At 39.1% G+C, this 57,671-nt stretch carries 53 protein-coding genes, 4 tRNA genes, 1 pseudogene and 1 riboswitch (1 of these 59 running past the window's edge); of the genes and pseudogenes, 41 read left to right on the forward strand and 17 right to left on the reverse strand.

The window, feature by feature from the left end; all coding sequences use genetic code 11:
- A partial coding sequence (locus ACLIBG_RS09380) for a reverse transcriptase domain-containing protein (protein WP_439312505.1) occupies positions 1-395 on the reverse strand: 395 nt, incomplete at its 3' end.
- Between the two features lie 552 nt (positions 396-947).
- Positions 948-1,457 (reverse strand): ferritin, encoded by a 510-nt coding sequence (locus ACLIBG_RS09385; RefSeq protein ID WP_439312506.1) that lies wholly within the window; start codon positions 1,455-1,457, stop codon positions 948-950.
- Between the two features lie 198 nt (positions 1,458-1,655).
- Here ACLIBG_RS09385 and ACLIBG_RS09390 point away from each other — a divergent pair, with 198 nt between their 5' ends.
- The 9 genes from ACLIBG_RS09390 to copZ all read left to right on the forward strand — a co-directional run bounded on the left by ACLIBG_RS09390 (position 1,656) and on the right by copZ (position 12,410).
- Positions 1,656-1,925, forward strand: coding sequence for a YhdT family protein (locus tag ACLIBG_RS09390; RefSeq protein ID WP_439312507.1), 270 nt, complete (start codon positions 1,656-1,658; stop codon positions 1,923-1,925).
- The gene (panF, locus tag ACLIBG_RS09395) at positions 1,922-3,355 is read left to right on the forward strand and encodes a sodium/pantothenate symporter (protein WP_439312508.1); all 1,434 of its coding nucleotides are present in this window, start codon (positions 1,922-1,924) and stop codon (positions 3,353-3,355) included. Before ACLIBG_RS09390 ends, panF begins: the two co-directional genes overlap by 4 nt.
- Before the next feature lie 173 nt (positions 3,356-3,528).
- Positions 3,529-6,804, forward strand: coding sequence for an ATP-binding protein (locus tag ACLIBG_RS09400; RefSeq protein ID WP_439312509.1), 3,276 nt, complete (start codon positions 3,529-3,531; stop codon positions 6,802-6,804).
- 16 nt (positions 6,805-6,820) lie between these two features.
- Positions 6,821-7,516 carry a response regulator transcription factor gene (locus ACLIBG_RS09405; protein ID WP_439312510.1) on the forward strand — a complete coding sequence of 232 codons (696 nt, stop codon included), beginning with the start codon at positions 6,821-6,823 and terminating at the stop codon, positions 7,514-7,516.
- Positions 7,517-7,760: 244 nt separating this feature from the next.
- The gene (locus ACLIBG_RS09410; protein ID WP_439312511.1) at positions 7,761-8,693 is read left to right on the forward strand and encodes a DUF6612 family protein; all 933 of its coding nucleotides are present in this window, start codon (positions 7,761-7,763) and stop codon (positions 8,691-8,693) included.
- A gap of 75 nt (positions 8,694-8,768) precedes the next feature.
- Complete coding sequence (locus tag ACLIBG_RS09415) at positions 8,769-9,185, forward strand: DUF4870 domain-containing protein (RefSeq protein WP_439312512.1); 417 nt, start codon at positions 8,769-8,771, stop codon at positions 9,183-9,185.
- Between the two features lie 289 nt (positions 9,186-9,474).
- On the forward strand, positions 9,475-9,780 hold the full coding sequence (locus ACLIBG_RS09420) for a metal-sensing transcriptional repressor (protein WP_439312513.1): 306 nt from the start codon (positions 9,475-9,477) through the stop codon (positions 9,778-9,780).
- A gap of 13 nt (positions 9,781-9,793) precedes the next feature.
- On the forward strand, positions 9,794-12,178 hold the full coding sequence (locus ACLIBG_RS09425) for a heavy metal translocating P-type ATPase (RefSeq protein WP_439312514.1): 2,385 nt from the start codon (positions 9,794-9,796) through the stop codon (positions 12,176-12,178).
- Between the two features lie 25 nt (positions 12,179-12,203).
- Positions 12,204-12,410 (forward strand): copper chaperone CopZ, encoded by a 207-nt coding sequence (gene copZ, locus ACLIBG_RS09430; RefSeq protein WP_439312515.1) that lies wholly within the window; start codon positions 12,204-12,206, stop codon positions 12,408-12,410.
- Between the two features lie 45 nt (positions 12,411-12,455).
- On the opposite strand, the gene ACLIBG_RS09435 is transcribed toward copZ, so the two are convergent.
- The 4 genes from ACLIBG_RS09435 to fabI form a co-directional block, all read right to left on the reverse strand.
- Positions 12,456-13,811, reverse strand: coding sequence for an MATE family efflux transporter (locus ACLIBG_RS09435; RefSeq protein WP_439312516.1), 1,356 nt, complete (start codon positions 13,809-13,811; stop codon positions 12,456-12,458).
- 210 nt (positions 13,812-14,021) lie between these two features.
- On the reverse strand, positions 14,022-15,371 hold the full coding sequence (locus ACLIBG_RS09440; RefSeq protein WP_439312517.1) for an ISLre2 family transposase: 1,350 nt from the start codon (positions 15,369-15,371) through the stop codon (positions 14,022-14,024).
- A gap of 345 nt (positions 15,372-15,716) precedes the next feature.
- Entirely contained in the window at positions 15,717-15,986 is a 270-nt protein-coding gene (locus ACLIBG_RS09445; protein ID WP_439312518.1) for a hypothetical protein, read from the reverse strand.
- A 580-nt stretch (positions 15,987-16,566) separates the two neighbouring features.
- The gene (gene fabI, locus ACLIBG_RS09450) at positions 16,567-17,340 is read right to left on the reverse strand and encodes an enoyl-ACP reductase FabI (protein ID WP_439312519.1); all 774 of its coding nucleotides are present in this window, start codon (positions 17,338-17,340) and stop codon (positions 16,567-16,569) included.
- Between the two features lie 217 nt (positions 17,341-17,557).
- On the opposite strand from fabI, the gene ACLIBG_RS09455 reads away from it, so the two are divergent.
- From ACLIBG_RS09455 to ACLIBG_RS09490, 8 genes are all read left to right on the forward strand, one after another.
- Positions 17,558-17,632, forward strand: a tRNA-Glu gene (locus ACLIBG_RS09455).
- A 410-nt stretch (positions 17,633-18,042) separates the two neighbouring features.
- Positions 18,043-18,115 (forward strand) — tRNA-Thr (locus tag ACLIBG_RS09460).
- A 62-nt stretch (positions 18,116-18,177) separates the two neighbouring features.
- Positions 18,178-18,262: transfer RNA gene (locus ACLIBG_RS09465), tRNA-Tyr, on the forward strand.
- Between the two features lie 22 nt (positions 18,263-18,284).
- Positions 18,285-18,359 (forward strand) — tRNA-Gln (locus ACLIBG_RS09470).
- Positions 18,360-18,763: 404 nt separating this feature from the next.
- Positions 18,764-20,059 (forward strand): hydroxymethylglutaryl-CoA reductase, degradative, encoded by a 1,296-nt coding sequence (locus ACLIBG_RS09475; protein ID WP_439312520.1) that lies wholly within the window; start codon positions 18,764-18,766, stop codon positions 20,057-20,059.
- Positions 20,013-21,026, forward strand: coding sequence for a mevalonate kinase (mvk, locus tag ACLIBG_RS09480; protein ID WP_439312521.1), 1,014 nt, complete (start codon positions 20,013-20,015; stop codon positions 21,024-21,026). The genes ACLIBG_RS09475 and mvk overlap by 47 nt, the downstream gene beginning before the upstream one ends.
- Before the next feature lie 63 nt (positions 21,027-21,089).
- The gene (gene mvaD, locus ACLIBG_RS09485) at positions 21,090-22,067 is read left to right on the forward strand and encodes a diphosphomevalonate decarboxylase (RefSeq protein ID WP_439312522.1); all 978 of its coding nucleotides are present in this window, start codon (positions 21,090-21,092) and stop codon (positions 22,065-22,067) included.
- A 12-nt stretch (positions 22,068-22,079) separates the two neighbouring features.
- Positions 22,080-23,177, forward strand: coding sequence for a phosphomevalonate kinase (locus ACLIBG_RS09490; protein ID WP_439312523.1), 1,098 nt, complete (start codon positions 22,080-22,082; stop codon positions 23,175-23,177).
- A gap of 239 nt (positions 23,178-23,416) precedes the next feature.
- Here the strand turns inward: ACLIBG_RS09490 and ACLIBG_RS09495 are convergent.
- Positions 23,417-23,494: pseudogene (locus tag ACLIBG_RS09495) on the reverse strand (MerR family DNA-binding transcriptional regulator); the annotation flags it as partial.
- A 272-nt stretch (positions 23,495-23,766) separates the two neighbouring features.
- Here ACLIBG_RS09495 and ACLIBG_RS09500 point away from each other — a divergent pair.
- Positions 23,767-25,407: a sulfatase-like hydrolase/transferase gene (locus tag ACLIBG_RS09500; protein WP_439312524.1), complete on the forward strand. Its 1,641-nt coding sequence runs from the start codon at positions 23,767-23,769 to the stop codon at positions 25,405-25,407.
- Positions 25,408-25,650: 243 nt separating this feature from the next.
- Here the strand turns inward: ACLIBG_RS09500 and ACLIBG_RS09505 are convergent, their stop codons facing one another.
- Complete coding sequence (locus ACLIBG_RS09505) at positions 25,651-26,220, reverse strand: CBO0543 family protein (RefSeq protein ID WP_439312525.1); 570 nt, start codon at positions 26,218-26,220, stop codon at positions 25,651-25,653.
- 126 nt (positions 26,221-26,346) lie between these two features.
- On the opposite strand from ACLIBG_RS09505, the gene rocF reads away from it, so the two are divergent.
- From rocF to ACLIBG_RS09535, 6 genes are all read left to right on the forward strand, one after another.
- Positions 26,347-27,249, forward strand: coding sequence for an arginase (gene rocF, locus ACLIBG_RS09510; protein ID WP_439312526.1), 903 nt, complete (start codon positions 26,347-26,349; stop codon positions 27,247-27,249).
- A gap of 296 nt (positions 27,250-27,545) precedes the next feature.
- Positions 27,546-28,367, forward strand: coding sequence for a diadenylate cyclase CdaA (gene cdaA, locus ACLIBG_RS09515; protein WP_439312527.1), 822 nt, complete (start codon positions 27,546-27,548; stop codon positions 28,365-28,367).
- Entirely contained in the window at positions 28,360-29,577 is a 1,218-nt protein-coding gene (locus ACLIBG_RS09520; protein WP_439312528.1) for a CdaR family protein, read from the forward strand. Before cdaA ends, ACLIBG_RS09520 begins: the two co-directional genes overlap by 8 nt.
- A 96-nt stretch (positions 29,578-29,673) precedes the next feature.
- Positions 29,674-31,020 carry a phosphoglucosamine mutase gene (gene glmM, locus ACLIBG_RS09525; RefSeq protein ID WP_439312529.1) on the forward strand — a complete coding sequence of 449 codons (1,347 nt, stop codon included), beginning with the start codon at positions 29,674-29,676 and terminating at the stop codon, positions 31,018-31,020.
- A 285-nt stretch (positions 31,021-31,305) separates the two neighbouring features.
- Positions 31,306-31,989 (forward strand): response regulator transcription factor, encoded by a 684-nt coding sequence (locus tag ACLIBG_RS09530; RefSeq protein WP_439312530.1) that lies wholly within the window; start codon positions 31,306-31,308, stop codon positions 31,987-31,989.
- Positions 31,990-32,051: 62 nt separating this feature from the next.
- Positions 32,052-33,425, forward strand: coding sequence for an ATP-binding protein (locus ACLIBG_RS09535; protein ID WP_439312531.1), 1,374 nt, complete (start codon positions 32,052-32,054; stop codon positions 33,423-33,425).
- Positions 33,426-33,455: 30 nt separating this feature from the next.
- Here the strand turns inward: ACLIBG_RS09535 and ACLIBG_RS09540 are convergent, their stop codons facing one another.
- The gene (locus tag ACLIBG_RS09540; RefSeq protein WP_439312532.1) at positions 33,456-34,037 is read right to left on the reverse strand and encodes a TIGR00730 family Rossman fold protein; all 582 of its coding nucleotides are present in this window, start codon (positions 34,035-34,037) and stop codon (positions 33,456-33,458) included.
- Positions 34,038-34,186: 149 nt separating this feature from the next.
- Positions 34,187-34,408 carry a CDGSH iron-sulfur domain-containing protein gene (locus ACLIBG_RS09545; protein ID WP_439312533.1) on the reverse strand — a complete coding sequence of 74 codons (222 nt, stop codon included), beginning with the start codon at positions 34,406-34,408 and terminating at the stop codon, positions 34,187-34,189.
- A 176-nt stretch (positions 34,409-34,584) separates the two neighbouring features.
- Here ACLIBG_RS09545 and ACLIBG_RS09550 point away from each other — a divergent pair, with 176 nt between their 5' ends.
- Positions 34,585-36,000 (forward strand): glycoside hydrolase family 18 protein, encoded by a 1,416-nt coding sequence (locus ACLIBG_RS09550; protein ID WP_439312534.1) that lies wholly within the window; start codon positions 34,585-34,587, stop codon positions 35,998-36,000.
- A gap of 298 nt (positions 36,001-36,298) precedes the next feature.
- The gene (locus tag ACLIBG_RS09555) at positions 36,299-36,892 is read left to right on the forward strand and encodes a lysophospholipid acyltransferase family protein (protein ID WP_439312535.1); all 594 of its coding nucleotides are present in this window, start codon (positions 36,299-36,301) and stop codon (positions 36,890-36,892) included.
- Positions 36,893-36,970: 78 nt separating this feature from the next.
- Here ACLIBG_RS09555 and ACLIBG_RS09560 read toward each other — a convergent pair whose 3' ends face one another.
- Positions 36,971-37,741: a DUF3891 family protein gene (locus ACLIBG_RS09560; protein ID WP_439312536.1), complete on the reverse strand. Its 771-nt coding sequence runs from the start codon at positions 37,739-37,741 to the stop codon at positions 36,971-36,973.
- A gap of 455 nt (positions 37,742-38,196) precedes the next feature.
- On the opposite strand from ACLIBG_RS09560, the gene ACLIBG_RS09565 reads away from it, so the two are divergent.
- The 3 genes from ACLIBG_RS09565 to ACLIBG_RS09575 all read left to right on the forward strand — a co-directional run bounded on the left by ACLIBG_RS09565 (position 38,197) and on the right by ACLIBG_RS09575 (position 39,857).
- Positions 38,197-39,159 carry a calcium/sodium antiporter gene (locus ACLIBG_RS09565; protein ID WP_439312537.1) on the forward strand — a complete coding sequence of 321 codons (963 nt, stop codon included), beginning with the start codon at positions 38,197-38,199 and terminating at the stop codon, positions 39,157-39,159.
- Between the two features lie 168 nt (positions 39,160-39,327).
- On the forward strand, positions 39,328-39,555 hold the full coding sequence (locus ACLIBG_RS09570; protein WP_439312538.1) for a helix-turn-helix transcriptional regulator: 228 nt from the start codon (positions 39,328-39,330) through the stop codon (positions 39,553-39,555).
- A 2-nt stretch (positions 39,556-39,557) separates the two neighbouring features.
- The gene (locus ACLIBG_RS09575; protein WP_439312539.1) at positions 39,558-39,857 is read left to right on the forward strand and encodes a hypothetical protein; all 300 of its coding nucleotides are present in this window, start codon (positions 39,558-39,560) and stop codon (positions 39,855-39,857) included.
- A 245-nt stretch (positions 39,858-40,102) separates the two neighbouring features.
- Here the strand turns inward: ACLIBG_RS09575 and ACLIBG_RS09580 are convergent, their stop codons facing one another.
- Positions 40,103-41,680, reverse strand: a complete 1,578-nt coding sequence (locus ACLIBG_RS09580) for an FMN-binding glutamate synthase family protein (RefSeq protein WP_439312540.1) — start codon at positions 41,678-41,680, stop codon at positions 40,103-40,105.
- A 433-nt stretch (positions 41,681-42,113) separates the two neighbouring features.
- Here ACLIBG_RS09580 and ACLIBG_RS09585 point away from each other — a divergent pair, with 433 nt between their 5' ends.
- From ACLIBG_RS09585 to ACLIBG_RS09610, 6 genes are all read left to right on the forward strand, one after another.
- Positions 42,114-43,181, forward strand: a complete 1,068-nt coding sequence (locus ACLIBG_RS09585) for an ABC transporter substrate-binding protein (protein ID WP_439312541.1) — start codon at positions 42,114-42,116, stop codon at positions 43,179-43,181.
- Positions 43,182-43,186: 5 nt separating this feature from the next.
- The gene (locus tag ACLIBG_RS09590; protein ID WP_439312542.1) at positions 43,187-43,957 is read left to right on the forward strand and encodes an ABC transporter ATP-binding protein; all 771 of its coding nucleotides are present in this window, start codon (positions 43,187-43,189) and stop codon (positions 43,955-43,957) included.
- Positions 43,958-43,962: 5 nt separating this feature from the next.
- Positions 43,963-44,754 (forward strand): ABC transporter permease, encoded by a 792-nt coding sequence (locus ACLIBG_RS09595; protein ID WP_439312543.1) that lies wholly within the window; start codon positions 43,963-43,965, stop codon positions 44,752-44,754.
- 136 nt (positions 44,755-44,890) lie between these two features.
- On the forward strand, positions 44,891-46,291 hold the full coding sequence (locus ACLIBG_RS09600; protein WP_439312544.1) for a hypothetical protein: 1,401 nt from the start codon (positions 44,891-44,893) through the stop codon (positions 46,289-46,291).
- Between the two features lie 6 nt (positions 46,292-46,297).
- The gene (locus ACLIBG_RS09605; RefSeq protein WP_439312545.1) at positions 46,298-47,713 is read left to right on the forward strand and encodes an aromatic amino acid lyase; all 1,416 of its coding nucleotides are present in this window, start codon (positions 46,298-46,300) and stop codon (positions 47,711-47,713) included.
- A gap of 40 nt (positions 47,714-47,753) precedes the next feature.
- The gene (locus ACLIBG_RS09610) at positions 47,754-48,398 is read left to right on the forward strand and encodes a hypothetical protein (RefSeq protein WP_439312546.1); all 645 of its coding nucleotides are present in this window, start codon (positions 47,754-47,756) and stop codon (positions 48,396-48,398) included.
- Positions 48,399-48,543: 145 nt separating this feature from the next.
- On the opposite strand, the gene ACLIBG_RS09615 is transcribed toward ACLIBG_RS09610, so the two are convergent.
- The 4 genes from ACLIBG_RS09615 to ACLIBG_RS09630 all read right to left on the reverse strand — a co-directional run bounded on the left by ACLIBG_RS09615 (position 48,544) and on the right by ACLIBG_RS09630 (position 50,970).
- Complete coding sequence (locus tag ACLIBG_RS09615) at positions 48,544-48,981, reverse strand: cell wall hydrolase (protein WP_439312547.1); 438 nt, start codon at positions 48,979-48,981, stop codon at positions 48,544-48,546.
- Positions 48,982-49,229: 248 nt separating this feature from the next.
- Positions 49,230-49,721 carry a QueT transporter family protein gene (locus ACLIBG_RS09620; RefSeq protein WP_439312548.1) on the reverse strand — a complete coding sequence of 164 codons (492 nt, stop codon included), beginning with the start codon at positions 49,719-49,721 and terminating at the stop codon, positions 49,230-49,232.
- Between the two features lie 9 nt (positions 49,722-49,730).
- Positions 49,731-49,775, reverse strand: a riboswitch (PreQ1 riboswitch).
- Positions 49,776-49,925: 150 nt separating this feature from the next.
- Complete coding sequence (locus ACLIBG_RS09625; RefSeq protein WP_439312549.1) at positions 49,926-50,474, reverse strand: CBO0543 family protein; 549 nt, start codon at positions 50,472-50,474, stop codon at positions 49,926-49,928.
- 28 nt (positions 50,475-50,502) lie between these two features.
- Complete coding sequence (locus ACLIBG_RS09630) at positions 50,503-50,970, reverse strand: CBO0543 family protein (protein ID WP_439312550.1); 468 nt, start codon at positions 50,968-50,970, stop codon at positions 50,503-50,505.
- A gap of 180 nt (positions 50,971-51,150) precedes the next feature.
- On the opposite strand from ACLIBG_RS09630, the gene ACLIBG_RS09635 reads away from it, so the two are divergent.
- The 5 genes from ACLIBG_RS09635 to hepT all read left to right on the forward strand — a co-directional run bounded on the left by ACLIBG_RS09635 (position 51,151) and on the right by hepT (position 55,501).
- Positions 51,151-52,152 carry a DUF3231 family protein gene (locus tag ACLIBG_RS09635; RefSeq protein ID WP_439312551.1) on the forward strand — a complete coding sequence of 334 codons (1,002 nt, stop codon included), beginning with the start codon at positions 51,151-51,153 and terminating at the stop codon, positions 52,150-52,152.
- Positions 52,153-52,489: 337 nt separating this feature from the next.
- Positions 52,490-53,503 (forward strand): glycosyltransferase, encoded by a 1,014-nt coding sequence (locus tag ACLIBG_RS09640; RefSeq protein ID WP_439312552.1) that lies wholly within the window; start codon positions 52,490-52,492, stop codon positions 53,501-53,503.
- A gap of 4 nt (positions 53,504-53,507) precedes the next feature.
- A complete protein-coding gene (selD, locus tag ACLIBG_RS09645; RefSeq protein WP_439312553.1) occupies positions 53,508-54,569 on the forward strand; it encodes a selenide, water dikinase SelD in 1,062 nt (353 codons plus the stop codon).
- 85 nt (positions 54,570-54,654) lie between these two features.
- Positions 54,655-55,116 (forward strand): type VII toxin-antitoxin system MntA family adenylyltransferase antitoxin, encoded by a 462-nt coding sequence (gene mntA / locus ACLIBG_RS09650; RefSeq protein WP_439312554.1) that lies wholly within the window; start codon positions 54,655-54,657, stop codon positions 55,114-55,116.
- Positions 55,091-55,501, forward strand: coding sequence for a type VII toxin-antitoxin system HepT family RNase toxin (gene hepT / locus ACLIBG_RS09655; protein WP_439312555.1), 411 nt, complete (start codon positions 55,091-55,093; stop codon positions 55,499-55,501). The genes mntA and hepT overlap by 26 nt, the downstream gene beginning before the upstream one ends.
- A gap of 74 nt (positions 55,502-55,575) precedes the next feature.
- On the opposite strand, the gene ACLIBG_RS09660 is transcribed toward hepT, so the two are convergent.
- On the reverse strand, positions 55,576-56,310 hold the full coding sequence (locus ACLIBG_RS09660; RefSeq protein ID WP_439312556.1) for an SDR family NAD(P)-dependent oxidoreductase: 735 nt from the start codon (positions 56,308-56,310) through the stop codon (positions 55,576-55,578).
- A 192-nt stretch (positions 56,311-56,502) separates the two neighbouring features.
- Between ACLIBG_RS09660 and ACLIBG_RS09665 the strand changes: the two genes are divergently transcribed.
- Positions 56,503-57,671: the 5' portion of a serpin family protein gene (locus ACLIBG_RS09665; RefSeq protein ID WP_439312557.1), read on the forward strand. The gene runs 88 nt beyond the window's last position; the window shows 1,169 of its 1,257 coding nt (coding positions 1-1,169); the start codon lies at positions 56,503-56,505; its stop codon lies beyond the right edge, outside the window.

A 57,671-nucleotide genomic window follows, 5' to 3' on the forward strand; every position in this document is an offset into this window, starting at 1 on the left:
TCATTCATGTACTCTAATGCTTGTAGTATAGCCATTTCTGCATACCGCCTGGGTCTAAAACCGTAGCTGTTGTCGCTGAATTGACTATCAAATATCGGAGTAAGAACTTGAGATATTGCTTGTTGTACGACTCGGTCGACTACCGAAGGTATTCCCAAGAGACGCGTTGCACCATCAGGCTTGGCAATTTCAACTCTTAAGACTGGTTGTGGTTTGTATCTTCGCTCCCGGATTTCTAGGATGATTTTCTCCCTATTTCTCGCTAAGTATCCTCCTAGCTCATCTATAGTCATTCCGTCGACACCAGCTGCCCCTTTGTTTTTGATTACTTGTTTATAGGCATCATTCAGATTGTTTTTATCAAGAATTTTGTCTAGTATTGCACGTTTATGCATGTATGTTATATCCTTTCTTTCTCGTGAAGCTGGTATCCACTTTCATGCTTTGGCCAGTGGTCTTTTGCCATCTTCCAATAGAGATTTCTATAACGATAAAATTATTCAGCCCTTCATTCTTTCTAGCTTTCGCTAGATTTCTTCACTACTACGGCTTCTGCTGACTTCTCGTTTTCCAGGCATACATCACTGTATACTTTTGGGATAGAGAAACGAGACCTCCCCAGTTAAGGTGCGAACTCTTTCCCTCTATCTATCTGCCATATATACACCACATGATCGTTGTAGCTATTGGACTTCAGCTTCTTTTGCAGCCTTACCCTCATGTGTTGCCTCTTATATGGTTTCTGTTCGTCAGACCAGAGGTTTGCCTCGAGCTTCCTTCAGATTCCGCCTCACGGTGGACACCCTTGCTTTTGGCTATGTGCTTACCGCTACAAGGTCGCACTTGGGACTTTCACCCATTAGAGTTCGCCCATGCTGGGCGAACAAAAAAACACCATTTTTGATGGTGTTTTGATGAAATCTGTATCAAGTTTTTTTATCTACATACTAATCGTTAGAGTTTGAGGGGAATTTGCGCCCTCCTAATTCTTTTTCGTATAGGAACAGTGCATTTTTATCATCACTGATTCGTTTTAAATATTCAATATGTGTGTCAAAAGTTGCTTCTTCTTCAACTTGTTCATCTAAGAACCAGTTTAAAAAGGAAATCGTCGCATGTTCTTTTTCAGCCCAAGCGAGGTCTGTTAAATCGTAAAAGTTTTTCGTTACCGCTTTTTCTTGTTCAAGTGATGTTTCAAATGTATTTAAAATAGAATTAAATTCGGTTTTAGGAGCCGATGTTGCCGTAATCTTCACTTGAATGCCGCGATCATTGAGGTAATCGTACAGCTTCATTGCGTGAAATCGCTCTTCCTCCGCCTGTTGAAGATAAAAATTGGCAAAACCGGAGTAGCTATGATGTTCGCAGTAGGCCGCCATTGCAATATAAGCTTGAGCAGCATCAAATTCATTATTTACTTGTTCATTTAGGGCATCTGCTAACTTTTGACTAATCATATTTACATCTCCTTTGCTAGATTTTTATTCACTTTTTAGTATAACTTAAATTTACGTTCTCTTCATACAATACGGTTGAATAGTATCAATATTCTTGGCAGTAAAAATGACAAAAAGGGAGGTAACGAGGTACTATAATAGATAATGAGAATGAATTCAGATAATTATTATTGAATGGTAGAAAGGAAGACTTTGATTATGAACCAGGATGACAAACGATTTCAGATTGCCAATCGGGAAGCATTGATTGGAGTGGGGTTAGTCATTTTCAACTTTATCTGGTGGTTTGCATTTGCCTATGGGCTTGGAAGTAAAGATCCATCAGAATATTCCTATGTTTTTGGGTTACCAGCATGGTTCTTTTATAGTTGTGTGTTAGGTTTCATTGTAATGGTTGTGCTTGTAACAATCATTGTGAAGAAGTTTTTTACAGATCTTCCTTTTGAAGACGAGGAGGGAGATCAATGAATTGGCAAGCAATTATTCCATTACTAGGTTTTTTAGTTATTATTTTTGGCATCGGTCTGTACTCAGTTAGGTATGTACGGACATCAACTTCCTTTTTACAGGAATACTTTTTAGGTGGCCGAAGCATGGGTGGCTTTATGTTAGCCATGACTATGACGGCAACCTATGGCAGTGCAAGCAGTTTTATTGGCGGGCCTGGGACGGCGTACACACAAGGGCTTGGCTGGGTTTTACTGGCAATGTCACAGGTTGCTACAGGGTATTTTGTATTGATGGTATTAGGTAAAAAATTTGCTATTGTCACAAGAAAATATCAAGCAGTGACAATGGTGGACTTTTTAAAAGAACGATACCAATCAAAGTGGGTTGTTCTTTTTTCAGGATTTAGCATTATTATTTTTCTGTTTTCGGCAATGGCTGCTCAGTGGATTGGTGGAGCCAGGTTAATTGAGTCATTAACTGGCTTATCCTATACAGCAGCTTTATTCATTTTTGCTATATCCATACTGATATATGTTACGATTGGTGGTTTTCGAGCGGTTGCATTAACAGATGCGATCCAAGGGACGATCATGTTTGTCGGAACACTCATATTGTTAATTGCGGTCATTGTTGCAGGTGGAGGAATACCAAAAATCATGGCTGATTTGACCGCAGAAAATCCAAACTTAATTACTCCGTTTGGCGCAGATGGAAGTTTATCTCCCACCTATGTGTCTTCATTTTGGATTCTCGTCGGGGTCGGAGTGGTTGCTTTGCCACAAATAGCGGTTCGTGCGATGTCGTATAAAAATTCGCAATCCATGCATCGGGCATTGATCATTGGAACAATCGTGGTCGGTTTCATTATGTTAAATATGCATTTAATCGGGGTATTTGCGAGACCAATTTTACCGGGAATCGAGGCAGGGGATGCTGATAAAGTGATGCCGCTAATTGCCCTTGAAGTCATGCCGGGGTGGCTTGCCGGTATTGTGTTGGCTGCACCGATGGCGGCGATTATGTCAACAGTTGATTCGCTTCTCCTATTAGTCAGTTCCACGATTGTAAAGGATGTCTATTTAAACTATGTGCATCCGAGTGCAACGAACAACCAGGTAAAACGCCTCAGCTTTACAATTACCGCTTTACTAGGGGTAATCGTGTTTACGATTGTTTTAAATCCGCCTGATTTGGTAATTTGGCTGAACTTATTTGCTTTTGGCGGCTTGGAAGCGGCGTTTATTTGGCCAATTGTGCTGGGGCTTTATTGGTCCAAAGGAAATAAGTACGGAGCGCTTGCTTCGATGGTTGTTGGTGTTGTGTTGTATGTTGTGTCTGATACCTATTTTCCGCAGCCATTTGGTCTGCATTCGGTCGTTTTGCCTGTTCTCGTCTCCTTTTTCGCCTATGTAGTGGTCAGTTTAGGGACACGAAAGCTAATAATTTAAGACTTATTCTATGATAGCACGTTGATTATACAGAGTTCTTCCGCATGGTATATTTACAATTTTATTAATAATGAGATTACTTTATGGTATAATCACAATGATTGACTATTCGTGTGTTGAAAATGAGATTTTAGATGAAATGAAAGCCGTAGAAAAAAAGGGGGGCTACATACATGGTATTCAAACAGATGAAAGTGCTATTGATACTTGTATTGATTCCCCTTCTTTTTATGGGTGATGTAATTGACGCTAAGGATAATAAAGGTAAAAATGAATCGGCAATTTTAAAAGCCAACACAGACAAAGTTTTATTGGATGATTCGATTGAAATTCTAATAGATAAGTATGGCGGATATGCAATAGAAGATATTGTATCAGGCCGTTTGGAAGAACAATTTACTTCCTACAAAGAAATTGGTAGACCAAATTTCGGTTATACACAAGATACATATTGGGTCCGGTTTCACATTGATAATCAATCATCCATACAGGATTGGTTACTTGAAATAGAAACACCGAAAATTAATCGTATTCACTTCTATGAATCGAATACAGACGGTTCTTTTGAAAAGTTATCTATGGGAAATAAAGATCCATTTACAGATAAAGAAATTTATCATCGAAACTTTATTATGAATCTGCCGATAAAGTCGTATGAGGAACAAACCTTTTATATGCAATTAAGAACCGGGGGATCGATGCAAATCCCATTAACCGTCTGGAATCCAGCGGCTTTTGGCGCAAAATCGCAGACCGGGTATATGCTATTTGGTATTTTAATAGGCATTTCAGTTGTGATGTCCTTTTACAATCTATTTCTTTACTTTTCCATTCGGGACCGCAGTTACCTTTATTATGTGTTATTTGTTGTTTTAAATGGGTTTCTTTATTTGTCTGATACTGGCTTGGCATTTCAGTTTTTATGGCCGGAGCTTGTAAGGTGGAATCTACAAGCAGTTGTCACCTTTATGTGTTTGGCTAATATGGCAGCTTTATTATTTACGAGAAGTTTTTTACGAACGAACCAATTTGTTCCGAGGTTAGATCGTTTATTTAAAGTATTTCTTATTGTGAACGCACTAACTGCGATTTGGAGCTTATTCTCCTTTACACTTGCGATGTATGCCGCTATTATATGTGTTGCTGTTACGATAACTCTTGTTATTTCAACGTTGGTAATCAGTTTACGGAGGAAATATCGTCCAGCTCGTTTCTTTGCACTGGCTTGGGGGACCTTTTTATTTGGGGTATCCGTTTCAATTTTGGTGGATGCCGGGTTATTGCCGCTTATTCCTTTTACAAAATATGCTTGGCATGTAACGACAACGTTGGAGGTTGTTCTGCTTTCACTCGCTTTGGGTGACCGTTATAAGGTAATGCGCATGGAAAAGGAGCAGGCGAAAAAAGAAGCGATTGCGAGCCAAAAACTCGCATTAAAAAATTTAAAAAAGACGGATAAATTGAAAGATGAATTTTTGGCAGTGACTTCGCATGAACTGCGTACCCCTTTGAACGGAATCATTGGTATTGCAGAAACATTACGGGGCGGAGCTGCTGGGAAAATAACAAAAGAACTGGATCGACATTTATGGATGATTAGTGTGAGTGGGAGACGATTGGCGAACTTAGTCGATGATATTATTGACTTTTCCAGGTTGAAAAACGATGATCTAGCTATTCATCCAGAACCTGTTCATTTGTTTACTTTGACAGATGTTGTTCTAACAATTTGTCAGCCGCTAACAAAGGATAAACCTATCTTATTAAAAAATCAAATTGATCCATCGACGCCGTTGGTTATAGCGGATGAAAACCGACTGCAGCAAATCTTGTATAATCTGGTTGGTAATGCAATTAAGTATACGGACGGGGGTGAAGTAAATGTTTCTGCTAAGAAACAGGAGAACTTTTTGAAGATAATCGTTTCAGATACAGGTAAAGGAATACCGTCTGATCAGATGGATACTATTTTTGAACCATTTCATCAAGGAGACTCTAGCACATCAAGGGAAGTCGGTGGATCCGGAATAGGTCTTAGTATAACGAAACGATTGGTTGAACTCCATCAAGGTGAAATAAACGTTGTGTCTACAGTAGGACATGGGTCAACATTCAGCTTTACCTTACCGATAAGTGAAGATCAAAGTAGAGCAAGGTTGGAGGCTGCCTCAACAATAATCTCAAGAAGCGTTGCCGAAGAAGAATTTGGCGTCGTCTCTGAACCTGAAATTATATCGCATACGGAAAAAACAACCATTTTAATTGCCGATGATGAGTTTGTTAATTTACAAGTGTTAAAAAATCAACTTTCAATGGAAGGCTATGATGTGATTGCCGTTTCAAATGGTGAAGGTGTTATGGAGGAAGTGCGAAAACGACCGGTTCATTTACTAATCCTAGATATCATGATGCCAAAAATGTCGGGGTATGAAGTATGTCGCCGTTTGCGCGAACACTATTCATTGATGGAGTTACCTATTCTAATGCTCACTGCCAAAACACAGATGCACGATCAAATTACAGCCTTTGAGGTGGGTGCGAATGATTACTTAACAAAGCCTTGTGATAAGCAGGAGCTTTTAACTCGAGTTAAAACGTTGTTGAAACTTAGTCGATTAAATCTTGAATTGAAAGAATTAAATCAACATCTAGAAGAAAAAGTGGATACACGCACAGAGGCATTGAAAAAGGCTAACCAAAACTTGGAGAAAGCGAATCAAGAATTAATAAACATGGCGGAATCCCGTCGTATGTTATTAGCAAATATTGCACATGAATTAGGCACACCTGTCACCGTCATTCAAGGATACATGCAAGCCGTTCAGGACGGCTTAATTATCGATCATGATCCACGTTATTTAGATATGGTGGAACATAAGCTACAAATTCTAAATCGGTTAATTGCGGACTTATCAGATTTATCAAAATGGGAAGCAGGAACGATGAGTTTAAACAAAGAGAAAGTTAATTTAAACGAATGGCTGAATCAAGTTCACGCAATGCATGAATGGGATGTCAAACAGGAAGATCGCCTATTTTCTTTTGTGAAAAAACAGAATGCGGAAAAATTTACAGCATATGCTTGTCACATTGACGTAGGTCGAATGGATCAACTATTTTCCAACCTCATTTGGAATGCGATCAAGCATACTGAACCGAATACCGGTGAATTGATTGTAACAGTCATGCTAATGGAAAAAACAAGTGAAGTGGTTATACAGCTTCAGGACAATGGCCATGGGATTGATGAAGAGAAATTGCCTTTTATCTTTGAGCGATTTTATAAGGCAACAAATCTGTCAACCCAGGATGACTCAGGAGGAACCGGTTTAGGATTAGCAATTGTAAAGGAAATTATCGAAGCCCATGAAGGGACGGTTCGGGTTGAGAGCCGACCGGGTGTAGGCAGTAAGTTTACTGTCGTTTTACCTATTTATCATGTTGAATGAAAGGGCTGTGGGTGACATGGCAAAGAAAACGATTTTGGTCGTTGACGATGAAGAAGGAATCCGTATACTTATTCAGTTGTACCTGGAGAAAAAGGGCTATTTCGTATTAACTGCTGCAAACGGTGAAGATGCTTTACATATAGTAGATAGGGAAGAACCCGATCTTATTTTGCTTGATATAGAAATGCCAGGAATGGATGGGTTTGAAGTTTGTTGGGAAATCAGAAAAAAGCGAACTGTGCCCATTCTGTTTTTAAGTGTTCGCAGAGATGTGATGGATAAAATTAAATGCTTCGAATTAGGCGGGGATGATTACGTTATAAAGCCGTTCGATTACGCTGAACTGGAAGCGAGAATACAAGCGAATCTCCGTCGGTATTATAAGGATGATCAACTGGAATCGGATTTGCTCATTTATGGCGACTTAAAGATTCATCTTGATCGTTACATGTGTTACCTCAATGATCAACTGGTGCCATTATCCGCGAAAGAGGTTCAACTATTAATTCTACTAGCACAGCATCCGAACCAAGTCTGGAGTGCTGAACAGTTATATGATCATATATGGGGTGTGGATTCTGCCGGTGAAATTCAAACAGTAAAAGTCCATATTAGTCATTTGCGCAGGAAACTGGAAAAAGATCCGACAAACCCAAAATTTATTCAAACGGTTCGTGGATTGGGATACGTATTTTCGACTGATGACGTATGATTGCCGTTGTCTTACCCGTAAACTACCATAGCAACTAAACGCATCATCTGAACAATTAAAGCCGTCGCTCTAATTTGTATCGTAAATTCATATTAAACCAATCACTAGTCCTTTATCCGCCTTTGAACACATCCTTTAGGGGTACGAGATTTTCACAAATGTTTTTAAATTATCGTTTTACTTAACCTTCTCTTAACCTTCGTATGATATCTTTTGATTAGGTAAGAAGGAGTGTCGTAAAAAAATGCGGAAAATCGCTATTATTCTATCTTTAATGTTACTCGCGATGCTTGTAGCATGTGGTCAAGAGGATGCTGATTCAACGGAAAATGCAAAGCAGGAAGTGGATAGTACAGAAGAAGCTGCACAGGAAGAACCGGAAGAAGTAACATCAAATGATGGTAATGCAGACAAAGAGCCGGACGATGTTTCAGTAGAGACTGTTTCCGGTGTGGAAGGTATCTTGAAGCAAACTGCCAAAGCAATGAAATCAGTCTCAGGGATGGTGATAACGGGTGAACAGGAATCGACGATGGACATGATGGGTATGCAAGATCATGAAACATCCAATATAACCGGGAGAATATCATTTGATCCGTTTGCTCAATATTTATTGATGGAAAGTGTGTCTGAGCAAGAAGGAGCTTCGGAAATGGAAATGTATTGGACGAATGAAGCGAGCTATTTCACGGATACGGATACAGAAGGTTGGATGTCGGTGTCCGCTGAGCAGGCAGGTGGTATGATGAGCACGGTAGCTGCTCTTACTGAATCACAATTTAATTTTTTTGCGGAACTACACGATTCGTTTGAGTTAAAAGAAGATGACGCTCATTATATTCTTACATTTTCCAGTTCCGGTGAGGAGTATAAAGAGGTGATGTATGGTGCAATAAAAGAAATGGCTGGTGAAGATGCTTATCAAAGTTTAGTAGATATGATTACGGATATAAAAGGAACGTATGAGTTGAAGATTGATAAAAAGACGTTTTATGTCGTTTCCATGCAGATGGATACAGAACATACGAACAACTTTGGAGGCGCTGAAATTCATTCAAAGGATCACACCTACTATGAGTACAGTGACTTTAATAAAGCAGAAGAAGTTGTTGTTCCTGCTGAAGTTACGGAAAATGCTCAGGATCTTATGGATATGATACCACAAGTGACTGAGTAAATACGATAATTGGAATTACTTTTAAAAGAGTTGAGTATGATATTATAATTTCAAAATTTGAAGGAGGAACTCATTATGAACGAAGATAAAGATCAAACGGTATTTAAAGAGGATGCTGTACAGTCGACAGAAAGTGAACAAAAGAAAGAAAAAGAGAAGAGTTCATCAACAGGAATGGATAAAAACGTAGCAGGAATGCTGTGTTATTTAGCTGGATTTATCACTGGTATCATCTTCCTTGTTATTGAGAAAGAAGATCGTTTTGTCCGGTTTCATGCGTTGCAGTCGATTATTACGTTCGCCATTATATTTGTTGCCAGTCTTGTTTTGACAGCCGTACCAATTATCGGCTGGCTCATTGGAATACTGCTTTCCCCGCTGTCTGTCATCTTGTGGATTGTTTTAATGGTAAAAGCTTATCAAGGAAAAACGTTCAAACTGCCAATCGCTGGAAATATGGCGGAAAAACAACTTGACTCAATGGGAAAGTGATTAGTAAAATGGATTTTTAAAAAGGTTATTATAAAGTGCAATATGTGTTTAAAGTGCTTTGGTGTATTTATTCCTTAGACAGTAAAAACCTGAACTTACAACAGTAATATAACAAAAAGCATCTTCGCATCGGTAATACTTGACCTAAGTATTACCGTGTGGGGGTGCTTTTTCGTTGTGCGCTTTTTTACAGGTTTTATGCGTGAGTAAATGTAAATAAAACAGATTTATTGACGGATAATACAATAGGGGGGTATAGTATAGTTAAAATGGTAAAAGGGTGGTTGCGATGGATAAACATCTTTACGATCAACCAATAACACCGCGAACGGAAAGCGAAAAACAAGCAGTTGTTAACCGGTTGAAGCGGATCGAAGGACAAGTGCGCGGGATTCAGAAAATGGTCGAAGAAGACCGTTATTGTATAGATGTGTTAGTACAAATTAGTGCAATTAATGCAGCATTAAAAAAAGTGGGGTTCACAGTTGCGGAGCGCCACATGCATCATTGTGTCAGTCATGCGGTCAAATCTGGTGATGGGGACGATGCAATTACTGAATTGCTCGAAGTAATGAAACACTTTTCTAAGTCTTAGGAGGGAATAGGCAATGAGCGAAGCAAAAAATATTACGGTTGGCGTAACAGGAATGACTTGTGCAGCCTGTTCTTCCAGGGTGGAAAAAGCTTTAAATAAAATAGACGGCGTCCATGCACAAGTGAACTTAACGACGGAGAAAGCAAATATTCAATACGAGCCGGAAAAAGCAGCGTTTAATGACATAACATCGAAAATAGAGAAAACCGGCTATGGCGTGCAGGATGAAAAAGTAGAATTCGATGTGCACGGCATGACCTGTGCAGCATGTGCAGCAAGAATTGAAAAAGTATTAAATAAACAAACAGGAATCAAAAAAGCAACAGTAAATCTGACGAATGAGACGGCGACCATTGCATATTATCCAGGAATCATAACAGAGAATAAAATGGTAGAACATATCAAAAAAATAGGCTACGATGCTTCTTTAAGAGCTAGTAAAGAAGAAAAAGCATCAGATAAAGAAAAACAAATCAAGCGGATGAAAACAAAATTGATCATTTCCGCTTTATTATCGGTACCATTGCTCATTACGATGCTTGATCATTTGTTTGGAATCAGCGTTCCGAATATATTAATGAATCCGTGGTTCCAGTTTGCATTGGCCACCCCGGTTCAATTCATTATCGGCTGGCAATTTTATGAAGGTGCCTATAAGAACTTGCGCAGCGGTAGTGCCAATATGGATGTATTAGTAGCATTGGGTACAAGTGCAGCTTACTTTTACAGTTTATATGAAGCGTTTCGAACGATTGGAAATCCGGAATATAACCCGCACCTTTATTTTGAAACGAGCGCTATTTTAATTACATTAATTCTATTTGGAAAGTATTTGGAGACGAATGCGAAAGGCAAGACGACAGCTGCTATTTCAAAGCTGTTGAATTTGCAAGCGAAAGAGGCGCGCGTATTACGTGACGGAAAAGAGCAAATGGTTCCCGTTGAAAAAGTAATTGTTGGCGATCGCCTTGTCGTAAAACCCGGAGAAAAGATACCCGTTGACGGTATTGTCGTAAAGGGGAGGACTTCGGTTGACGAGTCGATGATCACCGGGGAATCCATACCAATAGAAAAAGATCTCCAATCTAATGTTATTGGAGCAACATTTAATAAAAATGGCTCGATTGAAATGGAAGCGACAAAGGTTGGAAAAGACACAGCACTGGCATCAATTGTCCAAGCTGTGGAAGATGCACAAGGATCAAAAGCTCCTATTCAACGTTTGGCTGATGTCATTGCAGGATATTTTGTTCCAATAGTTGTAGGCATTGCCATTTTGACGTTCATTATATGGATAGCTGTTGTTGCACCACGAAATTTCGAAACGGCATTAATTGCTTCTATTGCCGTACTGGTCATTGCTTGTCCGTGTGCACTCGGATTGGCCACACCGACCTCCATCATGGTAGGAACAGGTAAAGCTGCTGAAGATGGCATTTTATTTAAAGGCGGCGAACATTTAGAGCGAACACACGAAATCGATACGATTGTTTTGGATAAAACAGGCACCATTACAAAAGGTACACCGGAAGTGACGGACTTTACCGGTGAGGAAACGACGCTTCAATTATTGGCCAGTGCGGAAAAAGGATCAGAGCACCCGCTGGCAGATGCGATTGTCACGTATGCAGTGAATAAAAAGATTGAATTATTGAATGCGGACGAATTCACAGCCATACCCGGACACGGTATCCAGGCGCGCTTTTCGAATCAGACGGTGCTTGTTGGAACAAGAAAGTTAATGAAGGATCACGATGTAAATATAGAAGCGGTAGATCAAGAAATGGCAACATATGAGCTGGAAGGCAAGACGGCAATGCTTGTCGCGGTAGATAGAAAATGCCAAGGTGTAATCGCTGTTGCTGACACGATTAAAGAAACAGCTAAAGAAGCAATACAGCAACTGAAAGCCGACGGTATGCATGTAATTATGCTTACAGGAGATAATGAGAAAACAGCTCAAGCAATTGCAAAACAAGTAGGGATTGATCGTGTGATCGCGCAAGTTTTACCTGAAGAAAAAGCGGATAAAGTTAGAGGGATACAGGAGCAAGGTAAAAAAGTTGCGATGGTTGGCGATGGCATAAATGATGCCCCGGCACTGGCGATAGCGGACATCGGCATTGCCATTGGAACAGGTACGGAAGTTGCAATTGAAGCCGCAGATGTTACTATTTTGGGTGGTGAACTGCTGTTAATTCCAAAAGCAATGAAAATAAGCCATGCAACAATTAGAAATATTCGTCAAAACCTATTTTGGGCCTTTGCTTATAATAGTGCTGGTATCCCGATCGCAGCGGTCGGTCTTTTAGCACCATGGATAGCCGGAGCAGCAATGGCGTTTAGCTCCGTTAGCGTAGTGGCAAACGCGCTTCGACTAAAACGCGTTAAAATATAAACAAATATTTCAAGGAGGCTAACAAATGAATACAACAATAAAGGTAGAAGGAATGAGTTGCGGACACTGTGTATCTGCAGTACAAGGAGCATTGGAAAATTTGAAAGGTGTTGCATCTGCTGAAGTAACTTTAAGTGAAGGAAAAGTGGAAGTCACCTATGACGATACCGAAGTAACAACAGATAAAATGAAACAAGAAATCGAGGATCAAGGGTACGATGTCGTTGCCTAATGAAAAGCTGGTTCACTAATGGGTGAGCCAGCTTTTCATTTTACTTTATGTCGAAAAGTCACGCAGTGCCAAATCGTTATCCATAATACCCTTTCTTGCAAAAGCCAGTAATACAATAGCCACGATCCCCTCTGCTACAGGGAGAGCGAGCCAGATCCCGTTTATTCCAAAAATTATAGGTAAGACGAGCAGCATAATCGCAAGTAAAATAAATCCACGAAATACCGTAATGCCGATAGAAGGCTTAATTTGTCCAATCGACTGATAATACGTCATATAAATAAAATTGATTCCCATGAATATATATCCTAGGAAAAATAACTTTAGCCCGTTTGTCGCAAGTGATGCAATATGTGAGGAGGTAATTCCAAATATCGACACTAAATAGTCGGCTCCGAAATAACCGATACCAATAAACAAAAGACCAAGAGCCAATCCAGTTACTTCTGCAATTTGAACCGTTGTTTTAATCGCTGTAAATTTCTTGGCACCATAGTAATAACTAATCATTGGCTGAATAGTAGAGCCAATGCCGATAAAGGCCAAAAACATAAACACGTGCAAATAATTAATGACAGAGAAGGCTGCCAGACCGCTTGTTCCAATGTGATAGGCCATAGCAATATTATAACCCATCACAAAAACACCCATTCCGGCTTCAGATAGGAAACTTGGAAAACCAATCTTACTGATCGATAAAATATCCCGTTTATTCCAGCCTATTTTTACAAATTTTAAGCCAGATCCCTTCTTTAAAAAGTGAAGCATGTATATGAGGACCCCGGCCGCTGTTGCAATGACTGTCGCAAAAGCTGCGCCTGTCACTCCCAACTGGAGAATAAAAATCATCCAGTAATTAAGGATTATATTTAATATAGCGGTTATAACTAAACCTAATGTTGCGAGCTGCGGATCGCCATCGTTACGAACAAAAATACTTAAAGATACTTCAATTGCAAGGACGAGCGAAAATAGAAGTAAAATAGTCATATAATCTATAACATACGGAAGCGTCTCTTCTGTCGCACCAAACAAGCGCGCAACCGTTTTGATATTTAAATAACTGATAAGACTCGTGAAAATCGTAATAACGGTAACGAGCACCATAGAAGTTGAAAATATTTTTTTAGCATGATCTGTATTATTTTCCCCCATTGCCATTGAATATAATGCCCCGCCGCCAATGCCGATCAACAGGGCTACAGAAATAATAATGGAAAATACCGGGACAGCGATATTGACCCCCGCTAACGCAAGAGCACCTACACCATTTCCAACAAAAATTCCGTCAATAACAATATTCACTGACATAAGCATCATACCGAGAATCGTTGGTATAAAATATTGAAAAAAACTTTTTACAACGGATTGTGTTCCGAGTCTTTCATTGACAATGCTCATGTTCATTTCTCCCTATGAAAATCACTATTTATCTTTATTTTAGATTTTTGCTGCGCTAAAGTAAAATGAATGAGATTGGGTGATCGTGTCAAGCATTTGTGGGAGGAATATTTTAACCCATGAAATACCCTTTTTTATATAGTTGCTCAATCCAATTTGAAGGCGCTTACTTTCAGTGATTCTGAGTTAATTCCTGTGTCATAGTAGTTTTTAAAATCCCTTTAGTCCCTTTAATGCCATAGCTACTGGCTTATAAATTGAGCCTTGTAGATAGGCTAGATTATTTCGCGTTGCCTCCCCAACATGCTTTGTAAGTCTCTCTACAAAGTGCTTTGGTGGCTTTTCTTCTGTTTTATCTGTGTCCATTTCGTCCTCGTTTAGAATGCTACCACGAAGCGTTTTAATGATTAAATTGTCTTTTAAAGCGACCATGGCGTCACTCATTTTCTCCAAACCGATATCACACCAACTTCGTCCATTTTTGAGGCGTTTTGCGAATACACTCATGGTACCTTCCGCACTCCCCATTGGACGGAAACCTTCTGTATCAATCCCTTTCTCCCTCAATCTTTCACGGTAGTCTCTAAGAGCTTCTGGGTATTGCGATAACTGATTAATAAGGTCTTCTAAACGCCCTTCTTTCAACTCATGCCCAATCGTACCAACTGCACTATTTAATTCTGTTAAAAATCCTTCAGCATCATATTTTGCGAACTTTTTGCGGATCTCGCGATATCTTGGATGGCCTCTAAATATATACTGCACTTCACGAGCCACATGAAAACGATCAATGACAAATATGGCATTATGTCTGAAATATTCTCGACATGAGGTAATCCATTTCGCCCCATCTCCGTTAATCACTAATTGATGACGGGTTGGATCGTACTCGTATGTATCTACTAAATATTGTTCAAAAGATTCCCAGAATGGTAGTTTATCTCGATGAATGAAGTGACGCTTATCTTTCAAAGCCGCGCGTTTCCCATTCATTTCCCAACCTTGATGGGTTGCGGCTATCTTCAATTCCTTTCCTCTTTTATTTTTCTCCTGGCTTTTTGTATATAAACCATCTACTTCCACAAATAACACATCGTTTTCCAATGGTTGCTTTTCCTTTGGGACAACTTCTGTATTCAGTAATTGCTGGCGGATCCCTTCATGGCTAATGACGGGATATCCCAATAATTTTTCCATCGCATATTCAGCCTGGCGATAGGAAACTCCTGTGACAGCCAATTCAATCGCTAAATCTTGAACGACAGGGCTAATTTCCTGCTCCCCATCGAAATTCAAATATTGATCAAGAAGATACACATATTTTCCAGTCTCCCGATCTCTATAGTAATTTCTCCGCAGTTCCACAGAGCCAAACATAGATTCAAAAGACAGCTTCCTTTTATCTTTTAATTCAAATTTTGTTTTATCTCTTCCCTCGGCAATTATTTGATCCACCTCCGTAAGGACTTTAGCCATGACTTCGGAAAAACTTGCTTGAAGTGATCTAAAAATTAACTGCTCTAATTCTTTCATTGTGACCTTAGTTATGATATCTTTCATTCAGAGGACCTCTCTTCTTTATAGTGTTGATTAGTCATCTTTAACTATATAAAAGAAGGTCCTCCTTTTCATGGTTAATGCTTATCCCTACCGCACTCCGTTTGCTGGCCCCGTTATTGTATGAATGATCTCCCGATCCTTCATACAATAACGGGGTTATATGTTCTCCCACTAATATTTTACTCATACAGATTGGGTTTTGTAATAGGGGGATAATTCATTATAGACGGTACATGGGCTGGAATTGTCAAATAATTTCTTGCAATTATTAAGCTATATAGGGAAACATACAATTATATACGTAAAAAAGGGAAGTCCAATGATGAACTCCCCTTTATAATTCTCTTACTGAGTATTATTTTGATTTGCCTGAGCAGTTGCTTGAGCTTGTTGGATTTGTTGCTGTGCTTGCTGCAGTTCCGGGCTTTGCTGAGCGTTTGCCCCAGCTTGTTGCTGCGCTTGCTGGACTTGCTGTTGCGCCTGTTGCAGTTGCTGTTGGGCTTGCTGCATCTGTTGTGGATCTGCACTTGCTTGTGCTTGTTGAACAGCTTGTTGCGCCTGTTGTGCAGCTTGAGCAGCCTGCTGCATCTGTTGTTGATTTGGTTGTTGTGCCATAAAAAATAATCCTCCTAAAAGAAATTTGAATTGCTTACGAAACTAGTGTGTGCAGTTATATATAATTTACTCAAAGAATTTTAGGATAAGTTATTACAAGGAAGTTATTCAATAACTAAAAAAGATAGGAGAGATCCAGATTAATCGGAAAGAAGTAAAACAAGAAATTAATCGCTGTACGAAAGATGATTTAAAAGCGTGGAGAAAGCACGCCACAAAATGCTTAGACTATTATATGAAATACCCTGATCCATTCGAGATAGAAGAATGTGAATTTGTCATTTCTCATATTGATCAACGGTTAAATGATAGAAATCAAATATAACATACTGGTTAAAAAAAGGAATGCTTACTAAAATAGAGACTTAGAGCCTTATCCATTCATTGTATTTCGCAATTGAATTAAAAGAGAGATCAAGCGCCCAAATGAACGAGTATTGCGTTGTTTTAGGGTTACATGCAGTTTGAACCGAAGACCAATAAGAAAACAAAAAACTGCATCACCTCTGTTGTATAGCTTTCAACATATAAGGCGATGCAGTTTTAAAGAGTTAGTCATTTAAAATAAATCTCCCGTGTTTTACCCTACAATATGATAACCCGAATCAACGTGCAGTACTTCTCCTGTAACTCCTCTTGATAAATCACTCATAAAAAATAAGGTTGCATCTCCTACTTCATCTTGATCTACATTTCTTCGTAAGGGAGCTTTTTCTTCTATAACGGAACTGATTTCATTAAAACCGGAAACCCCTTTAGCTGATAATGTACGGATTGGGCCTGCAGAAATGGCATTGACACGAATGCCGTTTTTGCCCACGTCTTCAGCTAAATATCTAACACTTGACTCAAGTGATGCTTTGGCAACACCCATGACATTATAATTCTTAACAGCCCTCTCGGCACCAAGATACGTTTGGGTCACGATGCTTCCGCCTTCCGTCATTAATTTTCTGGCTTCCCTTGTTACCGCGACGAGTGAATAGGCACTTATATTTTGTGACAATAAAAATCCATCTCTAGAAGTATTGGAAAAGTCACCTTGTAATTCTTCCCTATTAGCAAAAGCGACTGAATGGACTAGGCCATGTATAGTTCCTGTTTTTTCTTTAATTTCCCGGAAAGCGGATTGAATACTTTCGTCGCTTGCGACATCGCATGATACAATTTGCTTTGCTTTTATGCTGTTTTTTTCAAGAAGTTTCGATAGCTTTTGATAAGAACGTTCTTGTCTATTTGTAAAAATCAAATTAGCTCCCGCGTTATGTAGTGATTTTGTAATTCCCCAGGCAATACTTCTTTCGTTGGCAACACCCATAATTACAATGTTTTTTCCTTGTAGTAAGTTGGACATCATGACACCTCCAAATAAATTCTTATCTATTATAACCTAATATTTTGTGTTAAAGAAATTAATCGATATTTTTCGAGAAAATTATTCTCTCTATAGAGGGAATAGTGGGGTAAAAAAGTAAAAAGAAAAATCCCACTATTAGAAAATTATTTTCACCCTTTACAAAGGTATTTTGTTTGGATATAATAAGATTCGTTGGAAATTGCTCCACTTGTCTGGCCCGTTGGTCAAGCGGTTAAGACACCGCCCTTTCACGGCGGTAACACGGGTTCGAGTCCCGTACGGGTCACCAATTATGTTCGTGCAACGCACAATTTCTTGTGTCGTTCATTTATATATTGTATGCTGCATGTAATAATGCTCTCGTATTTTTACAATAGCTCAGAAGCATGTTTAGCTGAGTATATGTGTAGGTTATAACATCTCGATTGGCGTAAAGCAAACTATCTACCGAATAGCCTTGGAATAACCCCAAAGCATTAAACATCTTTGAATTGTCAGGAAGATGTTAGGGGCAAATTAGCGTACGCTTCATTATCATAAAGTTGCCGGCCTAGCTCAACTGGTAGAGCAACGAGCCAAACATCACCGAATATGCCTGCGAGTAACCCCGAAGCACCAGACATCTATGAGTAAGCTTGTAGATATAGGGGTCAATCAAAATTATATTTGCTTACTAAAGATATGTAATATCTAAAAAAAGCCGGCCTAGCTCAATTGGTAGAGCAACTGACTTGTAATCAGTAGGTTGGGGGTTCAAGTCCTCTGGCCGGCATCATTATTTTATAAAAATATTATTTCATCGTGTATAATTTAGATATATGAGGCTTACAATACGGAGGGGTAGCGAAGTGGCTAAACGCGGCGGACTGTAAATCCGCTCCCATCGGGTTCGGGAGTTCGAATCTCTCCCCCTCCACCATTTGAACGTAATTAATAAACAATGGGCTGTAGCCAAGCGGTAAGGCATCGGGTTTTGATCCCGTGCATCCTAGGTTCGAATCCTAGCAGCCCAGCCAATTAATTTTTTTGAGAAGTTTCGATAATAAGTATTTTTAAAACAAACATATATATTATAAATGTAATCCATTCATATAGAGTTAATTATTTTAAACAAGGTCGTTAGCACGGTACATGACCTTGTTTATTTGCATTTTATACCGTTATTTTTCATAATAGATACAATGAATTTCAATTATTTTTTCATAAAAGCTTTACAAAAAGTGCATTTACGCTAAACTATAATCGCATCCTATTGTATAATAAGGTATATGAGCTGTAATTGATGAACAAATTTTTAAATTATAATTCGTGAACGTATTTTAAATAAATTATTTTTTAATTTGTTTTTGTCCATGTATAATAGACAAAGATATTGACAGGAATATGAGAAGTTGACGTAGTGCAAAAAAGGGTGAATTGTATGAAAACCTCCAGGATACCTGGATTTTACAATATGACAGTAGAAGATAGAAGGAAGACAATTGCAAAGTTGTATGCATTACCTGAGGAGCAAGTGGACTATTTATTTTCTACGGAGCCGTTGAAAACGGGTACCGCCGATAAAATGATCGAGAATGTAATCGGCACGTTTCCACTTCCGCTCGGTCTAGGACTAAATTTTTTAATAAATGATAAAGACTATGCGGTTCCAATGGCAATTGAAGAAGCTTCTGTTGTGGCATCAGCTAGCTATATTGCCAAAATAGCTAGAAGTGCCGGAGGATTCAAAACAGAGGCAACCGAACGGATCATGATCGGACAAATTCAAGTCGTCGGCTGTCCGGATATGCATGCTGCCAAACAGGCCATCTTGAATGAAAAGGCGGAATTACTTGAAGTGGCTAATGCTGCGTATCCGAGTATAGCTGCCAGAGGCGGAGGAGCAGAAGGGCTTGACGTCCGTATTCTAAATGAAAGTTCGGAATCAACATTTTCGCAAATGCTTGTCGTTCATTTGTATGTGGATACATGTGATGCGATGGGGGCTAATATTATAAATACGATGGTGGAAGCATTGGCGCCGACTGTTGAAAAGCTCACAGGCGGGAAGGTATATTTGCGCATTCTTTCCAATTATGCCGATCGATGTCTTGCACGAGCTACATGTTCTATTCCGCCACATTTACTTGAGTCCGAAGGCTTCTCCGGTGAGGAAGTGCGGGATGGTGTTATTCAAGCGTATCAATTTGCTGCATCGGACCCATATCGGGCCGTGACACATAATAAAGGGATTATGAACGGCATTGATCCAATTGTTATTGCAACAGGTAATGACTGGCGTGCGGTGGAAGCAGGAGCACATGCTTATGCAGCTCGAAACGGGCATTATGGGTCGATGACGACATGGTCGGTTGATGAAAAGGGAAATCTCAGAGGGGAATTGGAATTGCCTATGTCAATCGGAACCGTCGGAGGAGCAACACGTGTTCATCCTATGGCGAAATTAGCACTTGATATATTAGGAAATCCATCGGCAAGTGAACTGGCTCAAGTGATGGTTGCTGTTGGACTTGCACAAAACTTGGGAGCGTTAAAGGCCTTGGTAACGGATGGAATTCAAAAAGGTCATATGGCGCTACATTCACGTTCTGTCGCTATTGCGGCGGGAGCTACCGGGGAGATGATAGATATCGTGGCTGAAAAGTTGGTTCAATTAAAGGAAGTCCGTGTTGGAAAAGCCGAGGAAATATTGGTTGGGTGTAAAAATGACTGCTGAAAAAGTAACAACTACCGATAAAATCGCTACGGGCGTTGCACATAGTAAGTTAATACTTGTTGGTGAGCATGCGGTTGTACACGGACAACCAGCCATCGCTATTCCATTTCCACTTGTAGGTGTGGAATCCGTTGTGGAGCACGTGATTGGAACGGTGACCATTGATAGTACTTTTTATCATGGCCCAATTGATTCTGCACCGCCTGCGCTTGCGGGTATCGTTAGTTGTATTAAAGGGACATTGGAATTTTTAAATAAACCTTGTAAGGATTTATTAATACGAATTAAATCATCCATTCCTCCTGGTAAAGGATTGGGTTCAAGTGCATCCGTAGCAGTAGCTGTTATTAAGTCGCTATTCACGTATAACGATGAGGTGTATTCGAATGAACAGCTGCTAAGCTTGGCAAACATTGCGGAGACATATGCGCATGGCGCGCCTAGTGGCATTGATCCACTAACGATCACATCCGATTGTGCGGTTTGGTTCGAAAGAGAAGGATCCATTGATTTTATTCAACCAAAGGAAGACCTTTATTTTATTGTGGCTGACTCGGGAAGAATGGCGGATACACGAACAGCTATTGAATCGGTAACGAGTTTATTGAAGTCGGCACCAAAAAGAATTCATTCAAAAATTGAACGAATTGGAGAAATAACGTATCAAGTGAGAGAAGCACTAGAAAAAGCGAGTAAACATTTATTAGGACAGCTTTTAAATGAAGCACAGAAAGAATTGGAATCGTTAGGTATAAGTGATGCTGGTTTAAATCGCCTCATTTATTATGCGCTACAAGAAGGTGCACTCGGAGCCAAATTGACCGGTGGCGGTAACGGGGGATGTATTATTGCATTGGCTCGTAATGAAGTACATTCTCATCAATTAAAAGAGAAATTGAAACGCTTTGGCGCTCATGCTGTTTGGTCGTTTGCTCTTCGTCAAAAAGATGAACAGGCTTGTAAATAAGCCGAGACGTTGTTTCGGGAGATAGCCAAACAGATGAAAAAGCAGTGTTAAAGGAGAAAAGTCATGAAGGCTACAGCGAGGGCTCACACGAATATAGCTTTAATTAAATATTGGGGCAAACGGGATGAAGAGAAAATTTTGCCGACTAATAATAGTCTATCTTTAACGTTGGACGGGTTTCATACAACGACAACGGTTACTTTTGAGGAAGATTTAACCGAAGATACTTTTGTGTTGGATGAACAACCTGTTACCGGTGAACAATATGAGCGTGTAACGCAATATCTTGACCTTATTCGTACTTATGCGGGCAAGGAAGATCTGTTTGCCGATGTGTATTCTATTAATGCCGTACCTACCGCTGCTGGTTTTGCTTCATCGGCATCAGGTTTTGCTGCGTTGGCAGCTGCAGCTACACGAGCGCTTGATCTGAATGTTACGGATCAGGAGCTTTCGATGTTGACTCGACAAGGCTCGGGTTCTGCTTGTCGTTCCATTTATGGTGGTTTTGCCGAGTGGGAAAAAGGTGAGCGAGCGGATGGTTCGGATTCGTATGCGGTTCCAATCGTTCCGGCGGATTATTGGGATATCCGTGTAGCAGCCGTTGTGCTGTCTGCGGATAAAAAGGATGTATCGAGTCGTGAAGGGATGAAGCGGACAGTCGATACGTCTGTATTTTATCAAGGTTGGCTTGATAACATTCCGAACGATTTAAATGCAATCAAATTGGGAATTAAGGAACGGAACTTTGAACAAGTAGGACAGATCGCGGAAGCCAACTGTTTAAAAATGCATGCTACAACATTAGGTGCACATCCTCCATTTACGTATTGGCATGATACGACAATGGCTGTTATGCAAACGGTCCAAACAATGCGAGCTAACGGCATTCCGGTATATTTTACAATTGATGCTGGTCCTAATGTAAAAGTGCTTTATTTGCCAGAACACGAAGCGCTTGTTGAACAAACATTACGAGAAGCTCCCGGCGTATCCGACGTTGTTTTAAGTCGTGCCGGTAATGGAATATCCTATCTTTAGGAGTTGGACATATTGCCTTATCAATCATTAACGGTAAAAGTGCCCGGGAAATTAATGGTAGCCGGAGAATTCGCTGTTTTGGAACCATACCACGAATTGGTAGTAACTGCAGTCGATCGCTTTGTATATGCAACAATCGACCCCAGGGATACGAATCAATTAACGCTGAAAAACTTCGGAATAAACCAGGTGCCTTGGAATTATCAATATCATAAACTGGATGTCCGTTCAGACGATGAACGGATTCGTTTTGTTGCGGATGCTCTACATACCGTTTTAACATATCTCCATGAAAATAATGTGCAGCCGGATTCATTTGCGCTTACGCTTACAAGTGAGTTGGATGATGCCTCAGGTGTGAAGTATGGACTTGGCTCCAGCGCAGCAGTTGTAACGGCAGTTGTGTCAGCAGTTCTTATGAAATACTTGCCGAATCCTCCATCTGAGTTACTTATTTTCAAATTGGCGGCCGTTGCACACGTTAAAACGCAAGGGAATGGTTCGGGGGCAGATATTGCGGCCTCTGCCTATGGCGGTCTACTGCAATATGCCTCTTTTCAAGCGGAATGGTTAGCAGAGCAATATAAGGAAACACCAGACATAAATACGCTGATTCATAAAGAATGGACGTATTTTTCTGTTAAACGGTTGCGCCTTCCTGACAATATTCACATGTGTATCGGTTGGACAGGCAAGCCCGCATCTACTGCAAAGCTTGTTGACCGGATTTTGCAGCTTAAAACAACGGATGAAAGAGCATACCAAAAGTTTCTTGATAAAAGCCAGACAGCTGTCGATTTATTTTTGCGAGGGGTAAAAGAAAACAATATTCCTCTTTTTATGGAAGGGATTCGGAAAAATAGAGAATCTTTGGCGGCTGTTGGTGAGGCAGCTGATGTAGAAATTGAAACAGCCCAATTAAAAAAATTAAGTGAGTTGGCTGGAGAACATGGCGGCGCGGGAAAACTGTCAGGTGCTGGTGGAGGAGATTGCGGAATTGCCTTTGTCGCATCCGATGAAGCAGCTGAATCGTTAATGAATGCCTGGAAAGAAGCTGATATACGCCCGTTGACAATTAAACCGTATCCACACGGTGCTCGATCTATTTAATATTTCTTTTTATTGGAACGAATATTGCTTTGTTTTGTTGTAATAACATAAAAATTGACACTACATTTAACAGTCCAAATAGCACTTTAAAAAGGAATTTGGATGGCCCCACCCCAAAAGTTAGAGTAAAGATCTGACTTTTGGCGTGCGGCAGCTAATCAGGTTCCTTTTATTATGATTGTATGACTTTTTCCACACTACCCCCATTAACTGCACAATCCTTATTCCTGAATTGCGCCCAAACCTATTTCATCATAATAATCCAATGTACGAACCGTCACGCCAGTTTTTTTTGATAGTTGACCAATAGAATACACTTTTAATCTCCTCCAAATCGTTTATTTCAGTATAAAACAAAACGTAACGTGCGATTCAAGTCCTTAATTAATTTTAAACATCAAAAAGCAATCCCCCTATCAGTCGATATCAGGAGGTTGCTGATGGTAATTCTTATTCAACAATTCGACAATGCACAGGCATTTTCATTATTCCAGAATCGCGCCCTTTTCTGGAATAACCGGGTATACAAACCATGCAAAACTATTTCGTTTTAGTAAGCTATTATACACAATTGAAAGGAGAGATGATTTTGGGTAACCGTAATAACAATTACTCCAAAGAAAAGCCAAATATTTTGGTTGTTCTTGTGGACCAACTCCGTTTTCCTCAAGGAAGCTTCAATCAGTCGCTCCAAGACCAGGCTGCACCGAACCTTGCAAGGCTGCGCAGTGAATCGGTTAGTTTTGATGCACATTACGCCGCAGCAACTGCCTGTTCCCCATCGCGATCCTCACTGTTGACCGGACTTTACTCGCACCAAAACGCCATGTTTCTAACCAATACGGAGGGGTTGGCAGGTTTGCCGCCCACACCGGATCTGAACCCAAATTTCCCCACCTGGGGATCGGTTCTACAGTGTGATTTCGGTTATCGTACCTTCTGGTGGGGTAAGTGGCATCTGTCAAATGATTGTCCCTTAGATAAATATGGATTTCAAAGGGATGCCCTACCGTGTCCGTCACCCAACGGAGCACCTGGACAGGGCTTGGCTAGCGATCCGGATATTTCCGATTTGTTTATCGATTGGCTAGAAGGATATGACGATTCAAAGCCCTGGTGTACGACAGTAAGTCTAGTTAATCCGCACGACGTCCAGTGGTTTCCAAAGTATTCGAAAGAGATACCAGGGGAGAACTCTCCACCAGCGATTCCGCAGTTTCATGCAGGATTGCCAACCAATTTTGAGCAGTGGCCTGATGCATTATTCCGGCAAAATAAACCAACGGCACAGGCGGCATGGGCTCTAATTTGTGATCTGGTTTTTGGGGTTATGCCATACCATGGCCCCAATTTTGAGAAGCTGTGGTATGAGTTACTTGATCTATATTATCTCGCCTCGCAGTATGTCGACGAACAGATTGGGCGGGTGTTGCGAGCATTGGAGCAAAGTGAATACGCTAAAAACACCATTGTGATTTTCACGTCTGACCACGGAGAATACGGCGGTGCAAATGGTCTGCGTGGCAAGGCCTTTGCAGTGTATGAGGGTGGCATTCATGTCCCTTTTTATGTAAAAGATCCTACCGGTCGTTTTGTGCCAACAAGGCAAGCCGACACGTGTCGAAGCGAGCTTACCTCCCATGTCGATATTCTTCCACTGTTGCTTACCATTGCTTCCGGTAGTAACAAGTGGCGCTATCAACCCAAGTACGCCCAATGGGCAGATCGGGCCAATTTAGCCGCGATGCTTAAAGATTCCTGTGCGAAAGGAAGGGATTATATCCTACACACTAGTGATGAGGATATCCCTGAAGAAGGACCAAGAGTCGGTATTCCATATCGTGATGTGCTTGTTTCACAGGTACAGCTACCAAAGCCATTGCCGCCAAGGTCAATCCCAACCCACGTGATTGGTTATCGCACCAAATATTCCAAACTGGGTGTATATAGTCGATGGGCCCCCGGTGGAATCCAAATTGTCCCAGATGGACAGGAGTATGAATTATACGATTATGCGAAGTATGGTATAGACGAAGTGACGAACAATGCCCCCGGCGGCCCCATGCCTGAACCGGAACTATTTTCTGATCTATACAGGGATTTGTTTGATCCCATAAAGGGTGCGCTAGTTACTGAACTGCGGAAGCCCTTGCCGCAGTTCTTACAACCAGTCCAACGGAAGGCGATGGCGGACTACTTGGATTATGAAGCCAAAGTGAAAGGGAGTTAATACTCCAAAACAAGGCTGACAGATGTTCAGCCTTGTTGTCTTCACGCTTGGTTTTAAGTCTTGCAATTCATAGCATTGTTAAAGAAAGGAATAAAGCTTTGATGAATACTGAAGGTATTGTTCAAGTGAAAAAAAGTAAACGACATTATTTAATGTTTTCTCACCTCCTCGATCACACAGCTAACTGTCCCAATTCAGGCGCAAAGTTATTAGGTTATAGCGCTCGATAATTTAATAAACGTTTTATTTATTTTTCTTTTTTTGCAACCAAACAAAAAGAGTTGTAACTAACTTAGATACAATAAAGAATATCATATAAAATAAAAATAAATGAAAGTAATTCACGCCACTAAACATATGGAAAAAATGGAAATTTACCAAGAGTGGTTTTAGTATAAAAGCAAATATTGCTGATAAAAATAAAGAGTATAAATAAATATTCTTTTTATGGTGTAATGTCCATTGATATAACAGCATAAAACTGATTGGAACGAGTGAAGCATCCAGGCTAAAGCTTGGCAAACTTGGTATTAAGTGATAAGGATACTCCCACAGACCAAGTCCAACACCGATGGAATTGGTATAAGAAAACCAGACGTGATAGTTAAGGCCGAAAAAACCGAGGAGCAATATTTTACTTTTATCAATTATAATGAATAACACGATGAGAGGTAAAATTAATATTAGTACTAATGCCCAAAATTGCCACGTTGTAATACTCGAAAAGGATTGCCAATATTCTATTTGATATTCACTTAATTTTTCAGCTTCACCTCTAATTACCTTTAGAAGTTCAAATTGTTGACTCTTCATTCTAAGACCACCCAATAAATATTTATTGGGTATTTTAACCTTTTCACTGTATATTTATGCAAAATATTGTTGAGTTGAGTCACATGCATTCTATTGGGTAAAATAGAGGAAAGGGAGGCGAACGTCATGAAAAACAATATATCGATTATCGGAGTGCCGATGGATTTGGGTCAAAGTCGCAGAGGTGTGGATATGGGGCCCAGTGCAATACGTTATGCAGGAGTTATAGACAGATTGGAGCAATTAAATTATACCGTTAATGATCTTGGGGATGTACCAGTATCGCGACCGGATGTAAAACATAAGGCAGGAGAAGGGAATTTACGCAATCTAACTCAAATTGCCGAGGCTAATAACCATTTGGCTGAAATGGTCGATGCTGAAATAAATAAAGGGACTTTTCCGCTCGTATTCGGAGGCGATCACAGCATTGCGATCGGGAGTTTAGCAGGGATAGCCAAGCATTATGATAATTTGGGCGTTATCTGGTATGATGCGCATGGAGATTTAAATACAGATGAAACATCTCCGTCCGGAAATATTCACGGCATGCCACTTGCTGTCAATCTCGGTTTTGGGCATGAGAAACTAACAAAGATTCTCGGATATTTTCCAAAAGTTAAACCGGAGAACGTAGTAGTTATCGGAGCAAGAGATCTTGACCCGGGCGAAAAGGAATTAATAAAAAAGATAAACCTAAAAGTATATACAATGCATGAAATTGATCGGGTCGGCATGCCTGCGATCATGGAGGAAGCCATTGAGTACTTGAAAGATCGTACCGATGGGGTACACCTCAGTTTGGATTTGGATGGGCTGGATCCGCGGGAAGTTCCGGGGGTAGGAACGCCAGTGTTGGGAGGCATGACTTATCGGGAGAGCCATCTGGCAATGGAGATGCTCCACGAATCAGACATTATTACTTCTGCAGAATTTGTTGAAGTAAACCCGATTCTTGATGAGAAAAACAAAACAGCGACTGTTGCTGTAGCGTTGATGGGATCGCTATTTGGAGAAAAGTTAAAGTAAATACACATAGGCCGCCATACACGACATAACCAGGAAGTAAATAACGACTTTCTGGTTTTATTCTTTAAAATAACCAAACATCGTTTATCCAAGTCATTAATGAATGCTTAAGCGCTTTAATTAATTGGTGAGTATGATATAATACCGAATATACAGTTAAGATTTGACTGTTTTCTACTAGTTTGGTGCATTTTAAATAAATGCATTGGAAATTCGTGGTACTTCAATTCCCTGTGCCTGAACACAACAGTCATCGGAAAAGAATATTGAATTATTAAAGGTAAGGGTGTGAAAACATGCTTGATGGGGGATTTGACTTTTTTAATTTATTGCGAATAGGCGTAGATATTGCTCTCGTCTGGTATGTTTTATATAAATTAATCATGATCGTCCGTGGCACCAAAGCGATTCAACTGTTGAAAGGTATTTTTGTCGTTATCGTTGTTTGGTTGCTCAGCATTATCTTTGATTTGCAAACAATTCAGTGGGTAACAAACCAAGCTATTTTATGGGGTTTTCTTGTTATTATTATTTTGTTTCAGCCTGAACTCCGAAGAGCACTGGAACAATTGGGGAGAGGAAGCCTGTTTACCCGCGGTTCGAAGTCGGAAGAAGAATTGTTGGAAAAGATGATTGATTCTATCGTCAATTCCTGTACATATATGGCTAAAAGACGGATTGGTGCGTTAATCACTATTGAACGGGAAACAGGTGTTGGCGAATATGCCGAAACAGGTATTCATATTAATGGACAGCTGTCCCACCAGTTATTAACGAATATTTTTACACCGAATACCCCATTACATGATGGAGCAGTGATTATTAAGGAAGACACGATTGTAGCAGCTGCTTGTTATTTACCATTATCTGAAAGTGCTTTTATTTCCAAGGAGTTAGGGACTAGGCACAGAGCGGCAGTGGGAGTCAGTGAAGTTACGGATGCCCTAACGATTGTCGTCTCCGAAGAAACCGGGAACATCGCATTTACGAAAAATGGAGAGTTGCGTCGAGAATTAACTGAAGGAGAGCTGCGAAAGCTTTTATTGGACAATTTATCACAAAATATGAAAACCCCTGAAATGAAGTCACGTAAAGAAGGGGGAGAGACAAATGGATAATTGGTTTAAGAGTAAATGGTTTGTCCGTGTTTTATCGTTAGCCTTCGCTATCTCTTTATACGTTTACGTGAGTATTGAAGTGGACACAGGAACAGAAAACTCAAGATTTCCTGGTGTTTCCCAGGAGTCTCAAACTTTGGACAATGTCCCTCTGGAGATCAAAATTGATTCAGACCGGTATGTGGTAAGTGGTGTGCCAGAGTTTGTGACCGTTACACTGGAGGGGCCTAACAGTGTGTTAACACCAACGGCAAGGCAACAAAACTTCACGGTATTTGCCCCGCTGGAAGGGCTTGAAGAAGGCGAACATACGGTAGAAATTGAGTATTCCAATATATCGAACGATCTATCTGTTTATATTGAACCAAAAACGATTGATGTTGTCATAGAAGAGCGTTCTTCCAAGGAATTTCCAATTAATATTGATTTAATCAATGAAGATCAGCTTCCTGTCGGGTATGAACTGGGAGAGCCGACTCTAAAGCCAGATACAGTAACCATTATTAGTTCTAAAAACATTATTGATCAAATCGCCATGGTAAAGGTGTTTGTCGATGTATCAGGACTAACGGAATCGATTAACAACCGGGAATTACCGATAAATATATATGATGGACAAGGAAATGAATTAAATGTCAGAGTAGAACCGGAGAATGCTGTTCTTTCCTTAAGTGTAGATAATCCAAGTAAGCAAGTTCCATTGGAAGTTTCAACGGAAAATGAGTTGCCTGAAGGACTTGAACTTGCTTCGATTGAAGCGGAAATGGAGGAAATCGAAATCTTTTCAACTTCAGAAGTACTAAAAGGACTGGAAAGTGTATCGACAAAAGCGATAGACTTATCGAAAGTGGAGGAATCGGGGACGATTAAAGTACCGCTAGATTTAGGAAGTAATGTTGTCTCCTCCCTCGATGAAGTTGAAGTGACGATTGAATTGGAACAGACAAAAGAACTGGATGATTTGACCATTAATGTCGAAGGAGCTGAAGAAGAGGGCGTTTCTTTTATTAAACCGGACAAGCCCTCGATGAGTGTTACTGCCGTGGGAAATGAAAAAGACGTAAAGGCACTCACGGCAGATGATGTTCAAGTGTCGATTGATGCAAATGGGTTAGTAGAGGGACAGCATGAAGTACCTGTGAACATTAGCGGCCCTGAGCAAGTGGCTTATAGTGGAGAATATGAAGAAGTAACGATCGAAATGAAATGATGTTTATAGAATCCAACACAGTTATTAGTATTGCTAATGTAAAACAAACTGGAACATCGCTCTCATGTTACATATGAAATAAAGGGGAGATATAGTGTGGGAAAATATTTTGGTACAGATGGTATTCGAGGAATAGCCAATGAAGGACTGACTCCGGAACTGGCGTTTAAAGTTGGTCGTTTTAGCGGGTATGTGTTAACGAAAGAGGTTGAGAGACCAAAAATTTTAATTGGACGTGATCCTCGCATATCTGGTCAGATGCTGGAGAATGCACTCATTTCCGGACTTCTTTCCATTGGGGCGGAAGTAATGCGCTTAGGCATCATTTCTACACCAGGAGTTGCTTATTTAACAAGAGCAAATAATGCAGAAATGGGCATCATGATTTCGGCCTCCCACAATCCAGTTGAAGATAACGGAATTAAAATATTTGGATCAGATGGGTTTAAGTTAACAGATGAACAGGAAGAAGAAATTGAACAATTAATGGACGGTACAGACAATTTACCACGACCGATTGGCGCGCATGTTGGTGTCGCAAATGATTATTTTGAAGGCGGTCAGAAGTATCTTTCTTTCTTGAAAGAAACTGTGGACAACGACTTTGAAGATATCCATATTGCACTTGATTGTGCGCATGGGGCGACTTCAAGTTTAGCAACACATTTATTTGCGGATTTGGAAGCGGAGATTGATACGATCGGTTCTTCTCCCGATGGCATAAATATAAATGATGGCTTCGGTTCCACTCATCCTGAAACACTACAAGCCTTTGTTTTGGATAAGAAAGCGGACATTGGCCTTGCTTTTGATGGGGACGGAGATCGATTAATCGCTGTGGATGAAAAAGGAAATATTGTTGACGGGGATCAGATCATGTTTATTTGTGCAAAGTATATGCATGAAAAAGGCTATTTAAAACATGGGACGGTTGTTTCGACAGTAATGAGCAATCTTGGATTTTATCGGGCGTTGGAACGAAATGAGATTAAAAGTGTAAAAACAGCTGTTGGCGATCGATATGTAATGGAAAAAATGCGTCAAGAAGGATACAACCTGGGCGGCGAGCAGTCCGGTCATATTATCTTCTTGGATCATAGCACAAGCGGTGATGGGCTGTTATCTGCATTGCAGCTTGTCGATATTTTAAAAGAAACAGGTAAGCCTTTATCAGAACTGGCAATGGAAATGATCATTTTCCCGCAAGTGTTAAAAAATGTACGCGTAACGGACAAGCAAAAGGCTCTGAATAACACGACCGTTCTTAATGAAGTAGAAAAAGTAGAACAGGAGCTTGGTGATTTAGGCCGTGTCCTCGTGCGTCCATCAGGAACAGAAGCACTTGTACGAGTAATGGTAGAGGCACCAACAAAAGAAGAATGTGAAAAATATGCAGATCAGATTGCAAAAGTAATTGAAGATTTGATTGGACTAAAAGAATAAGGACCAGAAAAACTGTTCTCTGTTGGAGAACAGTTTTTTTGAGAAGTCAGAAAGTATAAAGTTTTGTTCATAGCTGTACAAATGCTTTCGGTGGGGCGAGCATTTATGCGCAGTCCCAGGATATGGCGTTCTAAGCCTGTCAACTCAGCCCCCTCGAGGCCTTAAGCAATAACTCTTCGTGGCAATACGGCCACTACGATTTCTTGCTTAAGCTATGCCTGAGGCTTACCAGGGCGCTTGCGCTTTTCTTAAGGAAAAGCTATCTTTTGCGAGAAGGAGTCTAAGATGTATACTATTTTAGTTGTAGATGATGATCCGAATATTCGCGAATTAGTCGGTTTTTATTTGGCAAGAGAAGGTTATCGTACGGTAGATGCCGTGGACGGAAGCGATGCATTGCAGAAGTTGGAAACCAACAACATACAATTGGCTATTGTTGATATTATGATGCCGAATATCGATGGATACGCACTGTGCAAGCAAATACGTGCTTATTATGATATTCCTATATTGATGCTTACTGCTAAAGCGGAGATTTCCGATAAAGAGAAGGCATATTTGGCCGGAACCGACGATTATGTCGTGAAACCATTTGAACCAAAGGAAATTTTATTCCGTGTAAAAGCATTATTAAGAAGGTTTCAAATGGTAAATGAAGAGAAAATAACTGTCGGCAATTTGATTATTGACCGAAATAACTATGAAATTGATTTCCAAGGAAAGCTCATGGTTCTTCCTTTAAAGGAATTTGAATTACTTGCCCAACTAGCAAGTTATCCCGATCGCACGTTTACAAGGGAACAATTGATAGAACTTGTTTGGGGTTATGATTATGACGGGAATGATCGAACGGTAGACGTTCATATTAAACGATTGCGTGAACGATTCCCCGATCAACAAGCTGGGTTTTTCATTCGTACCATACGTGGATTAGGATACAAGTTAGAATCAAGCGTATCACCATCTTGATTCACCGTTCATCTGTTGTACATATTATTATGTTAACGTAGTCCTTGTTGGGAGGGATAGAGGTGCGAACATTATATGTGCGTATTATCGTCACAACGATGGGGATTATGGTCGTAAGTGCGATAATTGCGTTTATCGTAACAAACGTTTATTATCAGCATTATTTAAAGCCAGTCAATGATCAAAAAGTGACCCAAATTGCACAAAGCATCGTTTCGGTATTTGAGGAAAATGAAAATGAAAAGCTCGATACTTATTTGCAGTCGATGGCCGACTTAGGTTATCAATTTTATGTTGTTGACCAAGACGGGAACGATAGAGTTTTTGGCAAGGAATTCCGTTCTTATGAATTGGAATCCCGTAAAATTGAAACGGTTTTGGCAGGCGAAGTTTATCATGGTATTTCCAATTTTGCTTGGAAGCCATTTGTTACCGGATTTTTTGATAATGAGGTGAAAAATACGATCGGAGTTCCGATTCAAGCTGACGGTGAAGTGCAAGCGTTGTTTGTCCGACCGAATACGTTAAAACAATTTGGTGAAATGCGCCAATTTTTGGCGGTTATGCTTGTTTTAATGTTGTTATTTAGTTTTTTGTTCGTATTATGGAGTACGCGGCATATTATAAAGCCGATCAGACAATTGACAAGAGCAACACGAAAAATTGCGGCCGGAAATTACCATATAAAACTGAATGAGAAGCGTAGGGATGAGATAGGAAGGCTAGCAAATGATTTCACAAAAATGAGCGACAGCTTGAGTAGGATTGAGGAGAAGAGGCAGGAGTTTGTGTCGAATGTTTCTCACGAAATCCAATCGCCTTTAACATCCATCCAAGGATTTTCCCGAGCGTTGCAGGAGGATCACTTGGCAGAAGATGAGCGACAACGGTATGTTTCCATTATTGAAAGGGAAAGCAAAAGGTTGTCATTGTTGAGTAAACAACTATTAACGTTATCTTATTTGGATCGAATTGAAAATTACGAAAAAGTAACTTTCGATTTATATAGACAACTAAGAGAAGTTGTTACAGCGACAGAATGGCATTGGCGGGAAAAGGAAATAGCGGTCGTATTGGATATACCTTCCACGATGATTAAAGCGGATCCGAAGCTACTTTATCAAGTATGGATGAATTTAATAACAAATGCTGTTCGCTATACGCCAGCAGGAGGCACGATTACAATTACAATGACTGAAACCAAATCAGTTATTGATGTATTTATTGAAGATACTGGTGTCGGCATTGCAGCTGAAGATTTGACACAAATATTTGAACGTTTTTATAAAGTTGATAAAGCAAGAACCCGAACAGAAACGAGCACTGGACTGGGGCTGTCCATAACGAAAAAAATAATTGAGCTGCATGGCGGAACGATTGTAGCAGAAAGTACGCTTGGTCAAGGTTCCGCGTTTCAAGTTACCTTACCAAAATAAGGGGAAACAGTCGGATGAATGAAGGTCAGACTAGATCTGATCCTCATTCATATATGTTTTAATAGCAGGTGGTTTATAGGAATGAAATTTTTCAATCAATTTCGCAGGGTCTTCATCGACAAGAGCGAGATGACGGTGTCTTTCCTGCATAAACTTCTCCGTATACATATGGTCAAGAAAAGCAATGAGCGGATCAAAAAAGTGGTTTGCATTTAGTAGGCCTATCGGCTTTTGATGAACGCCCAACTGTGCCCATGTAAAAATCTCCGCAAATTCCTCCAATGTCCCGGCTCCACCCGGCAATGCAATAAATCCATCTGCCAGATCTGCCATTTTCGCTTTCCGACTATGCATAGAATCAACGATATGTAGTTCTGTTAGCTCCAAGTTGGAAATTTCCCTTTCCTCAAGCATTTGAGGGATTACACCAATCGCCTGCCCCCCGGCTTGAAGGACGGTATCAGCCACAGTACCCATTAACCCGACGCTTGCACCACCGTAAACAAGGGTAATTTCCTGTTTTACCAGCTCTTTTCCCAGTTGTATTGCAGCCTCTTTATACGTGGAAGACGCTCCCATACTTGAACCGCAAAATACAGTGATTCGCTTCATTTAATACCCCTCCGTGCATGTAGTAAGTACATAAAACTATTTGTCCTATTCAATCATTATATCGTATAACAAGGTGAAAGGGGAAGGTAGGTTGTTTCCAACTTATCGTCCCCTTTCCAATGGTCAGAATCTACGTGCGCTCAGGCAGTCTAAACTTCGATCATAACATCATCTTTAGCTCGTGGTGCGCTATTGAAATCAATTTCTTCGTGCGTACCATCGCAGTAAGGCTTATCATCAGAATATCCGCAACGGCATAACGAAACAGTCCGTTCCTCATTAAATGTGTTCCCTTCTTCATCCACAATATCAAAGGAACCGGTAATACGGTATGGACCATGATCAGTTACTTTAATTTTCGTGTTCGCCAAAATGGTCACCTCCTGCTTTATTAGTGTAGCCTTCTTAGATAGACACATGCGTAGCATTTTTTACCTTTACAAGAACCATACGAAAAATTGAACATCATATTTTTGGACTTTTATAACAAGTTCTCTACGCGTGAATAGAATAGCTGTAGATTATCAGAAAAATAGGAGGAAATAAAATGCAGATTCATGTCGTTAAGCAGGGAGAGACATTATGGCAGATTGCCAATGGTTATGGTGTTTCTGTGAGTCAAGTTGTTTTACTTAATCAATTGGACGATCCAAATGTATTGGTAGTTGGGCAAACAATTGTGGTACCGGATCCAGATCGGGAATATGTTGTGCAGCCAAATGATACATTGGTTTCGATTGCTCAAGCATATCGTGTGCGAATGGAAGATATTATCGCTGCAAATAATATAACAAACCCAAATGTAATTCGTGTCGGAGAATTACTAAAAATGCCTTATCGGTTCCATACAGTTTTGCCTGGCCAGACGTTATGGCTAATTTCACAAAAGTACAGGGTGCCCATTGAGGTCATCAGTCAAGCGAACAATATTGCTGACCCTTCTCTTATTTATCAAGGGCAATCGTTGCTTATTCCCTTTCAGAAAAATCCTCAAACCGAAGTAAATGCGTATACAACGCAAGTTAATGAACAAGGAAGGCAGGAAGTATCAGCGCTAGGGAGAAACTTCACGTATTTATCGCCTTTTATGTACAGTATGAAGCCGGATGGAACATTGACGAGCATGCAGGAAGGTAACTTGCTGGAAGCTGCAAGAGCTCAAAATATAATGCCGCTGCTCGTATTAACTAATTTTAGCGATGATGGTTTTGATTCGGATTTGGCGGCTACTATTTTACGAAGTCCGGAATTACAAGAAAAGCTAATTACAAATATACTAAATAAAATAAGAGAAAAAGGGTATCGCGGACTGAACATTGACTTTGAATATGTTTATCCAGAAGATCGGGAAAACTACAACAATTTTTTGCGTCGAGTTGTTGCCAGGTTGCGGCCAGAAGGGTATACCGTATCTACCGCACTTGCTCCAAAAGAAAGTGCTGAACAAGAAGGATTGCTGTATGAAGCACATGATTATGCGGCACATGGGGAGATTGTTGATTTTGTCGTGCTTATGACCTATGAATGGGGCTGGGCTGGTGGAAGACCCTGGGCAATCGCTCCGATAAATAAAGTGCGTGATATTCTTGATTATGCCGTTCAAGTCATTCCTAGGGACAAAATTTTAATGGGGATGCCCCTTTATGGAAGGGACTGGAATATACCTTGGGTTGAAGGAACAATTGCTCGTACGATAAGCCCGAAAGAAGCGGTGCAGCTGGCGGAAAAATATGGAGTGGCCATTGAATATGATTCAACATATCAATCACCCTTTTTCCGGTATGTAGATGAATCCGGTCAGCAGCACGAGGTCTGGTTTGAGGATGCTCGCAGTGTACAAGTGAAATATGAACTTATTAAACAATATGGTCTGCGCGGTGCCAGTTATTGGGTACTCGGAAATCCATTTCCACAAAATTGGCCAGTGTTACAGCATAATTTTCATGTGAAAAAACAACGCTAAATTTGTCGAGACATGGACTGTAATTGTTTTAGTAAAACGATATAATAATTAGGATAAAACAACAGACCGTGAATGATAATCCGTTATTCAATGGTCTGTTTGTGCTTGCGTTGTCCTAAAGCAGCAACTTTTCTAAAACGTAAAAGCTCTTTTCTGTGTTAAAATAAGGCTTAGCGATTTAGTCGAAAGATGGGGAAAGTATTAAATAAATATGATAATGAATGTTATTATTCATATCAGGTCATAGGACTTTGTGGTAAAGTAAAGAAGGACAAAAAAGATAACAGAAGGTGATCAAATGTATTATTTTGCGGGCTATTTACTTAAAATATTTCTAAGTTTATTCGGCGTTATTAAAGTTTATCAAAAAGAAAATATTCCACGATCAGGTGGATATGTTATTGCATGTACACATACTGGTTGGGTAGATATATTATGGCTTGGCGTCTCTCTTCTGCCGATTAAAATACATTATATGGCAAAAAAAGAGTTGTTTCAAAATAGATTATTGAAATGGTTAATGAACAGTTTGCACGCTTTTCCGGTTGACCGAGAAAACCCCGGACCGAGCACGATAAAAATCCCCCGGAAGCTATTAAAAGAGGGAGAAGTGGTCGGTATATTTCCAAGTGGAACAAGAACGAGTGATGAGGTTCCTTTAAAAAGGGGTGCGGTGACGATCGCAAGCACGGCAAAAGTTCCGCTCATCCCTGTAGCGTATACCGGTCCGAATAACTTCAGTGATTTATTCAAACGAACCAAACCTAAAATCATTTACGGCGAACCGATATACATATCAAAAGACTTGCCAAAAAAAGAAGGGTTGGAAAAAATGGCAAACGATTTAAACGATGCTTTTTTCGACTTGAAAGAAGAGCTTAACAATAAATAATATACGCTTTGGCCATTGAATAGAAGTATAGAAAGACCGTGTGTGCAGACAATCCAAAATACCTCTAGTTGTTTACACTTATTTTTCGGACTGCATGAAAAAGACTGCTTTTTTGATAGGTGTTGCAGTATAAGCTTCCTTTAATCCATTCTTGGAGATCGTATTTTTATTTAAAATTTTATATTCCAATGGGATTGCAATTTGTTCTTTAAACGGAAATGGAGCAAGCGTAATGGTGTTTTCATTTTGCCAATGAAGGTTCATCCGTTCGGCGCCTCTCATTTGAAATACAGGTGATAGAGGAAATCCATCCTTAAAAAAGGCATGCTCTTTTTCCTTTGTTGTACCAGGTTCGTTTAAGCAAATATACAGAGATAAATTGTCACAAATTTTAAGTAGTTCAGCATGTAGGGAAAATAAATGGCTGTTAAAGGAATTGATTTGCTCGATTAGTCGCTGTTGGCGCTTCTCTTCTTGAAGCACAAAATTTTGTGCTTCAATCGAGTCAACATTTTGCATAAACCGCCGGTAGTGTTCGCTACATAAAAGAGCCGCATAGCGATCCTTTTTTTCAACCGTGTCAATTCCGTGAGTATATAAAATAGCTTTGGCCGGATCGGGAAAATCAACAAAAGTATAAGGTTGGTTTTTCCGGTCATTCCAAAACGGCTGATTGTCAAATGCTTTCCAACCGCAATCATGTTGACGGATTGCATGTAATACGGAATCTTTCCATTGTATTCCGGGGAAAAAGCGTTCCTCCCAGTGAACTGCTAACAATCCCGATAGCTGCGCATGATGATGTTGGTCAATCATAATAAAGTGATCAGCATGTTCCCGAACAATCATTTTTACACTATCCTTTCGATTAAAGCTTTCCGAAAAAGTACCAGAAGGTTGTAACAATGTTAAGCAGCTTTGATATCCGGTATATTATCCATAATCTCTGCATCGTAAAATTTAAAGTAAGCAACTTTTATATTTCGAACAGAGCAGCTTGATGAATAGTAGTAGGAGAAGGACTCATCATTTCCAACTGTCCATCCGTCAGCTCATATCATTTACCATCCTCGATAGAGGCGTAATCGTTATAAGTAAATTATAGATTCCCGTAAGGTTTGCTTTTGTTTGGTCGGTTTATTATTGTCCAATCAGAATACTCCCTTCCTAATAAACTAATAGTATCACGATATCGGAATATTCTCTACTATATGAAAGGATGGACGATGTTGTATGATGAAGCGACTGAATGGGTATGAATAAAAAGGAACCGTTAAAAAAACAAAGTAGAGGTAGAAGCACTTATGGATTATTTATTTCTTATCATCGGTTTTGGTTTGCTAATAAAAGGAGCGGATTTTTTTGTGGATGGCTCATCCAATATAGCCCGATTATTGCGTGTCCCCCCTATGATCATTGGACTCACAATTGTGGCCCTCGGTACAAGTTCACCGGAAGCGACAGTTAGCATTATTGCTTCATTAAACGAAAGTTCCGGCGTTTCCTTAGGGAATGTCGTCGGCAGTAATATTTTTAATCTGACACTTGTTATTGGAATAACCGCTTATTTGGCTCCATTGAGTGTGGAAGATGAAACTGTTCGAAAGGAAATCCCTTTTACATTATTGGCAAGTGCAGCATTATTAGTCTTAATTAGTGATGTATTCCTGCAGGGAACGCCGGAAAATGTGATTACACGAAGCGATGGATTTGTCTTTTTGTTGTTTTTCATTGTTTTCATGTATTACGCATTTGAAGTTGCCCGAAAAAGTAGAGGAGACAAGGAAGACAAGGAAACATCCGAAGATATTTCATGGGTAAAAAATCTCATCTTTACGGTTTTAGGACTTGCAGGTATCATTTATGGAGGACAATTGGTTGTAACGAACAGTACGGAAATTGCCTACGGACTTGGTATGAGTGAAACATTGGTCGGGTTAACAGTTGTTTCTTTTGGAACATCCCTTCCTGAACTAGTTACATCAATTACTGCGGCACTGAAGAAAGAAGGCGGGATTGCATTAGGCAATATTGTCGGTAGTAACATATTCAATATTTTGTTTGTACTTGGGACAGCATCAGCCGTATCCCCTTTACTCATTACTGATACGGACGTATTTATCGATATTGTTATTATGATGGTCCTAACTGTTATTCTGTTAATTTTCTCCCGAACACAATATAAAGTGAAGAAAGCAGAAGGAGTTATCCTAGTCCTATTTTACCTCGCCTATTTAACATATATCATTTTGCGTAATTATCTCTAACCCTCTATCCCACAGCTATATATGTGGGATTTTTAATTTTTGTCGGATTCCACCAGGAAGTTCGGGCTTAATACGCATTTATGTAAACTATTTTTAACTATATGTTAAAAATAGTTTACTTTTTGTAAAAAATAAGTTACTATTATGTGTGGAGGAGGCGTCGTAAAAATGTCACCAAAAAGGGATGGGGTTTTGCGTAATCGACTGGCAGTTTTGCGGGCAGAAAAGAAGTGGTCGCAAAAGGTTGTTGCTGAAAAGGTAGGGGTTAGCAGACAAACAATTATTTCGTTGGAAAGTAACCGATATAATCCATCTTTGAAGTTGGCTTTTGAAATTGCTTATATCTTTGATAAAGAGATTGGTGAAGTATTTCAATATGATAAGGGGGATTTTTAATTATGGATGCAGTTATGCTTATTGGATTTATGTTAATTATTTTGTTTATTGTTTCTTTAGTCATAAGCTGGAAGTTCCAGTATCGTGCAGAAGGGAAAGATGAACGCGGTAAACAGATATTGAATACTGCTTATACGGCCGCATTTCCTGTCTTTCCGATCGGTTGGCTTCTTATCACGCTATATGATGATTTTGTAGCAGCAGTTCCTTTTCCTATTTATAAAAAGCTCATGTGGATTTTAGTTTTACTTGGATTTATTGTTCATGGCGCAGTGATTTATTTTTTGAAGAAGAGGTGGTGAGATAACGGTTTAGAATCCATCCTAACTGGAAAATGCGCGCTTGTTTGTAGCTGAGTCAAAAGTGCGCGGGGTAAATAAGGTAAACTTAGTATGTGGTTGGCATCTCATTTTTCCTTGACTGCAATGTGTGATGAAAAACCTTTAATCATAAATAACCGTATTTTAATGTGTCCTAACCAAACAAAAAACGCTATGACTCTATTAGAGATAGCGTTTCAATGCAGGTGTAGCTGTTGCGATAAAAACTAGCCTATATACCTATGGGAGTTTATTTTTGTAACTTTATTAAACCGATCTTTATATACAATATGTTCGCGTGAAAACTTCCTTGGGGAATCAACTCCTGCAACAGCAGCCATTTCAAAGATGCCTTGCCTTAATGAAACTAAATAATTACAAACACGATACTTTTTCTCTTCAATACTTAATCCTTTTTGTAATTTCGGATCTGTTGTTGCGACTCCAACAGGGCATTTATTCGTATGACAAACCTGGGCCATAATACAACCAACACTTAACATAAAACCACGTGCAATATTTATCATATCTGCCCCAAGTGCTAGCGCCATAGCAATTTTATCAGGTGTCAATAATTTTCCGGAAGCGATAATATGCGTCCGCTCGCGTAGATCGTATTTTTTTAACATATCGTCAAGTAATGGTAATGCTGCAAATGCAGGTAAACCAACAGATTCTGCTAGTTCATAATATGTGGCGCCCGTACCCCCTTCACCGCCGTCAATCGTAATAAAATCAGGGACAATATTTGTTTCCTTCATCGTTTTCACAAATTCCTCCACTTGTGACTCATCACCGATGACAATTTTTGTACCTACGGGCTTGCCGCCAACATCTCGCATTCTATCAACAAACTCTAGTAAACCTTTCACATCATTAAATTCGTGAAATCGATTTGGACTATTAATTGTTTTCCAAGGTTCTACATTTCGAATGGATGCAATTTCAGGAGTTACCTTTTCACCTTCGACATGTCCGCCGCGTTGCTTGGCACCTTGTGCTAGTTTCAATTCAAATGCCTTCACCTGCTTCATGTTGCTTTTTTCTTTAAAGGCTTCCCAGGAAAACGCACCATCTATCGTACGAACGCCGAATAAACCAGAACTCACCTGCATAATAATGTCGACATCACCTTCCAAGTGATATGGTGAGACACTTCCTTCTCCCGTATTCATCCATGTACCACCTGCTAAGCCAAGCCCTTTCGATAAAGCAGTAATTGCATGGTCTCCTAGTGAACCAAAACTCATCGCAGATTGCCCAATAAGTCCTTTAATTTTAAATGGCTCTCTTACGGTGTCTTTGCCAAGTACAATTGCTTCCTCCTCTGGTAAATAAAATGGATCTAATACATGAGCTTCCGTATGTTCTTTCCGAGTAAGTAATCTTTCATTATCAATATGATATAACCGTGTATTTATTTTTGGGAATTGCTCTATTTTCATTTCTTCTCTTTTTTTCGGGAACATATGATTGACAATGTATAATCCCTCTTCATTAAAAGAACGCTCCGAACCAAATCCAATCATTCGGTTATTATATTTTGCCGATTTATATACATATTCGAATTCAATTCGGTTAAAGGGCTTCCCTTCTCTATTGTTATTAAAAAAGTACTGTCGAAATTCCGGGCCGGCCTTTTCTGAAATATAACGAATCTTTCCCAATACAGGAAAATTCCTCAATATAGAATGTTGAATTTGTTTTACATCTTGAAAATAAATCCGCAAAAATATATATAGCGGAACTATAATAATCAAGCCGATAATAATGATAATCGTAATAAGCAGACCTTCTTCAAACAAAAGAATCACTCCTTTTTTGTTATTTTCTTATAATTGTATATGCTAGCACACGATTCTTCTACCATATCGCAGTATTTTTTTAAAAAGATAAGAATGTATATAATTTTGAGCATAGCTGTCTAGCTTAAGCGCCCATCCCCTCGAGGTCTTAAGCAATAACTCTTCGTGGCAAAAATCGCCACTACGATTTCTTGCTTAAGCTTGTCGGGGCTGACCAGGGCGCTTGCGCTTTTCTTAATGGAATGACTAGAAGGGTGTCTACCCGAAGAAATACATTTTAAAACTAAGCAAAATTAACATTTTGAATGTATGGAGAATTTTGTCCAATTATGCTATTCTAGAGAGCGTATGTTAATCGTTAAATTTGTTAACTTGTACTAGTTTAACGTTTCTAATAATCTGAATAATTTAATAGAAATGTGGGGGAAATAACGTGAGAAAGAAAAATCTGTTATTACTCATTACTTTGTTCATTTTGGCATTTGGACTTGTTGCCTGTGGACAAAATGATGAGAGTGAAGAAGAGACAAGCAATGATAATAATAAAGAAGCAGATAGTGAATTAACTGCTGTAGATATAGGGATGTTGAAATTAACGAGCTCCGCACCATTATTCCTAGCGATCGAAAAAGGTTTTTTCGAAGAGGAAGGGCTTGACGTAAATGTGGAATGGTTTGAAGCAGCTCAACCGATTTCAGTTGCAACAGCAGGCGGAGATGTCGATGTTGGTGCTACAGGTATTACGGCAAGTTTGTACAACATGGTTGCTGGTGGCGAGGAATTAGTTATTGTTGCAGATAAAGGCAGAGAGCAGGAAGGGTATTCTTCGACTGCTTTACTCGTTCCTGATGATTCAGACGTAGAGAGTGTAGAAGAGTTGAAAGGGAAAAGAATCGGGATTACACAGACTGGTTCAACGTATCATTATATGACCGGCAGATTGCTGGAAGAGAATGGATTGTCTGCAGATGACGTGGAACTAGTTCCATTAAACAGTATTCCGGGATTGATGGAGACGCTCGAAAGTAAACAAGTAGATGCCGTTCTTTTAAATGAACCAAACATTACTAGAGTACTTGATGAGGGATATGGGAAAGTAGTGGCCCAAGTAGGTGACGCATTTGATTATCAAATTTCCGGTATTTTCTTTTCAAAATCATTTGTAAAAGAGGAAGAAACAGCCGAAAAATTCTTGAAAGCATATGCGAAAGCTACTCGTTACTACTATGATGCGGTATTAACAAAAGAAGACGGAGAACTTGTTAAAGGCGAAAACTTTGATGAAGTCGTCAACATTATTGCGGATTACACGGATCAGGAGCCGGAAATAATTGCACAAGGACTGCCATATATGGATCGTGATGGCAAGCTGTTAGCAGAAGATATTCAAACACAAATTGATTGGTATGTAAAAGAAGACTTGTTGGAGCAGGAATTGGATGCAAGCAAAATTGTCAATACGGAATTATTGGATGAAGCGTTAAACGAACTTGGGAAGTGATTTCAGTGAAAATAGTCATTGAAAACGTTGGAAAGACGTTTAAAGATACGAAAAAGAAAGAAGTAACCGCATTGGAGAACATCAACTTCTCCATTAACCAACAGGAATTTGTCGTATTAGTTGGGCCGAGCGGATGCGGTAAATCGACCCTTTTAAATATCGTCGGAGGCCTTATGTCTCCGACGGAAGGGTCTGTTTATTTTAAAGGCATGGACAAGCAACAGCCAAACCTCGGAATTGTATTCCAGGAGATTGCGTTGTTTCCATGGCGTACTGTATTTAAAAATGTTGTGTATGGGCTGGAAGAGCAAGGGTTAAGTAAAAAGGAACAAAAAGAACGCGGACAGCATTATATTGATATGGTAGGGCTGACAGGCTTTGAGAATGCATATCCGAAGCAACTGTCTGGCGGAATGAAGCAACGTGCAGGTATTGCAAGAGCACTCGCCATCAATCCGGACTTGTTATTAATGGATGAACCTTTTTCAGCACTCGATGCCCAAACACGAACACTAATGCAGGAAGAGTTATTGACGATTTGGAATCGAACAAAATTAAGTACGTTGTATGTTACCCATAATATTCAAGAAGCTGTTTATTTGGCAGATCGTGTCATTGTTTTGTCGCGTCATCCCGGGAAAATAAAAAGCATTATTGATATCGACTTGCCGAAAACAGGTAGAGGCGAAGAACAATATCGCATGCAATTTGAACAATATGCGGATGACATTTGGCAATTAATTCGCCACGATGCAGCCGAAGCGTTAAAGGAGTAATGGAGATGAGCAATAAGAAACAAATGATTACAAATCGTGTCGCTTTTATGGAAAAAAAAGTGCCTGTGTATGCTTCATTCATGGGAATTATCGGTATTCTTCTCATTTGGGAGCTAATAACAAGGCTGAATATTGTATCTCCATTATTTTTACCTGCTCCTTCTGCGATCATAACAACTGGCTGGGACATGATTTTAACGGGTGAAATCTATAAAAATCTGTCTGCGAGTTTATATCGTATCGTCGTTGGTTATGCTATTGGAGCATTTTTTGGTATTTTCCTTGGGCTTATTCTTGGGTTTTCCAAATGGGCGGACGCCATCGGAACTCCGGTTGTCTATTCCATTTATCCAATTCCAAAAATTGCTCTTTTACCATTATTTATTTTATGGCTTGGTATCGGAGAATTATCAAAGGTAACGATCATCGCTTTAGGGGTGTTTTTCCCGGTTGTTATTAATACATTTTCCGGTGTTAAAAATGTTGATCCAATGCTTATGAAAGCAGCAGTTACATTCGGGTCTAGTCCTGTCAACGTTATTCGGAAAGTTGTCTTGCCCGGATCGCTTCCAATGATTTTTGCCGGCTTGAAGCTTGCTGCGGGAACATCGCTTTTGTTATTAGTCTCTGCGGAAATGATTGCAGCGGAAAGCGGTATTGGTTCTATGGTACTGCATTACGGGAATTTAATGATTACGACGAAACTAATGGTTGGCGTGCTAGTCTTATCTATATTAGGTCTAACATTTAACAGAGGATTGCAGTGGCTTGAGAATAAACTGCTGCCGTGGAAATAGGTATACCCTGATAGGTTAGTAACTTGATATCATTTCAAGCTGCTGGCCTTTTTTGTTACGTGCTAAATGGTATTAGATTCAATCATATTAATGCTGTATGTTGTCGGTTATTATAGATAAGATCAGGGGGAAGGAAATGAAAATAAAGCTTATTGCACCGTTTAAAACATCACTTAACATATTATATTTTAATGCCATGCGTGACCATAAATCATATGTGGAATTTTGGAATAACGTGAAAGAGCAATATAATGACAATGCAAGCATAAATTTTTTACACAGCAAAGAGCGGGAATTTATTTATGAACTGATTAACGAGGATGGAAACTATCTCTCGCCGGAATTATTCACAATAAGTAATGATCCTGTTGTTCAAGAAATACTGGAACTAGCACAAGACCGCTTTATGGAACCATGTAACAAATATGGTATCACATTTGATCACCAATTAAAGGAAACAACCTGCCATATCTTTGATAATACAATAGGGATAATGGAAACAACCATTTATATACATAGGCAAATAGAGATGTTTGATGAACTTGAATTGCGTGCATTTATTAATGATATTCAGTTGTTTTCCAATGAGTTTATGAAGTATGTTAGTCAAAGCTATTATGATAAAAGTCTTCAGCAACTTTTTAACAAAATCAAGTCACTGGATAAAGACCATTACGTTCAAAAGGATCTTACCGATGAGCAGATTTTGAATAAATCTGATAAAAAAGTAAAACGAGGTTTTTTTAAAGCTGAACATGTTGGTATCCCATTGTGGGTTAATAGGACATTGTATGTACCAACTTTTGAAAATGAAACGTTTTTATATCACCATTGGCTTTCATTAGGTAATGAGGGTATTGACCAAGTAGATAAACAAGTGCGGAGAGATGGTTTTTATTTTGGCTGGGGAAACAACTTGGTGATTAACGGATATGAGGAAAAGTTATTATCCTGTGCTGTGGAAGCGTTGAATTTATGTCAATACTATAATGTCGTATTAGATCATATGAATAATCAGCTCTCCAAGTTGATTGGTGAAGTTTATTCCATTAAAGGCAGAGGAAAAGCAGTAAAAAGAATGGAAAAATTGCTGGAAGTAAATATTGAAAATGTGAATCTCATTTTTATGCAATTGAAAGAGCAGGTATTAAACTTACAAGGATATCGAAAAAAATACTTTGAAGAAATATTGTTCAAGTGGAAAATTGATGCAATTAAAGATAGTATTACAAATAAAATAAACTTCAGCAAAGACAGGCTTGATTATTTTTATCGAAAGTATACAAAGTTCAGCAGTACGGTAAGTGAGTCGATTTTGTTTGCGATTGGCGGGATTGCGTTAGTTGATTTCTTTGCAAATGTTTCTCAGTTCTCGAGAACGATTCGTGCCAATCCGGAAATGGCTATACTGGATAACGAATCCATTGGCTTTATTAGGCTGGGAAATGCACTTTCTCCAGACAATATGATCTGGACTGGAATACTGATATTGTTATTTGTTATGTTCGTTTTTGTTTATGTAAAAAGGAGGGGATGATTCTTAATGTATCAACATAGTGAAAAGCTACAGACGCTTATCAAGCATATTATGAAGCAGACGATTCCTGAATATATGACTCAAGCAACAGATCGTGTTAAAAAGGATGCAAAGCACCTGGATGAATTACTTAATCAAGATCACCCACCCAGATTATATGGAGTAAATACACTTGTAGGTCACTTGGATCATGTGTCTATTCATGGAGAAGAAATTAGTGCCTTTCAAACGTATTTGCTAGACAATCACATGATTGGAACGGGGGAAGCATATTCTGATTATGAAACAAGATGTATATCCTATGCGAAGCTACATTCCTTTTCGCTTGGAGGAACAGGAATAACCCCGGATTTATATGAGCATTTGCTACAAGGAATGAAAGAGAAAACAATCAAACCGATTGTACCTAAACATGCGTCCTATTCTAGTGGAGATGTCATTCCGGCAGCCCATTGGGCAAAGGAAGTGGCAAATGTGCTTAAAGAAAAGTACCAATATAGTTTGCAGCGAAAAGAAGGATTGTCGTTGATTAATGGCTCATTTGTCCATGTGGGTATTGCAACTGCCAAACTATTGCTCGTTCAATCGGTATGGAGTTTATACAATTCGAATAGTGTGGAGTATGCAAAGATCCTCAATAAAAAAAGGCATACATATAGTGATAAGGTAATGTTGAATGAAGATGACACGATGAAACATCCTTTAAACTGGATAAAGGAGGGGCTGGACGATACCGGTGATTATACTGTGCAAGATCCTGTATCCGTACGTGCGTACCCACAGGTTGCCAGTGCTTTTTTCAATAGTATTCAAGCTTATATGGATTCTATTGAGGAACAATTGGCTAGAAGATCAGATAATCCAATTATTTTATATGAAGAAGAAGCTGCTTTATCACAGGCCAGCTTTTTGGCACCAATGATCAGTCTGGCGACAAGTCAATTAATTGAGGCACTATTGTTGGCCATGTGGGGAGCGGAAAGAAGACTCCATTTTTTATTAAGTGGGAAAGTAAAAGGAATTCCACTAAATGCTGGTGATGATAACAATGTACTTGGACTCATTCAAGTACCAAAAATGGTCACTGCTATCTTGGAGCAATCCAGATTAATCGGTGGCAGAAGAACTTTTGCTTCAGGAAGCTCCACTTCTTATGGCGTAGAAGATATTTGGACAAATGGGTTATCTACATTGGAAGTCATGGATGAATTGCTCAGAAACATGAATAAAATATTATCGATTGAGAAAACAGTGATTTGTTATATACAAGAGAACTTCCTCGATAGGATTGATGAAGCAGCACCCGGAAAAAACGAACGGCCCGAATCTTTCAGGGAGCAATATGAGCAGGTTATGTATGCTAATATGGAGCAGGAACTGGATATCAATTATAATCAAGCGCCTTTCCATTTGTTTGAGTAATCAAACAGTTGAATAAAAATTATGAATTGGAGCCTTGATTATGATGGAATTGCTGATTTCTTTTCAATGGGAAATTTTTATAGCGCTTGAAGTGCTGTCGTTCGTTTCTTTGCTCGTATTTCTAATCATTCGTTATACGTTAATGAACCAGAAGCTTAGTTCGGTGTTTTTGGCGTTATTTTTTGTTGGCATGATTTTGGAAGTTATGCTCGCCGTGTTTATTTACAGGCAAACAGGAGAAATATCTACATTTACAATTGTTATAGCAATCTTTATTGCGTATGCATGTACGTTCGGTATCTCTGATTTTAAACGCCTCGATCGGTATATTAAACAAAAGATCGGTCAATGGCGCGGTATTAATATGCTGACAGCGGAAGAGATGCGAAAGATAGAGCGAGCAAAAGATCCAAAAGTCATTGCACGGAAAAATCGCTTATGGTGGTATGCGCACGCATCGGTATTTATTATTGCACATTACATATTCTGGATGAATTTCGGGAATTATTCACATGACCTTGCGTATTATCTTGTCGATTGGTCATGGTGGGAAGAGGAAACGGCGATGAATGCGCCTTTTCAAAACGAGATGATTCAGCAAGTAAGTAAGATTTGGATGATTATATTCGCTGTTGATACAGTGGTTAGCTGGTCATATACGTTTTTTCCGGAAAAGGAAAAGTAGTGCCGTTGAATAATAAGCGAATCTCGTAAGGCACCTTACCAACAATAAATCGGCTGATGACGACAAATATAATCTGGTAAAATGGACAGCTTCTACAGTAATTGTTAAGTCAAAATCCCCCACGAGCTGTGAGGGGGTTTTGTTACTATCTATAAGCACTTTCACATGTATTAGCTACTGGTTCATAATAACAATGTTGTTTATATTGTCCTGCAAATGGTTGACCGTACCATGTAGGTGGACATTCACCAAATGGATTAAAGTACCAAAGAGAATATTTGGAAGGATGTTCTCTCCAATATTTTAAAACTTGTCGTGCTAACTTTTTCTCGACCCCTCTAGCAGGGTTATAAAATAAATTACCTTTTTGTACTGCTTCAAATGAATAATTACCACCTTGAATTTGAAAAATAACATCCCGTATAGACCTAACATCCTGAAAATCTAAACAATCAGCTTGTGCTCGATTTACAATGACATTCCCAACCATAAGCATTCCTAGTTTTCCTTCACCCTCGGCTTCTGCTCTCATCATCCTAGCTATTAAATCAATGTCACTTTCGGTGTGTGCTACTCTCGTCACTATCATCACCTCTAAAAGAATTGTATGATAAAAACTTTAAAAAATGTAAGGTTTTCGTAATTCTTATCTAATTGACCTGTACTATTTTCAAGAATCATTTGCAAGGTCAAGTTTGTTTTTTTAGATGTTCATACTTCTAATTGTAGAAGCAAAAAAGTTAAGCCACACACATTTAGGAATAACTAAAATGTGTGTGGCTTTTTTATCTTAAATATAATTTTAAGTATAGGGACGCTGTTCATTTTTCGCTAAACAAGCTGACTAAATTTTAAACGTTTATTTAATGCATATACAATTGGCATCGCTACAGCCATCACAATAAACTCTCCAGCCGCAGTTGTTATCCAAATAAATCCAAATGATAGATCAATTGCCAATACGAGTTTCAGCATTAGAGCAATGATAAACATATTAAACGAAAAGATAATGATATTTAAGCTCATTAATACCCATTTGTTTTTAATGTATTTGCCTACATAAATCGTAATAAGTAACGATAATGCTGTGTGTGACAACCCAAACATCAAATCATAGGCAACCATTGGTGAAAAGAAAAGATTGGCGAAGAAAACGCCTAGCACGATTCCAAAGAAGTATTTTTTGTTGAAAACAACAAGATGATTAAATAACTCTGAAATCCTGAATTGGATATGTGTAAATCCAAATGGAACGATTAACCACGTAACAACCACATACAGGGCGGCTATTAACGCGTTTGTAACAAGTGATTTTGCATTCATATTTAATTATCTCCCTTAGTTTTTTAACGTTGGATGGTTTCGAACAACGTGTTCCCCAAGGAGCAAGTATATCATAATTCCATAAACAATAAAGTGTATTTTGCTGATTTTATATAATGCCGGATTTTTCCCTGTTTTTGAGGCAATGAAAGTATATTTCGGGGGAAAAGTTAGTTTTTAAACGGTTAACGTACCTCAGGACCATCATTTATTATCGTCACCATAACGCTTTTCAAGTTGTTTAAATTTATAGATCACCCATTTGAATACGATGGCTATGAAAATATAAGGGAAAAATGAATATATATGCTTCCATTGATATGGTTCATATATGTGTAGCCACACCAGTAATGGTTCGAAAATAAATGCAAAAACAAATGCGTTAACAGTAGCGGCAATTAAAAAAGTCTTCCATGTATTAAAGTACTGGTAAATGATCATAAAAATTATAGGCATGTGTATGAAATGAATTTCGGCAAGAATAGGGAATGGAATTAAAGTATGAGGGTATCGCCATAACAGTAATGAAACACCTAGTGTGTCCAACATTATTCCTGTTATCGTCACCATAAGCCCGTATGCAATGATCTCAATTATTCTTTTCTTATCTAGAATGAGTATCCATATAACTAAAACACTTACCGCCGTGAAAAAAAGAATCCACCAGTTAATTGAAAATAAGGTTTCGTTTAACCAGTAATCGTTCCTTATATCTCTTAATCGTTCTGCTAATTCGACAATTTCTTTTTGCAACCTTTCCCCCTCCCTTGAATTGGTTTAATTACGAATACTGTGTAGTAATTACTACATTTACTACCCACTTATGATGAATATAAAAAGCGGTAAATAATATCCAATCAGCTGCATAGGAAAAGCCTAAGTTCCACCATAACCCATGTTTTATAAAGCCGATATGTATAAATATAAACTCTAACGCGATAACAAACATAGACCAATAAAATATGTAGCGGGCCATCGTTAATAACGTTTGTTTTGTTGGTATTGCTTGTAGGAAAAAGTATATGACTACAAAATATATTCCAAATGCATTCATTAATTGAATCCCAAATAGTTCTAACGGATTTCCCGGATATTTCCATAGAGGATACACAAACATTAATAAGTCCGTAATAAATGCTAAAATAATACCTATACAACTTGTGAGGATATAAATAGGGAAGTTTTTCTTATATGAGAAAATGAAAAATATTAGCCAGCTTATTGTAAAAGTAATTACCCCAATGAACATTGTTTAGGCATCCTCTTTTCATTGATAGTATTCTTATCCCTACACTATATTTTTTCAATACGCTTTATAAATATACATGGGATTATTTGAATGCCGTACAAGTATTTCCTCAAAAAATAGAATATTTTCGAATGAAAAGGTAAAAATACTATAAAACATGTATTTTTGGAGGAATTTATAGTGGAAACGAACGTACAATTAACATCTGCAGAAATTGGCAGTCTGTGGTCCGCTTATCAAAGTGATTCGATGGCAATACAAGTCCTTAATTATGCAATGAATCACGTTAAGGACGAGGAGATTCGCTCGATATTACAATATGCATTGGACTTATCCCAGAAGAATGTTACATTTATACAGACTCTTTTCACAACGGAACAAATTGCAGTTCCGGAGGGGTATTCGAATCAAGACGTCAATATTAATGCTGCACCCTTATATACGGATGATTTCTTTCTGCTATACATTCAAAACCTTGGTAAATTAGGGATGAATGCCTATACGTTAGCGTTGTCCAACGCAGCGCGTTCGGATGTTTTCCAGTTTTTTAAACAAAGTCTTTCAAACGCAACGGAATTATTAGATCAAGCTGTTCAGATTAAGTTATCCAAAGGAATTTTCACAAGACCACCTTATATCCCTTATCCACAAATGATAGAATATGTCAATAAACAAAATTATTTAAGTGGTGGCTGGTTCAGTGATAAGCGGCCTTTGAATGCTATTGAAATTACTAACTTGTATTTTAATGTTGAAAGAAATACGATAGGAAAGGCGCTTATCACTGGATTCAGCCAAGTTGCCGCCTCTAAAGAAGTTCGGCAATTTATGTCAAAGGGTCGAGACATCTCTAGAAAACATACCGACATTTTTAGCAATCTGTTACGGGAAGATTACTTGACTGTACCTGTAGCGTGGGATGCACAGCCTACTGATTCTACTGAGGCTCCGTTTTCCGACAAGCTTATGATGTTTCATATTTTGACCATGAATGCCTCTGGTATTGGAGAATATGGTACAGCGCTTGGAGTCAGTGAGCGAGCTGATTTGAGTGTCACGTACACACGACTTACGGCAGAGATTGCGAAATTTCTGAAGGATGGTGCTGATATTATGATCAATAATGGGTGGATGGAAAAGCCGCCACAAGCTGCAGATCGAAAACAAATAGCAAAAGGCTAAAGTTTTGAAGGGCCATGGTATATTAATTTTTTTGCTTGGTTAAATGCTATGTTACTCGGAGTTGTTGTTTAATATTTTCGTGCATTTTTTTACTTTTGAGTAGACTGATTTCTAGAGCTTGGAATCGGTCTATTCGTTATGCTGTTATGAATTGTTCGGTGTAATATTTAAATAGATCCAAATCAATTTGTTCGTCTGAATTATACTATTGGCTGTATAATATCATTAAAGGCCGAGTACATTGTTTCGATCGATCACAAAGGCTCTTGGAAATGTAAACGTAGGTAAATGATGCTACAATAGGTGATATAAGTTCAGCAGTTAAAGGATGACATGGATGAAGGTTAAGCTAGTAGTTCCTTTCTTTGATCAACAACGAGGAAACATGGTAACAGGGAATCGTATTTTAGGGGCTTTACGTAACTACGGCATACAAACGGACATTATCAATGCAACAAAAGATGATGAGCCCTTTGTTAATATGGATGAAAACGGAGCAGCGGATCTGTTTCACGGGTTTCATGCATATCAATTTTATAACTTTATGAAGAAAGTATCTTACCCTATCAAGCCCTATTTGATCACCATGACCGGGACGGATTTAAATAAAGATTTGTTTAATGAAAAGAAAAGAGACAAAGTTATTGAAACGTTGAAAGGAGCAGAAGCGATTCACGTGTTTGAGGAACAAGGGAAAAGTACTGTCGTGCGTGAAGTTCCCGAAGTTGCTGATAAACTTTTTGTCATTCCGCAAGGCGTTACTGCATTTCCAAAAATAGAATCCCCACATATGAAAGAGAATGGGACGTTTTTATTTATCCTGCCGGCAGGGCTCCGGAAAATAAAAAATATTACAAGTGCCATTTTTATGCTCGAAATATTAAGGGAAAAACACCATCACATTCGGTTATGGCTTGTTGGACCGATCATTGAAAAAGATGAAGGGGAAGTTATAAAAGAACTAGTCGAAAAGCATAGCGATTGGATAAAATACGTGGGTCAAATCCCTCATAAAGAAATGGGTGCGCTTTTTAGACAAGGTGATGTCGTGTTAAATACATCCATCTCGGAGGGACAACCGTCTGCTATATTGGAAGCAATGGCCGAGGGTACTCCGACACTTGTATCGGATAATAATGGTAATCGCAGTATAATAATGAATGAAGAAAATGGATTTGTTTATCGCGATGAAGAGGAATTTATTATGTATGCCCAAAGGTTGGTTGAAGACCTTGCTTTGAAAAAAAGTATCGGAGAGCGGGGCAAGGCATATGTGAATAAGCATCATTCGCTAGACCAAGAAATACAATCATTTATAACGATTTATAAACAAATAGTAAAAGGGAGCTGATCATATGACAGAGAAACTGATTAAGAAAGATCAAGTGAAATTAACATCACTATCCAGCAAAGGTGGCTGTGGATGTAAAATAAACCCATTGGATTTATCGGAAGTATTACGACAATTGCCAAAAACAAGTAATGATCCGAACCTGCTTGTAGGTTTAGATACATCTGATGACGCGGGTGTTTATCGAATAAATGATGATGTTGCACTTGTTCAAACGCTTGATTTTTTCACACCTATTGTGGATGACCCGTACATGTTTGGACAAATTGCCGCTGCCAATGCGTTAAGTGATGTTTATGCGATGGGTGGTACTCCGTTAACGGCAATGAATATTGTCGGCTTTCCAATCGATACGTTGGATAAACAAATTTTAACGGATATTTTAACCGGTGCTTCCCACAAGGTAACGGAAGCTGGCGCGACGCTCGTAGGTGGACATTCCATTGATGATAAAGAGCCGAAGTTTGGTTTATCTGTAACAGGAACGGTTCATCCAAATAAAATAAAAACAAACAATGGCGCGCAAGTAGGCGATAAACTAATTTTAACGAAACCAATTGGTGTTGGTATTTTGACAACGTCCATTAAAAAAGACATGCTCACAGAAACTGAATTAAATAACTTGATGGAATTATTGGCAACATTAAATAAAACAGCTGCGGAAACGATGCAAGCATACACTGTTCATGCTTCTACAGATGTTACAGGTTTCAGTTTGCTTGGTCATGCATCAGAAATGGCGAAAGGAAGCGATGTCGGTATTACAATTCACAAAGACAACGTTCCATTATTGGAGCGGGTCAGAGAGTTGGCAGAACAGTCCATTATTCCGGGCGGTGCAAAGAAAAATCACCAATGGTTGAGTGATAAAGTTGTTTATGATGATGCAATTGATGAAGTTGATCAGCTTATACTAAGTGATCCCGTAACTTCCGGCGGATTGCTCATTGCAGTGCCAGCAGATGAGGCAGAAGCATTACAAAGTGAACTTCAAAATAAAAACGTACCTGCAGCTATTGTAGGGACAGTAACGGAAGAAAATACAGGGATGATTCACGTCGAATAAAAGGCTCTTTTAAAGAGTCTTTTTTTCTTTTTCGGTTTAAGGGAAATAGTATTATCCAATGTTTTCCTTATCATGTATTGTTATCATGTATTGTTGTATAATAAAGGAAGAAGGGGTGAATAGATTGTTAGAACAAGCTCAAATAGAGAAAATTAAACTCTTTTTAGTGGATGAACTTGCTCCATACTTTATTATCTTGTTTGGCTCAACAGTAGAGAAGAACCCACAACAAGCAAATGATATTGATCTTGCATTTTTAAGCAAAAAAAAACAAACGCCGTACGAGTTATTTTTAACTGCTCAAAAGTTAGCAAGTATGTTAGATAAGGATGTTGATTTAATCGATCTTAATCAAGCTTCAACGGTTTTTCAGCTGCAAATCATTCATTATGGGAAAGTAATATATTGTTGCGATAAGAAAAAACGGATGGAATTTGAAATGAAAGTGTACAAAATGTATGCGAAGTTAAATGAAGAAAGAGAAGTCATTATGCAAACGATCAAGGAGGATGGGATAATATATGGAAAACGATGTTCTATTGAATAAAGCGCATACGATTGAACGGTGTATTATTCGAATCCAGGAAGTGTATGAAAACAATCCGAAATCGTTGCACAATTATACGAAGCAGGATTCTATTATATTGAATATTCAACGTGCATGTGAAGCTAGTATAGATATGGCTATGCATGTAATAGCAAAACGTAAACTAGGAGTTCCTCAATCGAGTCGGGATGGGTTTCACCTATTGGCGGACAATGGGGTAATAAACAAGACATTATGTGAGAATATGAAAGCAATGGTAGGTTTTAGAAATATCGCAGTACATGATTATACACGAATGCAGATCGAAATCGTTGAGAAAATTATTGAAAAACATTTACAGGACTTTGACGATTTTAAGGCAGCGATCATAAAAGATTTGCAATAAGGTTCTCGTTTGCTCACGATGAAGTGGTAATAAAATGATTCCCGCCTTTGTTAGCAGGAATCATTTTGGAGTCGTTACATTGCTGAGTACCCACCATCAATGGCTAGTTCAGCACCGGTAATATAGGATGCCTCATCGCTTGCTAAAAAGAGAATCGCATTGGCGACGTCTTCCGGCTGACCTAATCTCCCCAATGGAGTTAATGCATTAATTTGGCTTAACTGTCCTTCACTTGATTTTAAACCTTTTGTCATTGGTGTTTCGATCACTCCCGGAAATACGGCATTCACTCGTATTCCACGCTTACCATATTCGACAGCAGCCGCTTTGGAAATGGCGCGAACCGAACCTTTTGAGGCTGAATATGAATTCAAGCCCATTCCAATTTGTGCGGTAACAGAAGATAAGTTTACAATTGATCCTTGCTTGTTCCTTTCCATCGCAGGTGCAACATATTTGATGCCCATCATGGCGCCAAAGCCATTAATTTTTGAAAGAAACTCCCAATCCTTATAATTTATTTCAGTGATGGGCTTTTCCGAAGTAACTCCGGCATTATTAATTAAAATATCGATTTTTCCAAAGTCATTTACCACCTTTTCCACGAGTGACTGCCAATCTTCTTCTGCAGATACGTCCAGCTTCATCCCGTGTATATTTTCGTTTTCACTAATCTTATCCAATGCATCCTGATTAATATCGGCAGCAATGACAGTCGCACCTTCACCTGTAAACATGGTCGCCATTTCCGCACCTATCCCAGATGCACCACCAGTAATTATCGCTACTTTTCCATCAAGTCTTGCCATGATTTAATCCCTCCAAGAATGATTCTAAATTGCTTGTATTGTTTTTAATGTCGACTTAGTATATACGTTAAAGGCTATATTATAGATGTTCCACATAACTAGTCGTTAAAAACGTGTTGATTGAAACGTACATAAAATGTCCATAATTGAAGCATATTGCTACAAAACTGGGAGAAAGGGCAGGATAGAAAAATGAAAAAACAATTGTTGCCGCTTTTATTCGGAATTTTATTCATTTTGGGAAGCTGTGGAACAGGAGCGAATCAGGACGAAAACGATACGTCTAGAGATGCAGTTTTTGATTCGAACGATTATAAGCAAATCGTTCAACCAAACAACGAACTTGGTTTCAAGCTAATGGGGTTAGTCGATGCCGATGAGCATCTTAATATATTTATTTCACCGACAAGTTTATTGATGGCTTTAGGGATGGTATACAACGGAGCTGACGGGGAAACGAAGGCAGAGATTTCTAACGCATTGCAAGTAGAAGGAATAACGGTTGATGAGTTGAATAAAGCAAATGCTTCGCTACTGGGGGCATTAAATAAAGATACGGACGAAATAAAAACAAGTGTAGCCAATTCAATTTGGCTGAACAAACGCTTTCACTTTCAGGATGCTTTTAGACAAAATAATGAAGCTTTTTTTCAGGCGAAAATTGAGACAATAGATGTTATGGATAACGAGTCTGCAGAGTCGATAAATGAATGGGTGAAAAACGCAACGAACAAAAAGATTACTGACATTATACAAGCTCCCCTAAATCCTGATTTGGTTGCTATTCTTATTAATGCTATTTATTTTAAAGGCGACTGGAAATATGAATTTGCGAAAGAATTAACGGAAGAAAAGAATTTTTATCTGGATGATGGAACTTCAGAACCGGTACCCTTTATGATTATGAATGACAAAAAGCTTCGCTATATGGAAAATGGTCAATTCCAAACAGTCGCTCTTCCCTATGGGGAAAATGAGGATATGAGTATGCATATCTTTTTGCCAAAGGAAGCGATCAGTATGGATGAATTTCGTCAAACTCTTACTACGGAGAATTGGAAGAGTTGGAATGATGAGCTGCGGCAAAAGAAAGGAACACTTATGCTTCCGAAGTTCCAGCTGGAATATGAAGTACTCCTGAATGATGCTTTAAAATCACTCGCAATGAACGCCGCATTCGGTCGTGAAGCTGATCTTTCGAAAATGATTGAAGAAGATGAGAAAATTTGGATAGATACTGTAAAACAAAAAACATTTATCGAAGTAGACGAAGAAGGAACAGAAGCGGCGGCAGTGACGTCTGCGGAAGTCGTGATGGAGTCTATTACTAATGATGAACCTTTTCATATGGATGTCAACCG

This window comes from Virgibacillus sp. W0181, assembly GCF_051846915.1.
GTDB lineage: Bacteria > Bacillota > Bacilli > Bacillales > Amphibacillaceae > JBPYCR01.

What these genes read in the sequence shown, in the direction of transcription:
- ACLIBG_RS09425 (WP_439312514.1), top strand. Translation starts at nt 9,794, where the DNA reads ATGAGCGAAGCAAAAAATATTACGGTTGGCGTAACAGGAATGACTTGT.
- ACLIBG_RS09620 (WP_439312548.1), bottom strand. Translation starts at nt 49,721, where the DNA reads ATGAATGCAAAATCACTTGTTACAAACGCGTTAATAGCCGCCCTGTAT.
- ACLIBG_RS09390 (WP_439312507.1), top strand. Translation starts at nt 1,656, where the DNA reads ATGAACCAGGATGACAAACGATTTCAGATTGCCAATCGGGAAGCATTG.
- ACLIBG_RS09420 (WP_439312513.1), top strand. Translation starts at nt 9,475, where the DNA reads ATGGATAAACATCTTTACGATCAACCAATAACACCGCGAACGGAAAGC.
- copZ (WP_439312515.1), top strand. Translation starts at nt 12,204, where the DNA reads ATGAATACAACAATAAAGGTAGAAGGAATGAGTTGCGGACACTGTGTA.
- ACLIBG_RS09435 (WP_439312516.1), bottom strand. Translation starts at nt 13,811, where the DNA reads ATGAGCATTGTCAATGAAAGACTCGGAACACAATCCGTTGTAAAAAGT.
- ACLIBG_RS09405 (WP_439312510.1), top strand. Translation starts at nt 6,821, where the DNA reads ATGGCAAAGAAAACGATTTTGGTCGTTGACGATGAAGAAGGAATCCGT.
- ACLIBG_RS09410 (WP_439312511.1), top strand. Translation starts at nt 7,761, where the DNA reads ATGCGGAAAATCGCTATTATTCTATCTTTAATGTTACTCGCGATGCTT.
- cdaA (WP_439312527.1), top strand. Translation starts at nt 27,546, where the DNA reads ATGCTTGATGGGGGATTTGACTTTTTTAATTTATTGCGAATAGGCGTA.
- ACLIBG_RS09575 (WP_439312539.1), top strand. Translation starts at nt 39,558, where the DNA reads ATGGATGCAGTTATGCTTATTGGATTTATGTTAATTATTTTGTTTATT.
- ACLIBG_RS09555 (WP_439312535.1), top strand. Translation starts at nt 36,299, where the DNA reads ATGTATTATTTTGCGGGCTATTTACTTAAAATATTTCTAAGTTTATTC.
- ACLIBG_RS09550 (WP_439312534.1), top strand. Translation starts at nt 34,585, where the DNA reads ATGCAGATTCATGTCGTTAAGCAGGGAGAGACATTATGGCAGATTGCC.
- ACLIBG_RS09475 (WP_439312520.1), top strand. Translation starts at nt 18,764, where the DNA reads ATGAAAACCTCCAGGATACCTGGATTTTACAATATGACAGTAGAAGAT.
- selD (WP_439312553.1), top strand. Translation starts at nt 53,508, where the DNA reads ATGACAGAGAAACTGATTAAGAAAGATCAAGTGAAATTAACATCACTA.
- fabI (WP_439312519.1), bottom strand. Translation starts at nt 17,340, where the DNA reads ATGTCCAACTTACTACAAGGAAAAAACATTGTAATTATGGGTGTTGCC.
- mvaD (WP_439312522.1), top strand. Translation starts at nt 21,090, where the DNA reads ATGAAGGCTACAGCGAGGGCTCACACGAATATAGCTTTAATTAAATAT.
- ACLIBG_RS09400 (WP_439312509.1), top strand. Translation starts at nt 3,529, where the DNA reads ATGGTATTCAAACAGATGAAAGTGCTATTGATACTTGTATTGATTCCC.
- ACLIBG_RS09560 (WP_439312536.1), bottom strand. Translation starts at nt 37,741, where the DNA reads ATGATTGTTCGGGAACATGCTGATCACTTTATTATGATTGACCAACAT.
- rocF (WP_439312526.1), top strand. Translation starts at nt 26,347, where the DNA reads ATGAAAAACAATATATCGATTATCGGAGTGCCGATGGATTTGGGTCAA.
- ACLIBG_RS09520 (WP_439312528.1), top strand. Translation starts at nt 28,360, where the DNA reads ATGGATAATTGGTTTAAGAGTAAATGGTTTGTCCGTGTTTTATCGTTA.
- ACLIBG_RS09610 (WP_439312546.1), top strand. Translation starts at nt 47,754, where the DNA reads ATGATGGAATTGCTGATTTCTTTTCAATGGGAAATTTTTATAGCGCTT.
- ACLIBG_RS09605 (WP_439312545.1), top strand. Translation starts at nt 46,298, where the DNA reads ATGTATCAACATAGTGAAAAGCTACAGACGCTTATCAAGCATATTATG.
- hepT (WP_439312555.1), top strand. Translation starts at nt 55,091, where the DNA reads ATGGAAAACGATGTTCTATTGAATAAAGCGCATACGATTGAACGGTGT.
- panF (WP_439312508.1), top strand. Translation starts at nt 1,922, where the DNA reads ATGAATTGGCAAGCAATTATTCCATTACTAGGTTTTTTAGTTATTATT.
- ACLIBG_RS09565 (WP_439312537.1), top strand. Translation starts at nt 38,197, where the DNA reads ATGGATTATTTATTTCTTATCATCGGTTTTGGTTTGCTAATAAAAGGA.
- ACLIBG_RS09570 (WP_439312538.1), top strand. Translation starts at nt 39,328, where the DNA reads ATGTCACCAAAAAGGGATGGGGTTTTGCGTAATCGACTGGCAGTTTTG.
- ACLIBG_RS09600 (WP_439312544.1), top strand. Translation starts at nt 44,891, where the DNA reads ATGAAAATAAAGCTTATTGCACCGTTTAAAACATCACTTAACATATTA.
- ACLIBG_RS09540 (WP_439312532.1), bottom strand. Translation starts at nt 34,037, where the DNA reads ATGAAGCGAATCACTGTATTTTGCGGTTCAAGTATGGGAGCGTCTTCC.
- ACLIBG_RS09595 (WP_439312543.1), top strand. Translation starts at nt 43,963, where the DNA reads ATGAGCAATAAGAAACAAATGATTACAAATCGTGTCGCTTTTATGGAA.
- ACLIBG_RS09440 (WP_439312517.1), bottom strand. Translation starts at nt 15,371, where the DNA reads ATGAAAGATATCATAACTAAGGTCACAATGAAAGAATTAGAGCAGTTA.
- mntA (WP_439312554.1), top strand. Translation starts at nt 54,655, where the DNA reads ATGTATTGTTGTATAATAAAGGAAGAAGGGGTGAATAGATTGTTAGAA.
- ACLIBG_RS09630 (WP_439312550.1), bottom strand. Translation starts at nt 50,970, where the DNA reads ATGTTCATTGGGGTAATTACTTTTACAATAAGCTGGCTAATATTTTTC.
- ACLIBG_RS09505 (WP_439312525.1), bottom strand. Translation starts at nt 26,220, where the DNA reads ATGAAGAGTCAACAATTTGAACTTCTAAAGGTAATTAGAGGTGAAGCT.
- ACLIBG_RS09415 (WP_439312512.1), top strand. Translation starts at nt 8,769, where the DNA reads ATGAACGAAGATAAAGATCAAACGGTATTTAAAGAGGATGCTGTACAG.
- ACLIBG_RS09640 (WP_439312552.1), top strand. Translation starts at nt 52,490, where the DNA reads ATGAAGGTTAAGCTAGTAGTTCCTTTCTTTGATCAACAACGAGGAAAC.
- ACLIBG_RS09660 (WP_439312556.1), bottom strand. Translation starts at nt 56,310, where the DNA reads ATGGCAAGACTTGATGGAAAAGTAGCGATAATTACTGGTGGTGCATCT.
- ACLIBG_RS09445 (WP_439312518.1), bottom strand. Translation starts at nt 15,986, where the DNA reads ATGGCACAACAACCAAATCAACAACAGATGCAGCAGGCTGCTCAAGCT.
- ACLIBG_RS09385 (WP_439312506.1), bottom strand. Translation starts at nt 1,457, where the DNA reads ATGATTAGTCAAAAGTTAGCAGATGCCCTAAATGAACAAGTAAATAAT.
- ACLIBG_RS09530 (WP_439312530.1), top strand. Translation starts at nt 31,306, where the DNA reads ATGTATACTATTTTAGTTGTAGATGATGATCCGAATATTCGCGAATTA.